At 67.0% G+C, this 57181-nt stretch carries 51 protein-coding genes (2 of these 51 only partly in view); 12 read left to right on the top strand and 39 right to left on the bottom strand.

Going from position 1 to position 57181, the window contains the following annotated elements; translation table 11 throughout:
* The 4 genes in view from HNR60_RS04840 to HNR60_RS04825 are tightly spaced (at most 16 nt apart) and all read right to left on the bottom strand, a layout consistent with a single transcriptional unit that may run on beyond the window.
* Positions 1 to 1155, bottom strand: partial view of a hydrogenase 4 subunit D gene (locus tag HNR60_RS04840; RefSeq protein WP_184254869.1) — the 5' portion only. 285 nt of this gene lie to the left of the window's left edge; the window shows 1155 of its 1440 coding nt (coding positions 1-1155); its start codon is at positions 1153 to 1155; its stop codon lies off the left edge, out of view.
* A gap of 16 nt (positions 1156 to 1171) precedes the next feature.
* Entirely contained in the window at positions 1172 to 2110 is a 939-nt protein-coding gene (locus HNR60_RS04835; protein ID WP_184254868.1) for an NADH-quinone oxidoreductase subunit H, read from the bottom strand.
* Positions 2111 to 2123: 13 nt separating this feature from the next.
* A complete protein-coding gene (hyfB, locus tag HNR60_RS04830) occupies positions 2124 to 4139 on the bottom strand; it encodes a hydrogenase 4 subunit B (protein WP_184254866.1) in 2016 nt (671 codons plus the stop codon).
* Position 4140: 1 nt separating this feature from the next.
* Positions 4141 to 4758 (bottom strand): 4Fe-4S dicluster domain-containing protein, encoded by a 618-nt coding sequence (locus HNR60_RS04825; protein WP_184254864.1) that lies wholly within the window; start codon positions 4756 to 4758, stop codon positions 4141 to 4143.
* A 443-nt stretch (positions 4759 to 5201) separates the two neighbouring features.
* Here HNR60_RS04825 and HNR60_RS04820 point away from each other — a divergent pair, with 443 nt between their 5' ends.
* From HNR60_RS04820 to hypA, 3 genes are all read left to right on the top strand, one after another.
* Complete coding sequence (locus HNR60_RS04820) at positions 5202 to 5777, top strand: 4Fe-4S dicluster domain-containing protein (protein ID WP_184254862.1); 576 nt, start codon at positions 5202 to 5204, stop codon at positions 5775 to 5777.
* A gap of 24 nt (positions 5778 to 5801) precedes the next feature.
* Positions 5802 to 7973: a formate dehydrogenase subunit alpha gene (gene fdhF / locus HNR60_RS04815; protein ID WP_184254860.1), complete on the top strand. Its 2172-nt coding sequence runs from the start codon at positions 5802 to 5804 to the stop codon at positions 7971 to 7973.
* 107 nt (positions 7974 to 8080) lie between these two features.
* Positions 8081 to 8434: a hydrogenase maturation nickel metallochaperone HypA gene (gene hypA / locus HNR60_RS04810; protein WP_184254857.1), complete on the top strand. Its 354-nt coding sequence runs from the start codon at positions 8081 to 8083 to the stop codon at positions 8432 to 8434.
* Positions 8435 to 8640: 206 nt separating this feature from the next.
* Here the strand turns inward: hypA and HNR60_RS04805 are convergent, their stop codons facing one another.
* Positions 8641 to 10332, bottom strand: a complete 1692-nt coding sequence (locus HNR60_RS04805) for a methyl-accepting chemotaxis protein (protein ID WP_184254856.1) — start codon at positions 10330 to 10332, stop codon at positions 8641 to 8643.
* A gap of 169 nt (positions 10333 to 10501) precedes the next feature.
* A complete protein-coding gene (locus tag HNR60_RS04800; protein WP_184254943.1) occupies positions 10502 to 11455 on the bottom strand; it encodes a LysR family transcriptional regulator in 954 nt (317 codons plus the stop codon).
* Between the two features lie 114 nt (positions 11456 to 11569).
* Between HNR60_RS04800 and HNR60_RS04795 the strand changes: the two genes are divergently transcribed.
* Entirely contained in the window at positions 11570 to 12637 is a 1068-nt protein-coding gene (locus HNR60_RS04795; protein WP_184254854.1) for an NAD(P)-dependent oxidoreductase, read from the top strand.
* Here the strand turns inward: HNR60_RS04795 and HNR60_RS04790 are convergent.
* From HNR60_RS04790 to mdcA, 12 genes are all read right to left on the bottom strand, one after another.
* A complete protein-coding gene (locus HNR60_RS04790; protein ID WP_184254852.1) occupies positions 12620 to 13849 on the bottom strand; it encodes a magnesium transporter MgtE N-terminal domain-containing protein in 1230 nt (409 codons plus the stop codon). The two genes, HNR60_RS04795 and HNR60_RS04790, sit on opposite strands and share 18 nt — an antisense overlap.
* A gap of 59 nt (positions 13850 to 13908) precedes the next feature.
* Complete coding sequence (locus HNR60_RS04785) at positions 13909 to 14871, bottom strand: malate dehydrogenase (protein WP_184254850.1); 963 nt, start codon at positions 14869 to 14871, stop codon at positions 13909 to 13911.
* 121 nt (positions 14872 to 14992) lie between these two features.
* Positions 14993 to 15289 carry a hypothetical protein gene (locus tag HNR60_RS04780; protein ID WP_184254848.1) on the bottom strand — a complete coding sequence of 99 codons (297 nt, stop codon included), beginning with the start codon at positions 15287 to 15289 and terminating at the stop codon, positions 14993 to 14995.
* A 166-nt stretch (positions 15290 to 15455) separates the two neighbouring features.
* On the bottom strand, positions 15456 to 16745 hold the full coding sequence (locus HNR60_RS04775; RefSeq protein ID WP_347339306.1) for an MFS transporter: 1290 nt from the start codon (positions 16743 to 16745) through the stop codon (positions 15456 to 15458).
* A gap of 137 nt (positions 16746 to 16882) precedes the next feature.
* Positions 16883 to 17869, bottom strand: coding sequence for an AEC family transporter (locus HNR60_RS04770; RefSeq protein WP_184254846.1), 987 nt, complete (start codon positions 17867 to 17869; stop codon positions 16883 to 16885).
* A 77-nt stretch (positions 17870 to 17946) separates the two neighbouring features.
* Positions 17947 to 18882: a malonate decarboxylase subunit epsilon gene (mdcH, locus tag HNR60_RS04765; protein WP_184254844.1), complete on the bottom strand. Its 936-nt coding sequence runs from the start codon at positions 18880 to 18882 to the stop codon at positions 17947 to 17949.
* The gene (locus tag HNR60_RS04760; RefSeq protein ID WP_184254842.1) at positions 18879 to 19544 is read right to left on the bottom strand and encodes a malonate decarboxylase holo-ACP synthase; all 666 of its coding nucleotides are present in this window, start codon (positions 19542 to 19544) and stop codon (positions 18879 to 18881) included. The genes mdcH and HNR60_RS04760 overlap by 4 nt, the downstream gene beginning before the upstream one ends.
* 87 nt (positions 19545 to 19631) lie before the next feature.
* Complete coding sequence (mdcE, locus tag HNR60_RS04755) at positions 19632 to 20456, bottom strand: biotin-independent malonate decarboxylase subunit gamma (protein ID WP_184254840.1); 825 nt, start codon at positions 20454 to 20456, stop codon at positions 19632 to 19634.
* Positions 20453 to 21325, bottom strand: coding sequence for a biotin-independent malonate decarboxylase subunit beta (gene mdcD / locus HNR60_RS04750; RefSeq protein ID WP_184254838.1), 873 nt, complete (start codon positions 21323 to 21325; stop codon positions 20453 to 20455). The genes mdcE and mdcD overlap by 4 nt, the downstream gene beginning before the upstream one ends.
* A complete protein-coding gene (locus HNR60_RS04745; protein WP_184254835.1) occupies positions 21322 to 21615 on the bottom strand; it encodes a malonate decarboxylase subunit delta in 294 nt (97 codons plus the stop codon). Before HNR60_RS04745 ends, mdcD begins: the two co-directional genes overlap by 4 nt.
* Complete coding sequence (locus HNR60_RS04740) at positions 21603 to 22550, bottom strand: triphosphoribosyl-dephospho-CoA synthase (protein WP_184254833.1); 948 nt, start codon at positions 22548 to 22550, stop codon at positions 21603 to 21605. The genes HNR60_RS04745 and HNR60_RS04740 overlap by 13 nt, the downstream gene beginning before the upstream one ends.
* Positions 22550 to 24208, bottom strand: coding sequence for a malonate decarboxylase subunit alpha (gene mdcA, locus HNR60_RS04735; RefSeq protein WP_184254831.1), 1659 nt, complete (start codon positions 24206 to 24208; stop codon positions 22550 to 22552). The genes HNR60_RS04740 and mdcA overlap by 1 nt, the downstream gene beginning before the upstream one ends.
* 303 nt (positions 24209 to 24511) lie before the next feature.
* Between mdcA and HNR60_RS04730 the strand changes: the two genes are divergently transcribed.
* Both HNR60_RS04730 and HNR60_RS04725 read left to right on the top strand, forming a co-directional pair.
* Entirely contained in the window at positions 24512 to 25435 is a 924-nt protein-coding gene (locus HNR60_RS04730; RefSeq protein ID WP_184254829.1) for a LysR family transcriptional regulator, read from the top strand.
* A 40-nt stretch (positions 25436 to 25475) separates the two neighbouring features.
* The gene (locus HNR60_RS04725) at positions 25476 to 26369 is read left to right on the top strand and encodes a LysR family transcriptional regulator (protein ID WP_184254827.1); all 894 of its coding nucleotides are present in this window, start codon (positions 25476 to 25478) and stop codon (positions 26367 to 26369) included.
* Between the two features lie 269 nt (positions 26370 to 26638).
* On the opposite strand, the gene HNR60_RS04720 is transcribed toward HNR60_RS04725, so the two are convergent.
* Genes HNR60_RS04720 through HNR60_RS04695 form a run of 7 tightly spaced genes read right to left on the bottom strand, consistent with a single transcriptional unit; the run spans position 26639 to position 31773 of the window.
* The gene (locus HNR60_RS04720) at positions 26639 to 27547 is read right to left on the bottom strand and encodes an NAD(P)/FAD-dependent oxidoreductase (RefSeq protein WP_184254825.1); all 909 of its coding nucleotides are present in this window, start codon (positions 27545 to 27547) and stop codon (positions 26639 to 26641) included.
* A gap of 11 nt (positions 27548 to 27558) precedes the next feature.
* Entirely contained in the window at positions 27559 to 28554 is a 996-nt protein-coding gene (locus tag HNR60_RS04715; RefSeq protein ID WP_246432808.1) for a YihY/virulence factor BrkB family protein, read from the bottom strand.
* Complete coding sequence (locus tag HNR60_RS24070) at positions 28530 to 28682, bottom strand: hypothetical protein (RefSeq protein WP_246432807.1); 153 nt, start codon at positions 28680 to 28682, stop codon at positions 28530 to 28532. Before HNR60_RS24070 ends, HNR60_RS04715 begins: the two co-directional genes overlap by 25 nt.
* A gap of 2 nt (positions 28683 to 28684) precedes the next feature.
* Positions 28685 to 29467, bottom strand: coding sequence for a hypothetical protein (locus HNR60_RS04710; protein ID WP_184254821.1), 783 nt, complete (start codon positions 29465 to 29467; stop codon positions 28685 to 28687).
* A complete protein-coding gene (locus tag HNR60_RS04705) occupies positions 29464 to 29856 on the bottom strand; it encodes a phage holin family protein (protein ID WP_184254819.1) in 393 nt (130 codons plus the stop codon). Before HNR60_RS04705 ends, HNR60_RS04710 begins: the two co-directional genes overlap by 4 nt.
* Positions 29840 to 30520 carry a YtxH domain-containing protein gene (locus HNR60_RS04700; RefSeq protein ID WP_184254817.1) on the bottom strand — a complete coding sequence of 227 codons (681 nt, stop codon included), beginning with the start codon at positions 30518 to 30520 and terminating at the stop codon, positions 29840 to 29842. Before HNR60_RS04700 ends, HNR60_RS04705 begins: the two co-directional genes overlap by 17 nt.
* A 38-nt stretch (positions 30521 to 30558) precedes the next feature.
* Positions 30559 to 31773, bottom strand: coding sequence for a hypothetical protein (locus tag HNR60_RS04695; protein WP_184254815.1), 1215 nt, complete (start codon positions 31771 to 31773; stop codon positions 30559 to 30561).
* A gap of 175 nt (positions 31774 to 31948) precedes the next feature.
* Here HNR60_RS04695 and HNR60_RS04690 point away from each other — a divergent pair, with 175 nt between their 5' ends.
* The gene (locus HNR60_RS04690) at positions 31949 to 33460 is read left to right on the top strand and encodes an AMP-binding protein (protein WP_184254813.1); all 1512 of its coding nucleotides are present in this window, start codon (positions 31949 to 31951) and stop codon (positions 33458 to 33460) included.
* 392 nt (positions 33461 to 33852) lie between these two features.
* Here HNR60_RS04690 and HNR60_RS04685 read toward each other — a convergent pair whose 3' ends face one another.
* From HNR60_RS04685 to HNR60_RS04635, 11 genes are all read right to left on the bottom strand, one after another.
* Positions 33853 to 36201, bottom strand: a complete 2349-nt coding sequence (locus HNR60_RS04685) for a hybrid sensor histidine kinase/response regulator (protein WP_184254811.1) — start codon at positions 36199 to 36201, stop codon at positions 33853 to 33855.
* Positions 36202 to 36204: 3 nt separating this feature from the next.
* Complete coding sequence (locus HNR60_RS04680) at positions 36205 to 36843, bottom strand: chemotaxis protein CheX (RefSeq protein WP_184254809.1); 639 nt, start codon at positions 36841 to 36843, stop codon at positions 36205 to 36207.
* A complete protein-coding gene (locus HNR60_RS04675) occupies positions 36840 to 37223 on the bottom strand; it encodes a response regulator transcription factor (protein ID WP_184254807.1) in 384 nt (127 codons plus the stop codon). The genes HNR60_RS04680 and HNR60_RS04675 overlap by 4 nt, the downstream gene beginning before the upstream one ends.
* Positions 37224 to 37325: 102 nt before the next feature.
* The gene (locus tag HNR60_RS04670; protein WP_184254805.1) at positions 37326 to 37562 is read right to left on the bottom strand and encodes a hypothetical protein; all 237 of its coding nucleotides are present in this window, start codon (positions 37560 to 37562) and stop codon (positions 37326 to 37328) included.
* Positions 37559 to 39820, bottom strand: coding sequence for a chemotaxis protein CheA (locus HNR60_RS04665; protein ID WP_184254803.1), 2262 nt, complete (start codon positions 39818 to 39820; stop codon positions 37559 to 37561). Before HNR60_RS04665 ends, HNR60_RS04670 begins: the two co-directional genes overlap by 4 nt.
* Entirely contained in the window at positions 39820 to 40227 is a 408-nt protein-coding gene (locus HNR60_RS04660; protein WP_184254801.1) for a response regulator, read from the bottom strand. The genes HNR60_RS04665 and HNR60_RS04660 overlap by 1 nt, the downstream gene beginning before the upstream one ends.
* Positions 40211 to 41083: a CheR family methyltransferase gene (locus HNR60_RS04655; protein WP_184254799.1), complete on the bottom strand. Its 873-nt coding sequence runs from the start codon at positions 41081 to 41083 to the stop codon at positions 40211 to 40213. The genes HNR60_RS04660 and HNR60_RS04655 overlap by 17 nt, the downstream gene beginning before the upstream one ends.
* 7 nt (positions 41084 to 41090) lie before the next feature.
* Complete coding sequence (locus HNR60_RS04650; RefSeq protein ID WP_184254797.1) at positions 41091 to 41714, bottom strand: HEAT repeat domain-containing protein; 624 nt, start codon at positions 41712 to 41714, stop codon at positions 41091 to 41093.
* On the bottom strand, positions 41701 to 42795 hold the full coding sequence (gene cheB / locus HNR60_RS04645; RefSeq protein ID WP_184254795.1) for a chemotaxis-specific protein-glutamate methyltransferase CheB: 1095 nt from the start codon (positions 42793 to 42795) through the stop codon (positions 41701 to 41703). Before cheB ends, HNR60_RS04650 begins: the two co-directional genes overlap by 14 nt.
* On the bottom strand, positions 42792 to 44390 hold the full coding sequence (locus tag HNR60_RS04640) for a chemotaxis protein CheW (protein WP_184254793.1): 1599 nt from the start codon (positions 44388 to 44390) through the stop codon (positions 42792 to 42794). The genes cheB and HNR60_RS04640 overlap by 4 nt, the downstream gene beginning before the upstream one ends.
* Positions 44383 to 46470, bottom strand: coding sequence for a methyl-accepting chemotaxis protein (locus HNR60_RS04635; protein ID WP_184254791.1), 2088 nt, complete (start codon positions 46468 to 46470; stop codon positions 44383 to 44385). Before HNR60_RS04635 ends, HNR60_RS04640 begins: the two co-directional genes overlap by 8 nt.
* A 216-nt stretch (positions 46471 to 46686) precedes the next feature.
* Between HNR60_RS04635 and HNR60_RS04630 the strand changes: the two genes are divergently transcribed.
* The 3 genes from HNR60_RS04630 to HNR60_RS04620 all read left to right on the top strand — a co-directional run bounded on the left by HNR60_RS04630 (position 46687) and on the right by HNR60_RS04620 (position 52004).
* Positions 46687 to 47343 (top strand): chemotaxis protein CheC, encoded by a 657-nt coding sequence (locus tag HNR60_RS04630; RefSeq protein WP_184254789.1) that lies wholly within the window; start codon positions 46687 to 46689, stop codon positions 47341 to 47343.
* Positions 47344 to 47569: 226 nt separating this feature from the next.
* On the top strand, positions 47570 to 50755 hold the full coding sequence (locus HNR60_RS04625) for an efflux RND transporter permease subunit (protein ID WP_184254787.1): 3186 nt from the start codon (positions 47570 to 47572) through the stop codon (positions 50753 to 50755).
* A complete protein-coding gene (locus tag HNR60_RS04620) occupies positions 50745 to 52004 on the top strand; it encodes an efflux RND transporter periplasmic adaptor subunit (protein WP_210313246.1) in 1260 nt (419 codons plus the stop codon). Before HNR60_RS04625 ends, HNR60_RS04620 begins: the two co-directional genes overlap by 11 nt.
* A gap of 276 nt (positions 52005 to 52280) precedes the next feature.
* Here the strand turns inward: HNR60_RS04620 and purD are convergent, their stop codons facing one another.
* Positions 52281 to 53564 carry a phosphoribosylamine--glycine ligase gene (gene purD / locus HNR60_RS04615; RefSeq protein WP_184254785.1) on the bottom strand — a complete coding sequence of 428 codons (1284 nt, stop codon included), beginning with the start codon at positions 53562 to 53564 and terminating at the stop codon, positions 52281 to 52283.
* A gap of 149 nt (positions 53565 to 53713) precedes the next feature.
* On the opposite strand from purD, the gene HNR60_RS04610 reads away from it, so the two are divergent.
* Entirely contained in the window at positions 53714 to 54178 is a 465-nt protein-coding gene (locus HNR60_RS04610) for an SRPBCC domain-containing protein (protein ID WP_184254783.1), read from the top strand.
* 80 nt (positions 54179 to 54258) lie between these two features.
* Complete coding sequence (gene xseA, locus HNR60_RS04605) at positions 54259 to 55893, top strand: exodeoxyribonuclease VII large subunit (RefSeq protein ID WP_184254774.1); 1635 nt, start codon at positions 54259 to 54261, stop codon at positions 55891 to 55893.
* Positions 55894 to 56092: 199 nt separating this feature from the next.
* Here xseA and glk read toward each other — a convergent pair whose 3' ends face one another.
* Both glk and HNR60_RS04595 read right to left on the bottom strand, forming a co-directional pair.
* Positions 56093 to 57109, bottom strand: coding sequence for a glucokinase (gene glk, locus HNR60_RS04600; RefSeq protein ID WP_184254772.1), 1017 nt, complete (start codon positions 57107 to 57109; stop codon positions 56093 to 56095).
* Positions 57106 to 57181, bottom strand: the 3' portion of a protein-coding gene (locus HNR60_RS04595) for a GH1 family beta-glucosidase (RefSeq protein ID WP_210313242.1). 1241 nt of this gene lie beyond the right edge of the window; the window shows 76 of its 1317 coding nt (coding positions 1242-1317); the start codon falls outside the window, past its right edge — the gene reads right to left on this strand; its stop codon occupies positions 57106 to 57108. The genes glk and HNR60_RS04595 overlap by 4 nt, the downstream gene beginning before the upstream one ends.

The following is a 57181-nucleotide window of genomic DNA, read 5'->3' as shown; positions in this document are numbered from 1 at the left end:
GCCGGCGATCGCCAAGGCCGCCACCACGAAGGCGATGCCGAGCAGTGGCGATTTCGACAGGACGCCGCGCAACAGCGGCAACATGCGCGTTCCGGTCGTGTAGCTGAGTGCGCCGGCGACCAAGAAGAACAGCGTCTTGGCGAAGGCATGGTTGAACAAGTGAGCGATGGCGCCGTTGAAGGCCATCTGCGAACCGAACACCGACAGCCCGAGACCGAGGAACATGTAGGACAGCTGGGTGATGGTGGAGTAAGCGAGCAGCCGCTTCATGTCACACTGCGGCAGATACATGATGAAGCCGTACACCAGGGTGATGGTCGCCATGATAGTGCAGACGTAGCCGACCAGTTCCGGCGCGCCGTTCGACGACATCAGCGCGCGGGCGAAGATGTAGACGCCGACTTTGACCATCGAGGCGGCGTGCAGGTAGGCGCTGACCGGGGTCGGCGCTTCCATGGCGTCGGGCAGCCACATGTGGAACGGCAGCTGCGCCGACTTGCCCCAGGCGGCGACCAGGATCGCCAGCAGCACGATGGTCTTGGCGGTCTCGGACAATCCACCGATCGCCGACAGCGCGAAGGTGTGGGTCTCCAGGAACATCACGCTCGCCGCGACATACAGCCCGAGCGAGGCGATGTGGGTGATGATCAGCGCCTTGGCGGCGGAATACAGCGACTTCGGCTTTTCGTAGTAGCCGATCAACGCCCAGGAGCAGACGCCGCTGATTTCGAAGAACACCAATTGGCCGATCACCGTGGTGGAGAACACCAGGCCTGCCATCGCGCCGATGAACAGCGAGAGGAAGGCGAAGTAGCGCCGCCGCACGATGTCGGGATGCTCGCGATTGCCGGCGTCGAGGTAGCCGCCGGAATAGATCGAGATCAGGAAGCCGATGCCGACCACGGCGCAGGCGACCAACACCGAGACGGTGTCGACGCCGAAGCCGAGGATCTCGACCCCGCCGAAGTTGATGACGGAGTATTCCGCGGGGATCTTGCCGCCGACAGAGAACTGATAGGCAAGGACCAGGAGGCAGGCGGTGGCCAGGCCGGCGAAGATCTGGCCGAGGCGTTTTGAGGCCGACCGCGGCGAGAGCGCGATGAGAGCCGCTCCGACGGTGGGAAGTAGGATGCTTGCTAGCGCAAGGGCGATCATGGCTTTGCTCCTCGGCTCACAGGCCAGAGATGTAAAAGACGAAGGCGAGCGAGGCGATGCCGAGCCCGAACCAGCTGTGCCGCGGCGTCAGGCGGAAACGCGCCCGCGCCACGCTGTTCTCGACGACGCCGAGCACCACAGCGACCACGGCGATCTTCGCGATGAAGGCGGCGAGGCCGATCAACAGCCCGACCAGGCTGGTGTCGGACGAACTGCCGTAGGGCACGAAGATCGCGAACACGAAGGCCAGGATCAGCAGTTGCTTGAACCCCATCGCGACCTTGAGCAGCGCCAGCGACGGACCGGAATATTCCGACAGCGGGCCTTCCTGCAGTTCCTGCTCGGCTTCGGCCATGTCGTAGGGCAGTTTGCCGAGTTCGAAGTAGCAGGCGAAGATCGCCGCCGCGCCGGCCAGCAACACCGCGCCCGCCGAGCGGACGTGCCCGGTGGCGATCGCCTCGCCCATCGCGCCGATGTCGGTGCTGCCGGCGAGCAACGCGCACACCAGCAGCGACAGCACCAGGGTCGGTTCGACCAGCACGCCGAGCGTCAGTTCGCGGCTGCCGCCGATGCCGGCGAAGGACGAACCGGAGTCGAGGCCCGACAGCGAGAAGAAGAACCGCACGATGGCGAACAGGTAGATTACCGTGATCAGATCACCGAGGCCGGGGATCGGCACGGCGCGGGTCAAGACCGGCACCGCCATGGCGATGGTCAAGAGCGCGGCGATCATCACCGTCGGCATCGCGCGGAACGCGAAACCGGCCGCCGGCGGCTGCAGATTCTGCCGCCGTAACAGCTTGATGACGTCGCGGTAGTCCTGCAGCACGCCCGGCCCGCGCCGGGTGTGCATCTTGGCGCGGAGCACGCGGGTGATGCCGGTGAACAAGGGTGCGGCAGCGAGCAGCAAGAGGGCTTGCACGAATGCCAGCGAGACTTGAGTGAGAGTGGGCACGACTGTTTCTCTCCTAGCGAAGCGTAATGAGGAGGAGGATCGCGAGCGCCGCGACGATGTAGAGGCAGTAGGTGGACAGCGCGCCGCTTTGCAGGATCTGCAGACGCTTCCCGACACCGCCGACGAAGCTGATCGACGGACCGACCAGCGCGCGGTCGAGCATCGGCTCACCGCGGCGGGCCAGCGACACCAGCTTGACGAACTGCCGCTCGATGCCCTCGGAGGCCGCCGCGGCGGTCCGGCGCACCGCGTAGAGCGGCGCGAAGAACATCCGGATCGGCTGCGCGAAGGAGTGCGCGGTGACGGTCATGTGGGCGTCCGGCAGATAACCGCAGGCCCACGGCTCGGCGGCCTGACGGCGGTTGGCGCGGGATCCGGAGAACGCCGCGCTGATCGCCAGCGGCACGGTGGCAAGTCCGACCAAGAGCACCGCCAGCAACGGCGTCGACAGCAGGGTGTGGGCGGGATCGCCCGGCAGCACCATGACGCCGTTGGCGAACGATGCCGGCGGCATGTGCAGGATCGCGGCGGCGATGCCGCCGATCACCGGCACCACCAGCGGCGCCGCAAGCCCGAGGCCGACGCAGGCCGCGGCCAACAGCACCATGCCGATGATCATCGGCGCCGGCACCTCGGTGGTCTGTTCCGCCTTCTTGCTGCGCGGCAGGCCGGAGAACATCTCGCCGTAGGCCTTGACGAAGCACATCACGGCGAGCGCGCCGGTCAGCGCCAGTGCGGTCGCGGCGATCGGGGTGGCGAACTGCACCAGGAAGGTGCCGTCGAGTGCCGCGGCGAACAGCGCCTGGTAGGTGAACCACTCCGAGACGAAGCCGTTGAGCGGCGGGATCGCCGAGATCGCGAGCGCGCCGACCAGGAAGCAGGCCGAGGTCCACGGCATGGTGCGGGCGAGGCCGCCCATCTTGTCCATGTCCTTGGTGTGCATCCGGAAGATCACGGCGCCGGCGCCGAGGAACAGCAGGCCCTTGAAGATCGCGTGGTTGATGAGGTGATAGAGACCGGCGAGCATTCCGAGCATCGCGACCAGCGGATGGTGCGTGGCGATGCCGATCATGCCGGTGCCGATGCCGAGCATGATGATGCCGATGTTCTCGACCGAGTGATAGGCCAGTAGCCGCTTGATGTCGTGTTCGGCCAACGCGTAGATCACGCCGAGCACCGACGAGATCGCGCCGAGTGCGAGCACCGCGATGCCCCACCACAACACGTCGCCGCCGAGCAGATCGACGCTGACCTTGAGGATACCGAACACGCCGATCTTGATCATCACGCCGGACATCAGCGCGGAGGCGTGCGAGGGCGCGGCCGGATGGGCCCGCGGCAGCCAGACGTGCAGCGGGATCATGCCGGCCTTGGCGCCGAACCCGAGCAGCGACAGCACGAACACGATCGAGGCCACCAGCGCCGACGGATGCGTGGCGCGGAACGCCGCGAAGTCGAGCGAGCCGGCGGCGTTGGCCATCAGGAAGAACCCGGCCATGATCGCCACCGAACCGGCGTGCGCCACCAGGAAGTAGATGAACCCGGCCGACACCGCTTCCTCGTCCTGGTCGAAGATCACCAGGAAGTACGAGGCGAGCGACATCATCTCGAAGAACACCAGGAACCAGAAGGCGTTGTCCGCGACCACCACCAACACCATCGAGGCGACGAAGAGGTTGAAGAAGAAGCCCATCGGCCCGACGCCGCGCCCGCCATACTCACGCACGTAAGAGAACGAGTAGATCGAGGCGACGGCGGCGAGCGTGGAGATCACCAGCACCATCAGGCCCGACAAGGCGTCGAGCCTGATGATGAAGTGGGCGAAGGAGAACGGACCGGCGACGTCGAGCACGAGCGGCGCGCCGCTCAGCACCGAAGCGCCGGCGACGCCGCCGAGCACCGCGGCGACCAGGCCGCCGAGGCCGGCGAAGCTGATCGCCCAGTTTTCAGCGCGCGACAGCAACAGGCTGCCGAAGGCGGCAACGATGGAGCAGGCGAGCGAGGCACATAGAAGCTGGATCGGAGTCATGTCAGTCGCGCTCCTCAATCGATGGAGTGTTGGCTTGGGACGAAGCGTCGAAGCCGACGATGCTGAGCGCGACGTTGGCCGCCGCACTGGCCAGCCGCTTGTCGGCGTTGGCGCGATCGAGCGACCGCCCGTTCACCACATGCAGAGCTGCGGTGGGACAGACGCGGACACATTCGGGGCCGGCCTCTTGGAAACTGCACAGGTCGCATTTCACCGCGACGGTGCGGACGCCGATGCTCCAGCCGAGCAGCGGGTCGAGCGCGGCGGATTCGGTCGGCCGGTCGATCTTGATGCCGGCGACGCCGGAGACCGAGGTGCCGGACGGCGTGATCGCGCCGAACGGACAGGCGATCGCGCACATCTTGCAGCCGATGCAGGCCTGCTCGCTGAGCATCACCTGATCGTCGGCGAGCTTGATGGCGTCGACCGGGCAGACCCGGGCGCACGGCGCATCCTCGCAGTGGCGACACTGCACCGGCGCGGTGATCTCGTAAGTTCGGGTCACTGATAGCCGCGGATGCGCCTGCAGCCCGACGGCGCTGTGTACCGTCGAGCATGCGGCCATACAGGTATTGCAGCCGATGCATCGCCCCGGGTCTGCGATGACAAAGCGATTCATGTCCATCTCTCCACGTTGATGGCTGGCCCCGACGGTGAATCGCTCCACCGCGTGCCACGGCCTGACGGTGCGTCAGGTCCTGGGGATTTCGATAAGCAGAACTGATGATCCAAGAAGAATTACCTAACAAGAGAAGTAAATCGAAGTATTCGCTGCTTCCGAATGACACGTACACCGAAAATTGAAAGTGAGACCAGCTAATTTTGCGGATCTCTCATGTTTTGTAATTTTGATCTAGATCAGTTCTATTGTTCGAACGCGTAATGTACATGGCAGATTACCTGCAACACGCACGCCCATATCTTGGTTTTATTAAGCGATAACAAATCTTGATGATGGGCCGGGCGACGTGCGGGCAAACCGAGCCGCCACGCGAAATGGGCCACGCGGACTTCACCGCGCGGCCTTCACCTGCGGACGTCGCCTAAGTGGAGATGTGGAGAATGAATCGATTCATCGTCAGCGAACCCAACAAGTGTATTGGGTGTCATACCTGCGAGGTGGCATGCGCGCTTGCGCACGAGCCGTCGCAGACCGTGGGGGCGCTCACGCCGAGCCACTTCACGCCGCGCATCAAGCTGATGCAGACCCTCACGGTCTCGACCCCCGTGACCTGTCATCATTGCGAAGAAGCGCCGTGCCTGAAGGCCTGCCCGAGCGGCGCCATCTATTATAACGTCGGCACCGTGCAGATCGATCAGTCCCGCTGCCTGGGCTGCAAGACCTGCGTCGTGGCCTGCCCGTTCGGCGTGATGGAAGTCATCACCCAGCCGACCTATCGCAGCTTCGCCGGTGTCACCGTGGCCGACGGCGTCAAGGCCGAAGCCCACAAATGCGACCTCTGCATCAACCGGGAAAAGGGTCCGGCCTGCGTCGAGGTCTGCCCGACCGATGCCTTGCACGTCATGGACGAAGCCATGATGGCCGAACTGCAGCGCGAACGGCGGCTGCGCTCCGCGATCAACGGCGGTTTGACCACCTCCGCCGGCGAGATCGTCAACACTCAACTTACAGCTTAACCAGTTTACTTACGAGGTAAGACCATGGAAAAACACATCTCTGTATGTCCGTACTGCGGATCCGGCTGTAAGCTCAACCTGCTGGTCGAGAACGACAAGGTGGTCGGCGCCGAGCCGCTGAACGGCGTCACCAACCAGGGCGAGCTCTGCCTGAAGGGCTACTACGGCTGGGACTTCATCAACGACACCAAGATCCTCACCCCGCGGCTGCGCCAGCCGATGATCCGCCGGACCCGGGATTCGAAGTTCGAGACGGTGTCGTGGGACGAGGCGATCGCCTTCACCGCCAAGAAGCTCGGCGACATCAAGAAGCAGCACGGCGCTGATTCGATCATGCTGACAGGCTCCTCGCGCGGCACCGGCAATGAGTCGAATTACGTCGCGCAGAAGTTCGCCCGCGCGGTGATCGGCACCAACAACATCGACTGCTGCGCCCGGGTCTGCCACGGCCCGTCGGTGGCGGGTTTGATGGTCACGCTCGGCAACGGTGCCATGAGCAACTCGATCTGCGAGATCGAAGACACCGACTGCATCCTGTGCTTCGGCTACAACGCCGCCGACAGCCACCCGATCGTCGCGCGCCGGATCCTCAAGGCCAAGGAAAAGGGCGCCAAGATCATCACCTGCGATCCGCGCTTCATCGAAACCGCGCGCATTTCCGACATGTGGCTGTCGCTGAAGAACGGCTCCAACATGGCGCTGGTCAATGCTTTCGCCAATGTATTGATCACCGAAGGTCTTTATGACCGTGATTTCGTCGAGAAATACACGGAAGGCTTTGAAGAATACAAAGCAACCGTTGCGAAATACACTCCCGAATACGTTGAAAGCATCACCGGGCTGAAGGCGTCGCAGATCCGCGAAGCCATGCGTGTCTATGCCGCCGCCAAATCGGCGACGATCTTGTGGGGCATGGGCGTGACGCAGTGGGGTCAGGCGGTCGACGTGGTGAAGGGGCTGTCCGGCCTGGCACTGCTGACCGGCAACCTCGGCCGTCCGAACGTCGGCGTCGGCCCGGTGCGTGGCCAGAACAACGTGCAGGGCGCCTGCGACATGGGTGCGCTGCCGAACGTGTTCCCGGGTTACGAATACGTCACCGACGCGGCCTCCCGGGCGAAGTTCGCCAAGGCGTGGGGCGTGCCGAGCCTGCCGGACAAGATCGGCATGTCGATCACCGACGTGCCGCACGCTGCCGAGGAAGGCAAGCTCAAGGCGATGTACATCTTCGGCGAAGATCCGGCTCAGACCGAGCCCGACCTCGACTCGGTGCGCAAGGGCTTTGCGGCGCTCGACTTCATCGTCGTGCAGGACATCTTCATGACGAAGACGGCGATGTATGCCGACGTCATCCTGCCGGCGACCTCGTGGGGCGAGCATGACGGCGTGTTCTCGTCGGCCGACCGCGGCTTCCAGCGCTTCTACAAGGCGGTGAATGCCAAGGGCGACGTCAAGCACGATTGGGAGATCTACGGCCTGCTCGCCACCGCGATGGGCTATCCCATGAAGTACACCTCCACCGACGAAATCTGGGCGGAGCTGATCTCGCTGTGCGACCTCTACAAGGGTGCGACTTACGAGAAACTGTCGGGCCTCGGCTACATCCAGTGGCCCTGCCCGGAAGAAGGCCATCCCGGCACGCCCTATCTCTACGAAGGCAACAAGTTCCAGACCAAGAGCGGTAAGGGCCTGTTGTTCGCCTCCGAATGGCGCCCGCCGTTGGAGAAGGTCGATGCGGAATACCCGCTCGGTCTCTGCACGGTCCGCGAAGTCGGGCATTACTCCTGCCGTTCGATGACCGGCAACTGCTCCGCCCTCACCGCGCTGGCGGACGAGCCGGGTTACGTCACCATGAACCCGGTCGACGCCGCCAAGCTCGGCATCAAGGACGAGCAGCTGGTCTATGTCGCGTCACGTCGTGGCAAGGTGATCTCGCGTGCGAAGATCACCGAGCGCACCAACCTCGGGGTGGTCTACATGACCTACCAGTGGTGGATCGGCGCGTGCAACGAACTGACCGTCCATCACGTCGATCCGATCTCGAAGACGCCGGAATACAAGTTCGCCGCCGTGCGTGTCGAGGCCATCGCCGACCAGGTATGGGCCGAGAAGCAGGTGAATAAGGACTACAGCGACCTGAAGAAGCGCCTTGCGGCGGCCGCCAATCCGGTCGCCACCAAGGTGGTTCAGCCGGCCTAAGTTGAAAGCGACCTCCTGAGCCCCGACCGCCGGGCGCCGATGCAGCCAAAGCATCGGTGTCCCGGCGGCCGCGGTTTCCGCCCCATGCAATGTCAGGACCCTGCGCCATGCATGAAATGACGATTTGCGAAGAGATCATCAGCCAGCTCGAAGACGAGCGCCGCCGCCGCGGATTCGACATGGTGAAGCGACTGCGCCTGGAAATCGGACTGTTGAGCTGCCTCGACCCCGAGGCGCTGCGTTACGCCTTTGAAATCACCAGCCGCGACACCTTTCTCGACGGCATGGTGCTGGAGATCGACCGGCCGCCGGGCCAGGCCAAATGCCTGGATTGCGGCGCCGAGGCCACGGTTTCCAGCCGGCTCGATCATTGCCCGTCCTGCGGCTCCTCGCGGCTCGACGCCTCCGGCGGCGCGCAGATGCGCCTCGTCGAAATGGAAATCGCCGGCCAGGCCGCGTAATCACCGCTGCCGGCAAATACATCCCGACATTACGCCGCAAGACTAGCCCACGCTTAGAGTATTCGTTACGAGCACTGCTTACGGCAAAGCAATCCGCACTGCGCAGGCGGCCCGGGTTGCTTTGCTTTACGGTCGGTGCTCCGCGTCGTGGCCGGCTTCCGACCACGAACGACCACCGCGCCCCGATCGGATTTGCGTCCGCGCGTTCAGGCGCTGCGCACCGACGCCAGGAATTTGCCGACCTCGTCCTTCAGCCGCGTGCTGTCATGCGACAGCGACTGCGCCGCCGACAGCACCTGGGTGGACGCCGAGCCGGTCTCGCTGGCGCCGCGCTGCACGTCGCCGATATTGGCGCTGACCCGCCCGGTGCCGTGCGCCGCCTGCTGCACGTTGCGGGAGATTTCCTGCGTCGCGGCGCCCTGCTGCTCGACCGCCGACGCGATCGTCGAGGCGATCTCCGCCATCTGACCGATGGTCTCGCCGATCTCCTTGATGGCGTCGACCGATTCGCGGGTCGCGAGCTGGATGCCGTTGATCTGCTGGCTGATCTCGCCGGTCGCGCGGCCGGTCTGTTCGGCCAAAGCCTTCACTTCGGACGCCACCACCGCAAAGCCGCGGCCGGCGTCACCGGCGCGGGCGGCTTCGATTGTGGCATTCAACGCCAACAGGTTGGTCTGTCCGGCGATGGTATTGATCAGCTCGACCACGTCGCCGATCCGCGCCGCCGCCTTGGCGAGCTCGCCGACCCGGTGGTTGGTGTTTTCGGCCTGATGCACCGCCTCGTTGGCGATCCGCGCGGAATCCTGCACCTGACGGCCGATCTCGTTGACCGACGAACTCAATTCCTCGGTGGCCGAGGCGACCGACTGCACGTTGCTCGAGGCTTCGCCCGACGCCGCGGCGACGGCGTTGGTCAATTGATGCGCGCGCTCCGCCGCCGAGGTCAGCGTGCTCGCCGAGGCTTCCAGTTCGGTCGAGGCCGACGACACCGTCTCGACGATCTCGCCGATCATCGCCTCGAACTCGCGGGTGATGCTGTCGACCCGCTGGCCGCGGCGGATCTTGGCTTCGGCCTCGCGCGCCGCGGCCTCGTCGCTGGCCTGCTTGTCGATCAACGCCTGCTTGAACACCTGCAAGGTATCGGCCATGGCGCCGATTTCGGTGCGCTCGCCCTGATGCGGCACCAATGCGCCGAGATCGCCGCGGCCGAGCGCCTGCATCGGCGTGACGATCGAGGCGATGCCGTGCGAGACGCTGCGCACCAGATAGATCGCCAGACCGATGCCGGCGGCCGCCGTCACCGCAAGAATGACCGCGATCAGCAGAAACGCGGCGTTGTAGTGCTCGGCCGAGGCGATGCCTGCGCCGTCCGCCGCGCGGTTGTTGTTGTCGATGGCGCGATCCAGGGTGAGGTCCGCGGTCTTGCCGATCGGATAGGCCTTGGTCTCGTTCTCGACGAACGCCTCGTGCGGCACCCGGCCGGCGGCCTCGCGCGACAGCACCAGCACCTGCTGCACGGCGTTCTCATAACTCTCCCATTGCCGCGTCCAATCGGCGAACAGCGCGCGCTCGTCCTCGGCCTGGATCAGCTTCTCGTAGCCCTTGCGGATATCTTTCATGCCCTGCGAGGCGGCCTGCAGCCGTTTGCCCGCCGCCGCCTTGGTCTCGGCGGTTTCGCTCAGGATGTGCAGCCGCACGATGCCGCGATAGCTCGCGGCGGCGGCGCGCAGCTCGCCGAGCGCCCGCACGCTCGGCAGCCAGACGCTCTGGATCTCGACGGTGCTGGCGTTGATCGAGCGCATCTTGACGACCGCCATCAGGCCCATGCCGGTCAGCGCGAACAGCAGGAACGACACCACGATGGTGATCTTGGCGCGAATCGAAAGATTATTGAGCATTTGAGCTTCCTTGAAGCGATCACGGTGCGACCGAGTACGCGGAATGATCGAGATAACCATCGAACGGCACAGCCAAATTCAGCGTTAGGTCCGCACGACTTGCGGAAGTATTAAGTTTGCGAGGCTGCAAAGGTGCTTTGCGTCGCGCGCAACAAACGCCGTGACAGAACTACGCGTTCGCGGGCGCTGCGTCTGATGGGCGATCCCAATAGGCCGGGCTGCCGTAGCGCCGCGACAGGAAGCCGATGAAGGATCGCACCTTGGGCGAGACGATCTTCTTCGGCGGATAGACGCCCCAGATCGCCGGCTCGGGTCCGCGCGATGCAAACCATTCCCAGCCGACCAACGGCGCCACCAGGCGCCCCTTGCGCAGATCGTCGCCGACCAGCCACGACGGCAACAGCGCGAGGCCGAGCCCGGCCAGCGCCGCGCCGTGCAGCGCCTCGGAATCGTTGGCGCGCATGTTGCCGGTCACCGCGATCTGCAACGGCTCCGCCGCAGCATCCTCGCTGCGCCTTGCGTACCAGCAGTCGCCGGCTTGCAGCGTGAAGATCAGGCATTGCTGCCGCGCGACGTCGCGCGGCCGGCTGATCGGTTCGCGCTGCCGCAAGTAACCGGGGCTGGCGACCAGCAGCCTGCGGTGCGACGCCAGCCGCCGCGCCACCAGGCTGGAATCGGTGAGCGAGCCGATCCGCACCGCGACGTCGTCGCCGGTCTCGATCAGATCCACCGTCGCGTCGGTCAGCGTCGCGGCGATGCGGATTTCCGGATATTCGGCGATGAAGTCCTTGATATGCGGCATCACGTGCAGCCGTCCGAACGCGGTCGGCATGGTGATCCGCAGCAGCCCGCGCGGGCTCTCGTTCAACGACGCGGTCGCCGCCCGCGCCTCCTCCACCGCGAGCAGGATCTGCGTGGCGCGATCGTAAAACAGCGAGCCCGCCTCGGTGAGATGCAGCCGGCGCGTCGAGCGATTGAGCAGCGCGGCGCTGACGTCGCTCTCCAGCGCGGCGATCTGCCGCGAGATCGTCGATACTTTCACGTCGAGTTCGGTCGCCGCCAACGAGAAGCTGCCGAGCTCGACCGTGCGGGTAAAGGCGCGCATCGCCATCAGATAGTCCATCGCACTCACTTCCCATCTACGCAAAAGTCATTTGCCGCCGCAGCGCTTTCGCCGCCGGCGATTTCGGCGCCATGATCATGGCGTCAGTTTCCCTTCGACATCGCGAGACCCGCCATGACCAACACCCCTGCCAACAGCGACGCCCCCGCCTCCCCGCAGCACCCGATCCGGGTCGGCGTGGTCGGATTGGGACGGATGGGCCGCGCCTTCGCCGAGAATCTGTGCGCCGACGGATATCCGGTCGTGGCGTGGGACGCCGCGCAGGCGGCGATCGACGCCGTCGCGCAGCCGGGCATCACCGCCGCGCGTAAGCTCGCCGATCTCGCCGATTGCGACGTGGTGTTGTCCTCGCTGCCCGACGACGAGGCGCTGACGTCGGTCACCACCGGGCCCGGCGGTCTGGTCGAGACGCTGCAGCCCGGCGCCGTGCACATCTCGATGAGCACGATCAGTCCGGCGATGTCGCGCCGGCTCGCCGCCTGGCACGCCGCGCGCCGCCAGGGCTATGTCGCAGCCCCCGTGCTCGGCAATCCGGATCTGGCGAAGGCGCGGACGCTGTTCATCCTCGCCGCCGGCCCCGCCGCCGCGATGGAAAAAGCCAAGCCGCTGCTCGATCGGCTCGGCCAAAAGCTGTTCGTGATCGGCGAGGACGCCGCGGCGGCCAATCTGGTCAAGCTCGCCGGCAACGTGCTCACCGCGCTGACGCTGCAGAGCATGGGCGAAGTGCTGGCGCTGCTGCGCAAAAGCGGGATCGATCCGCGCGTCGGCTTCGACATCTTCACCAATTCGCTGTTCGACGCCCGCGTGCATCGCACCTATGGCGGCAAGATCGTCGAGGAGCGCTACAGCCCGCCCGGCATGACGGTGCCGCTGGCGGTGAAGGATCTGCGGCTGGCGCTGGCGGTCGCCGAATCCAGCAGCGTGCCGATGCCGGCCACCAGTCTGGTGCATGATCGTCTGGTCGCGATGGTGGCACATGGCTGGGCCGATCTCGATTGGTCAGCGCTCGGGCTGCTCGCCGCGCGCGACGCCGGCCTGCCGGACCTGCACCCCGCGACCGCGCAGGCCGAGAAAGGCGCAACCACGCGCAATTTCGCCGCGCCGGTGAAGCCGATCGATCACGTCTATCCTCCGTCATCGTCCGCGCCGGTCAACGGCCGCAGCTCAACACTGGTTGCCTAGGTCCTTGAACCGCCCGAGAATGAAGTCGACCTCGTCCCGCTCGATCTTGCCGACCAGCCGATCGGCGAGATCGACGATCGGCAGCGCCGCAAACGGATAGCGCTGGAACATCCGCGACGCCTGTTTCACCGCGTCGGTCTGGTGCAACCGCGCCGGCTGCGCGGTCATGATGGCGGACAGCGGCGCCTCGGCCGGGCTGCGGAGCAGCGCCGATGCCGACACCACGCCGAGCAGATGCCGCTCGGCGTCGATCACATAGACGTAGGACACCCGCGCGGCCTTGCCGTCGAGCCGGCGATACTCCGCGATCGCCTGCGCGACGGTGGCGGAGGCGTGCAGCTCGAGATGGCACGGCGTCAGGAAGTGCGCGAGATCGTCGGCCTTGTTCCACAACAGGTGGTGCACCCGCTCCGCCTCGCCGCGCCCGAGATGTTCGAGCACGCAGTCGATTTCCGACAGCGGCAGCCCCCACAACAGGCTGGCGGCGCGCGCCGGCGGCAGCGCGCCGATCAACTGCGCCATCCGCGCGGTGCCGATCGCCGATATCAGCTCGCGGCGGAACGCCGGCGTCTCGTATTCCAGCACGGCGGCGGCGTCGGACACGCCGAGCCGGCTGAATTCGGCGATGCGTTCGGCGGGCTCCAGCTCCGACAGAATCTCGGCGAGATCGACCGCGGGAATCTTGTCGTCGCCGATCTGGTGGCTTTGCGCGTAGAGCCGCGGCACCACCACGTCGTCGATGCCTACGCTGCTGCGCAGCGCGGACGGATGCACGAGGCGCTTCAGCCGTTCCTCGACGAAGTCGACGACGTTGCGGAACGGATGCCCGAGCGCGTCGAAATCGAACGCCGTCACGATCAGCACGCCATCGCGCAGCACCAGCCGGGCGTCGCGCGCGACGCGGACGGAGCCGCTTGCGCGGTCCAGCATCCGCTTGCCGAACACCAGTTGCCCGAGATGAAACCGCTCGCCATGCGGCGCGCCGTCGCCATCGCAAAACTCCAGGCCGGAGACGTGCAGCGACTGCATGGCGCCGCAATCCACGGTCTCGACCCCGGTCGCCCCATGCACCACGATGCCGTCGACCCGCAGCTGCGCGCCGGCTTTGCTCACCGTCAGATCGGCGACCCGGCCGCGCCGATGCCCGCCGACGCTCGCCGGCAGGCCGATCAGGCTGCTCAGCAGAAACACCCGCTCGCTGGCGTCGCTCATCGGCTCTGTCCACATCCTACTCTCGCCTTCACGCGACCACCGCATCGCCTGCCACGCCATCACGCCAGCCCCAGATGCAGCCGCTTGCAGTCCTCGACCAGCGACGCGACGGCGGCGACCGAGCGGGCGAACTGCCGGCGCTCCTCGTCGTCGAAGTCGAGTTCGATGATTTTCTCGATGCCGCCCGAGCCGATCATCACCGGCACGCCGACGTGCAGCCCGTCGACGCCGTATTGGCCGCTCAGCGCCGCCGAGGCCGGAAACACCCGCTTCTGATCGCCGAGATAGCTCATCGCCATGGCGATGGCGGCACTGGCTGGCGCGTAGTAGGCCGAACTGCTACCCATGAGATTCACCACCTCGGCGCCGCCGTTGCGGGTGCGCTGCACGATGGCGTCGATCGCCTGTTGGGTGATCCAGCCCATCTTCACCAGGTCCGGCAGCGCGACGCCGCCGACGGTGGCCTGCCGCACCAGCGGCACCATGTCGTCGCCGTGGCCGCCGAGCGTCATCGCCTGCACCTCGGTCACCGAGACGCCGAGCGCTTCAGCCAGAAAACTGCGCAGCCGTGCGCTGTCGAGCACGCCGCCCATGCCGACGACGCGTTCGGGCGGCAGGCCGGAGAACCGCCGCAGCGCCCACACCATCGCATCCAGCGGGTTGGTGATGCAGATCACAAACGCGTCGGGACAGTAGCGCCCGATCGCCGTGCCGATCGATTCCATCACCGGCAGGTTGATGCCGAGCAGCGCCTCGCGGTCGACGCCGGGCCGCCGCGGCACCCCGGCGGTGACGATCACCACGTCGGCGCCGACGATGTCGGCCTGATCGGCGGTGCCGCGCAGCACCGCGTCGGATCCTTCGATCGCCGCGGCGTGCGACAGATCCAGCGCCTTGCCCTTCGGCGGATTGGCGGCGACGTCGAGCAGCGTGACGTCGCCGAGCCGATGCAGCATCGCCAGATGCGCCAGCGTGCCGCCGATCTGGCCGGCTCCGGCCAATACGATCTTGTTGCGTGACATGGTGACTCCTTACTGATGAGTTGGTGGCGGGATGAAAAGGGGGCTCACAGCCGGCCGCAGCGGCGCAGCCAGAAGCAGCCGAGCACCAGGGCCAGCACGGCCAGGCTCATCAGGCTGCCCATCAGGAGACGCCTTCCAGCCGATAGCGTCGCTGGCCGCGGCGTCGATCGGCGCGCGAGAGAGAGCGCTGCGACACCTCGTCGAACTGCTCGCGCAGTCTGGCCTGCAGCGCACGGGTTCGCTCGGCGCGCTCGACCGCGCGCGCGGTCTTGTCCGTGTGCGCCGCGGCCGAGGCCCGTGGCTGCGCCGCGACGACCGAGCGGACCAGATCGATCACGGTGTGGTCGGAGTCGGCCGCGGCGACGCGATCCGCGTCACCTTCTCCGGGCGCTTCCAACGCATCGATATAGGTGCGCATCGTCCAACGCGGTCGGCCGGCTTCGGTGGAGCTCCCGATCCCAAGCACGGTCAGGAATTTTTGCAGATGCTTTGACGGTGACGGCAACATAGCGGGCCTCTTCGGGGTCGGCTCGGCTGCGGGGCGCGATCCCCGTCGAGGGTGATCGCGCCCCGCAGCGAGGAGTTCAGGCAGGTTCGTCGATGAAGGGTCGTTCGGGATGCATCAGCAGGCTGGTCATCGTGCCGGCCAGCATCAGCCCGATCGAACACAGGAATGGCAGATACCAGTTGCCGGTGAGATCGAGGATCCAGCCGAAGCTGACCGACGACAGGATGCCCGCCACCGCGAATCCGATGTTCATCATCGCGCTGGCGGTGCCGGCATATTGCGGGGCGATGTCCATCGGAACCGCCCAGGCCGGCGCAATCACCAGCTCGAGGAAGAAGAATCCGGCGGCCAGCGCCAGGCTGATCCACATGATGTCGTGCAGATACATCATGGCGGTCAGGCACACCGCGGATCCCAGCATGCCGATCCACAGCACCGACAGCCTCGCCAGCTTGACGTTGCCGGTGCGCCGCTTCACCGCGTCGCTCATCAGCCCGCCGACGGTGTCGCCGACCACGCCGGCGAAGAACACGCCGGAGGCGAACGCCGCGGACTTCTTCAGGTCGAAGCCCTGGCCTTCGAAGAAGAACGACGGCAGCCAATTCAGATAGACCCAGGCCGACCAGCCGTAGCAGAAGTAGGTGAAGGTCACCGGCGCCATCCGCCAGCCGAGCCGCAGCCACGGGATCTTGCGGGCCTTGGCGGGCGCGCGCTCGGGCAGGCCGATCAGGTCCTCGGGGCGGATCTTCGGATGGTCGCGCGGATCGTCGCGGTAGTAATAGACCCAGAAGCCGACCCAGGCGAGCGTCATCACGCCCATCACGGCGAACGAGCCGCGCCAGCCCCACAGGATCACCAGCGCGGCGACGATCGGCGGCGTCACCGCGTTGCCGAGCCGCGAGAACGAATGGGTGATGCCCTGCACGAAGCCGTAGCGGTCGGAGGGAATCCAGGCCTGCATGCCGCGGGTGGCGGAGGGAAACATCACGCTCTCGCCGAAGCCGAGCAGCAGCCGGCACATGAACAGGCCGACCACGCCGCTGACGAGGCTGGTGCAGAACGTCGCCACCGCCGCAACGCTGACGCAGACCATCAACACCCGCCGGGCGCCGAAGCGATCGGCGAGCCAGCCGCCGAACACCATGAACAGCACGTAGGGGTAGGCGAAGGCCGAGAACACCACGCCCATCTCGACGTTGCTGATGCCGAATTCCTTGCGCATCATGCCGGCGGTGGTGCTGATGTTGACGCGATCGACATAGGCCGAGAAATACAGAATACACAGCAGACCGAGGACCACATTCGGCGCCGAGAAGATCGATTTACTCCAGTGAGTCGGTCGGAGAGCCGTTGCTTGTTCAGTCACTTGCTTCTCCTAGAAGGTTCTTGGTGATGCGCGGGATCCGAGCCCTTTGATCCGCCAAGGCGACACCAGGGCCGGACGTCTTGAGTGTTGGAAAGCCGAAAAGGCCGGCGCCGTGGGCGCCGACCTTTCTTTGGTCGTCAGAGAATGCCGAATGTCAGCAGGATGAAGTAGGCCGGGATGGTGAACAGCGCCAGCACCGTGGTGAGCGCGGTCATCACCGCTACGTAGTTGGCGTCGGCCTTGTAGGCCCGCGCCGCGATCGAGACCTGGGTCATCACCGGCATCGAGGATTCGATGATCAGCACGTTGCGCATGAAGCTCGGCACTTCGAACAGATAGCAGGCCAAGACGGTCACCGCCGGAGCGATCAGGAAGCGCGCGCCGATCAGGATGCCCATGTCCCAGGTGATCCGAACGCTTCGCAGATTGGCGATGTAGATCGCGATGCCGATGAACAACATCGCCAGCGGCGTGGTCATGCTGCCGAGATAGGTCATCGTGCTGGTGGCGAAGGTCGGCAGCTTGATGCTGAGCAGGATCAGCGAGATGGCGACCACGGCGCCGATCAACGGCGGCGACATGATGTTCTTGATGGTCTTCAGGCTGAGCACCTTCGGCACCGTGACGTCGGCGTTCTCGCCGCCTTCGAGGCGGGCGAATTTCGGCCCGTCGAGGCTGAGGCCGTAGGCGCCGATGGTCCAGAACAGCAGCGACTGCACCAGATAGTACATCACCGCGATCGGCAGCGCCTTGTCGCCGAACAGCGCGATGTTCACCGGGAAGCCGATGAAGGCGCTGTTGGAGACGAAGAACATCGCGCGGAACGCGCCGCGGCGATATTCAGGGACCTTGAACAGCTTGGAGACGACGACGCCGATCAGCCACAGCGTCAGCATCGAGCACAGCGGCACGATCACCGCGACGCCGAGCTGCAAGAGGTCCTCTTTCTTATAGGACTTCATCATCGAGACGATCATGTAGAGCGGGATCGTCACCGTCATCGCGAACTTGGAAAACAGCTGGCCAACTTCCTTGTTGAACCATTTGATCTGCGTCAGATAGTAACCAAGCAGGATCATCAGCATGCAGCTGAAAACCCCGCTGAGGGATTCGAATATGGCCATGTCAGTCTCCGTTGGGGGTGTTTGATGTGCGAAAATGGGAGGTTGGAAAGCTCAGCGAGCCGGTGATGCGGGAGGGGTCAGTCGAGCACCTCCATGGCGTCGCGGATCTGCCGCGCCGCGTTGTCGAGCGGCGTCGAGGCCATGGCGATCGACGTCACTTGCGGGAAGGCTTCGGCGGTCAGCTTCGACAGCACCGTGCCGGGGTTCATCTCGACGAACAGCGTGGTGCCGAGTTCGACCAGCACCTGCGTGGAGTCGTGCCAGCGCACCGGATGCGCGATGTTGGTGGCGAAGTCCTCGCGGATGCGGTCGAGCACCCGGGTCGGCCGCGCCCGGCGGTTGGTCATGTATTGCGCGCGCACCGTGCCCGGTTCGAGCGTCTTCAATTTGTCGACCAGCACGTCGGCGACGTTTTGCAACAGCGGGCAGTGCGACGGCACCTTGACGGCGAGCCGCTCGGCCTTCTTGCAGCCGGTCGCCAGCGCCAATTCAACCACGCGGTCGACGCCGGGCAGCGCGCCGGCGACGACGATCTGCCGCGGCGCGTTGAGGTTGCCGACATAGACCGGGAATTCCTCGGTGGTGGCCTTGGCGACCAGCGCTGAGACCTGCTCCTCGTCGAGGCCGACGATGGCGGCGAGCCCGTAGCCCGTGGTGAATTGCTGCTCCATCAGCGAGGCGCGCAGATGCACGAGGCGCAGCCCGTCGCGGAATGCCAGCGCGCCGCACGCGGTCGCCGCGGCGTAGGCGCCCACCGAGAGACCGGCGACGGCGCTGGGTAACGCCCCCTCCGCGGCGAGCGCCCGCGCCATCGCGACGCCGGCGACGTAGATCGCCACCTGGGTCGACACCGTGGATTCGAGAATCTTTTCTTCGTCGAGCTCGAGCACGTTGCGGCCGAGCAACTGGCTCGCTTCGTCGAGCGTCAGCGCGACGTTGGGGTGCGCCGGCAATTCGTGCAGCATGCCGGGGCGCTGCGATCCTTGGCCGGGAAATAGAAAGGCGATGCTCATTGCAAGTCTCCTTCGGTGATGCGCCACGGGTCGCGGACCAGGCGTGATCCGTCGCAAGTCTTCAGCCGCCGCAGCAGCGAGCGGCCGTTGCAATATTCGCGGAGCGAGAAACACCCCTGCGGGGTCTCGACCTGGATGTCGGCTGTGCCGTCGACCGCATCGACGGTGCGCAGCAACTCGCGGCCGACCTGCTCGGCGATCGGCTGTTCGGCGTAGACGACGAGATCGAGATCGCTCGACACCGTCGCGGTCGGCCGCCCGGTCGCAAGTTCGAAACCGACGCTACCGACCGGCCCCCACGGCCAGGCCAGCCCGGCGAGGGCCACTTCGACGGCAAGAAAGCCGCGCAGCGCCGGGATCGTGGCGAAGCGCGCCGCGGTCGGCTCATGGCGATCGATCAGCAGATCGCCGGGTTCGACCCGCTTGGTCACTGAGCCTAGCGACACCGCGCCGGCAAATCGTTCGTTGCGCGCGGCGCCGCGAATCCCGACCGGGATCAGCCCCTCGGCGGCACGGCCGCGACGCACCACCGCGACGGGCTCGGAGTCGAGCGCGGCGAACACCCAGGCCGGCGTCGGCGTCTCTGAAATGAGGGTCCGCGGTTCGTCGATCCACACGAGATCATGCGGACGGAGCGGGTGCGGGATGCGGGGATCGGACATGATGCACGTCAGACGCGAGCGCGTCTTTTGAACGCGGGGGGAAGCTGCGCTCGCCCGGGCTGATCCCGGGCGAGCGCGTTGGCGGTGTCAGCAGGCTGCCCACTGCTCGGTCATCATCTGACGCACCTTGAGCGAGGCCTTGCGGAACGCCTTGGCGCCGTCCGACTCCAACCTTGCGTCGAGATTGCGCGGCGACTTGCGGGCGTCGGCGATCGCTTCGATCAGCGTCGCTTTCACCTGCTCGAGGCTGGCCGGCGCCGGGGTGTCCGGATCGGCGATCTTCAACAGCTTGTGCAGACCGCCGAGCTTGTTGAACGAGCCGATGTCGTAGGCCATCGGCACGATGGTCTCGCCGAGCTTGTCGAGTTCGGCGACGCTGCGCTTGGTGATGCGCGCGGCGGCATCCTTGTACATCGCGTGGATCAGCACTTCCGGATCGTCGAACGCGATCATCCGGCTGGCTTGCCCGGCGAGCGCCAGGAACGAGCCCGACACGCAACGGCCGACGATCAGCGCGATCACCGGATGGCCGGCGGCGCGGGCATCGGCGTAGGCGGCAATGATCGCGGCGGCGGCGACGTGGATGCCGAACAACTCCTCGCGGCGGCCATAGGCCTGGCTCTTGGAGTCGCACACCGTGATGATCGGGCGCTTCGGACCGTTCTTGTCGGCTTCGATCACGGCACGCAGATTCTTGGTGCCGTACCAGCCTTCTTCGAGCCCGACCTCGGTGTGGCCGGTGCGCGGGAAGCGCGCATTGGCGTCGGGCGCGACGCCGACGAACACCGCCTTCTCGCCGCCGAGCGTGGCCTCGGCCACCATCAGCGAGCCGGGATTGCCCTCGACCTTGCCGTCGCTGCCGGTCAGGGCCTCGAACCACTTGCGGCCGCGATTGTTCAGGGGATCGGTCATTTCGCTACTGCCTTCCATGCGTTACGGATGTCTTCGGCGACCCATTGCTTGGCTGGGTCCAAGAACTTCAGGCGTTTGATGAAGAGTTCGTACTTGTCGGTCCGCAGCTGCGCGGGCTGGCCCTTGCGGAACAGCTCGGTCACCGCCTGGGTCACCGCGTCGGCATCGTCCTCGAGCAGCACGTCGGCAAAGTCGGTGGCGAAGCGTTGCGCGCCGCCGTTGACGCTCCAGACGAACGGCTTGTCGGCGGCGACGAACTCGTCCTTTCCGGCTTCCAGCTCGATGACCTCGGGGCCGTTCATGCTGAGGCGGGCCTGCCGCGTCATCACCACGTAGGAGGCGAGACCTGCGGCGAGCGACATGCCGCCGAAGCAGCCGGTCGGCCCGGTGATCACCACGATCAGCGGGGTGTGCTTGCGCAGGGCAACCATCTCCGCGTAGATCTCGGCGATCACCAATTCGCCCATGTTGGCTTCCTGCAGCCGCACGCCGCCGCTTTCCAGCGACAACACCGCGCGGGTCGGAATCCCCTTCTCGTTGTCGAGCCGGGCGAGGCGGAAGGCTTCGGCCATTTTCATGCCGCAGACTTCGCCGATCGAACCGCCCTGGAATTTGCCCTCCATGGCGATCACCACGGCCGGCTGGCCGTCGATCTTGCCCTTGGCGACGACGCAGCCGTCGTCGGATTGGGTGACGATGCCTTGCATCGGCAGCCAGGGCGATTCCACCCGGTCGAACGGACCGAGCAATTCGTGGAAGGTGCCGTCATCGAGCAGCTGAAGAGCGCGCGCGCGGGCGTTGAGCTCGATGTAGCTGCGGCGCGCGCTGAGCGCGAGCACTTCGTCGGAAAGTGTGATTTCGAAGGTCATGACTTGCTCACCTCGACGGCCTGCTGGAGACGCAGCGCCACCGTTCCCGGAGTGGCGCCGAAATCGTGGATTTCGATGTTTGCAGCTTCCGGATGCTGCTGCAGAAAGCGCTCGACGACCGCTTTCCAAGTGTCGACGAAGCCGGCGACGCTGGTCTGGATGGTGACGCGGGTCTCGCCGTCCACCGACGGCTCCATCAGGATCTCAAGATCGCCCGACCCGACCACGCCGACGTGGGCGCGTCGCGCTTTCACCTTCGATGAAGGGAATTCGAAGTTCAGGATTTCCATTGCGAAAAATCTCCGTTTTGATCGAGGTCGACAGGCAGGCCCGACGACAGTTGATTGAGTGAGTCCAGGAACAGGGTGGCGGCGAACAGATCTCCGCTGCCACCTGGAGATGCGTTCAGTTCGAGCAGGTCGATGTCCAACTGATCGAGGGCATCGAGCCCAGCTTGGGTCGAAGTGCCGCCCAGCCGCAGGATCTCGGCAGCGCCGGACTTCGCCGTATCGAGGGCCTTGGGACCGCCGCGGTGCAGCAGGCAGGTGTCGTCGAGCTTCGCCATGATCGACAGCAGCGCGTCGAGTCTGGCGAAGGTCTCGCCGACGCCGCGTGAGCGGGCCTGCCGCAGCGCCGGCAAGCCGACGCCGACGACGTGAGGAAAGCCGTCCTGGGCTTCCCCGCGGGCGCCGGGCACGCCGTAGCGCTCGACCACCCGACTGCCGTTGGTAGCATCGCTCGGCATCCGGCTGTCGCTGTGCCGGGCGATGCTGCCGGCGATCGACGCGATCTCCACGGCATCGCCGGGACGGGATGACATCACTGCCCCCGCCGTCAGCAGGCCGAGCGACCAGATCCCACCCTTATGGGTGTTTACCCCGCCGGTCGCCGCGAACATCGCGGCTTCGCCGTCCCGACCGATCGCGGCAAGCTTTTCACGTACTTGCCGGCTCGGCGTCATCCCGGTGACCGCGCGGGCCATCTCCCTGAAACAGGGAAACAGCGAGCGGGCCGAGCGATGCATCAGCGCGATGTCGAGGTCGGCATGAGCGCCGGGTCCGCGACTGTCGACCAGCCCTGGCTTGGGCGTCAGGCTGGCTTCTGCGATCAGCGACTCCACCGCCAGGGTGGCGATCCGCGTCGGCAGGGCCGAGATCGAGGCCGCGAACGACGACACCTCGCGTCTCCTTGCCTGCAGCGCAGGTTGTGCAAGAGCTGACTGCATCACCAGCTCCTGAAGCGGGCCGGCGGCTCGTACAGTCCACCGGACCAGGTCACCAGATCCTTCATGCTGCGCGCCGACAGCAACGAGCGGTTGGCGTCGGAACGACGCACGCCGAGATCTTCCGGATAAGCCACCACGCCCTTTTCGCGCAGCGCCTTGACCTGCTTGGCGGTGGACTTCAGGCCGACCTTGGTGACGCCGGCAATCGCCGCGACCGCGGCGCGGCGCTCCTCCATGCCGTCGGCCTTGTAGAGGTAGGCGATGCCTTCCTCGGTGGCGACGTGGCTGACGTCGTCGCCGTAGATCATCACCGGCGCGATCGGCAGCTTGGCGTCCTTGCCGACCTGCACCGCGTCGAGCGTTTCAACGAACAGCGGCACGCCGCCGGCCTTGAAGGTCTCGACCACCTGCACGCACAGCTTGCGGCCGCGCACGATGGCGTCGTCGGAAGTGATCAGCGACAGCCAGGCCGCCGAGGGATGACGACGGCCGCGCGCGTCGCTGCCGAGGTTGGGAGCGCCGCCGAAGCCGGCGATGCGGCCCTTGGTCACCGTCGAGGAGTTGCCCTCGGCGTCGATCTGCAGCGTGGAGCCTGCGAACAGGTCGACCGCGTAGTGGCCGGCGAGCTGGCAGAACACCCGGTTGGAGCGCAGGCTGCCGTCCGGCCCGGTGAAGTAGATGTCGGGGCGCGCCGCGACGTACTTCTCCATGCCGTCTTCGTTGCCGAACGAGTGCACGCTCTCCACCCAGCCGCTCTCGATCGCCGGGATCAGGGTCGGTTGCGGGTTGAGGATCCAGTTGCGGCAGATCTTGCCCTTGAGGCCGAGCTTGCCGCCATAGGTCGGCAGCAGCAGTTCGATCGCCGCGGTGTCGAAGCCGACGCCGTGGTTGAGCGAAGTCACCTGATGCCGCTCATAGACGCCGCGGATCACCATCATCGCGGTGAGGATCTGCAGCTCCTTGATGTCCTTCGGGTCGCGGGTCTGGATCGGCTCCTTGGCGTAGGGGCGATCGCCCTCGACGATGACGTCGATCCAGCCGCCGGGAATGTCGACGCGCGGCAGCTTGTCGACGATCTGGTTGACCTGGACGATGACGATGCCGTCGCGGAACGCCGCGGCTTCCACCATCGACGGCGTGTCTTCGGTGTTGGCGCCGGTGTAGAGGTTGCCCTCGCGGTCGGCCATGTCGGCGCAGACCAGCACCGCATTCGGGATCAGGTCGACGAACATCCGCGCCGACAGCTCGACATAGGTGTTGATCGAATTGACCTTGATCTGGCCGTCTTCCAGCATCTGCGCCAGCCGCAGGCTCTGCGGACCGGCGAAGCTGAAGTCGACTTCGCTGGCGATGCCCTGTTCGAAGATCTCCATGTGGTCCGGCCGCGCGATCGCCCAGATCACCGCCTTGAGGTCATGAATCTTCTTCGGGTTCACCTTGGCGAGCGAGCGGGACAGGAAATCCGCCTGCTTCTGCACGCTCTCGATCACCACCCGGTCGCCCGGGACCAGCAGCGTCTCGAGCGCTTCGACGATCTTTTTTTGCGGCAGGAATTTGCCGTTCATCCACGGGCTGACGAGTGCCATGCGACGCTGTTTGCCTTCGCGCCGTGTTGACCAGGACCGAGCCCCGGCCACTTCGCTTGTTGCGACGTCCATCGTTGATCTCTCCATTGGAAGGATTGCGCGACCTGCACCGACTGCGCCGCGCAACTGATGACGGCGGGAACCTGCGCCCCTCACAGCCAATTGAGAAATCGTATTTTCTGAGATCAGTGATTAGATTTGGCGATGATCATTTGGCGAACTTCCGCCGCGCACCACTCAAATTGCGCCGCTGCAGCGACGCATTGTCGCTGTGATTTCAATTCCTGCTTCTTGTGATAAGTTTTGAGAATTGTAAAAATACACGCTAAAGTTCCATAGCAGAGGTGGAACACGCTCCGCCGGAGGTTTGCAGCCATGAAGATCCGACAGATCCAAGCCTTTCTGGCGCTCGCGGAGGATCTGCATTTCCGCCGCGCCGCCGAGAAACTCGGCGTCACCCAGCCGGCGCTGACGCTGGCGATGCAGGCGCTGGAGGACGAGATCGGCGTGCCGCTGCTGGCGCGCGACCGCCACGAGACCAAATTGACCTACGCCGGCGAGATCTTCCGCGCCGACATCACCGAGATGCTGGCGACCGCCGAGCAGGCCACCGAGCGGGTGCGCCGCGCCTCCACCGGCATCCTCAACTATCTGAAGATCGGCTTCATCTCGACCGCCACCACCGCGCGCTTCATGCCGCGGCTGATCAGCGAGTTTCGCCGCATCCACCCGCAGGTCGAACTCAGCCTGCAGAACCGCATCAACATCGACCTGTTGGCGCTGATCGAATCCGCGGCGCTCGACATCGCCTTCCTGCGCTTGCCGCTGATGACGCAGCATCGCCTGGAGATCGCCAGCGTCTACAAGGAACGCCACGTGCTGCTGCTGCCGGCGGAGCATCCGCTGGCGAAGCAGAGTTCGATCCGGCCGCGCGACCTGCACAACGCGCCGTTCATCATGTATTCGCGGCACAACGCGCCGGGCTATCACGACCTGATCATGCGCACGCTGAACAGCAACGGCATCAATCCGACCATCGCCCAGGAGGTCGGCGAGATGTACACGCTGGTGGCGCTGGTCGCCGCCGGGATCGGCGTCGCGGTGGCGCCGATCTCGGCGCGCAACTACAACCTGCCCGGCGTGGTGCTGCGCGAAGCGGGCTGGCTGCCGCCCGCCGAGATCGGGCTGGCCTTCCGCCGCGACGACAGCCGCCCGGCCTGCCGGCTGTTCATCGATCTGGCGTTGCGCACCCGCCGCGAAACCGAAGCCGAGACCGCGGAGCTGGCGGCGCACGACTGAGGCGCCCGCCCTTCGATGCGAACAGGATCAGGAGCACGACATGGAATCCAGCCAATTGCGGTGCTTTCTCGAGGTGGCGGAGACGCTGCACTTCACCCGCGCCGCCGAACGCCTGCATCTCAGCCAACCGGCGCTCAGCACCCAGATCGAAAAGCTCGAGCGCGAACTCGGCGTCGATCTATTCGAGCGCTCGCACAAGAAGACCACGCTGACCTATGCGGGTACGCTGTATCGCGAGGAAGCGCGCAAGATTCTCGCGCTCGGCAGCCGCGCCGTGGAGCGGGCGCGGCAGGCCGCCGCCGGCCAGATCGGGCGCTTGCGGATCGGCTTCATCTCGACCGCCGCGGCTTACGTCATCCCGCAACTGGTCACCGAGTTTCGCAAGCAGGCGCCCAACGTCGAGCTCGACCTGCGCCATCATCTCACCGCCGCGCAGGTCAAGCTGCTGTGCAGCGGCGAACTCGATATCGGGTTCTTGCGGATTCCGCTGCGCGACCCGCGCGGGCTGACCACCATTCTGGTGCACGAGGAGCCCTACAAGCTGTTTCTGCCGGCGCCGCATCCGTTGGCCTCGCGATCGCCGCTCGCGCTGCAGGATCTCGACGGCGCCGAATTCGTCACCTACTCCAAGCTGAACGCGCCGGGCTTCGCCGCGACGCTGGCGCTGGTGATGCAGCAGGCCGGGATCAGGCCCGCCGCCACCCACGAGGCCACCGACATGTATTCGCTGATCTCGCTGGTCTCCGCCGGCGTCGGCATCGCCATCGCGCCGGCTTCGCTGCAGAACTATCGGCTGCCCAACGTGGTGATCCGCGATCTGGACGGCATCCGCCCCTCCGAGGTGGCGCTGGCGCATCGCGACGGCATCGACCATCCGGCCGCGCTGGCCTTCATCCGCTCGGCGCGCACGCTGTCGGACTTCATCAGGCGGTGAGTTCTTCTGGACGCGGCCATCTAGCAAGCAACCATTTGATCGAGATCGCTCGCGCGCATGTGCTAACTACACTTTCAACGTCGTCATCCTGAGGCGCCCGAGCGTAGCGAGGGCCTCGAAGGATGCGGCCGCGAGCCCGTAGCACGCCCACGACCTCGCAGCCCATCCTTCGAGACACCCGGCTTCGCGCTACGCGCTTCGCCGGGTTCCTCAGGATGACGGCGGTGCGTGGGGCGACGCCCGCGCGGCCGAGCGGCGGCGCCGCCGCCTCAGCGAAAATTGTGCGCCAGCATCTTGTGAATATGCGTCGCAGCGATCGCCGCATGGCCGGTGCCGACCGCGATCTGGTGCAGATCCGACACCACGTCGCCGGCGGCATAGATGCCGGGCACCGTGGTGCGTTGATGATCATCCACCTTGAGGCAGCCGACGTCGTTGGTCGCAGCGCCGAGCCGCGTGGCGAGATCGGAGCGCACCTCGCAGCCGAGCGCCGGATACACCACGTCGAATGGTGCCAGCGATCCTTCCGCCAGCAGCGCGCGGACGCCTTTGTCGGCGCGCTCCAGCCCGGTCACCGGCCCGGCGACCACGACGCCGGCCTTGTCCAGTCCGTCGCGGCATTCCGGCGAGGCGACGCTGCCGTCGATGTTCAGCAGCGTGACGTCCTTCGAATAGCTGCGCAGAAAAATCGCTTTCGCAGCGGCGTCGTCGCCGTGACCGAGCACGCCGACGCGTTGGTCGGTGACCTCGTAGCCGTCGCACACCGGACAATAGCGTACGCTGCCGTCCTGCACCGCGGCGTCGTGCCCCGGCAGGCTCGGCATCGCGTCGACGATGCCGGTGGCGAGCAGCACGATGCGCGCACTGATGCTGCGCGTGCCCGTGCGCGCGATGAAGCCGTCACCGTCGCGCGCAAGCTCGGTGACCCGATCGGCGAGCGTCGGCACCTGATAGTGCTCGGCCTGTTTGCGCAGATTGGCCAGCAAGCCCTTGCCGGAGACGCCGTCGGGAAAGCCCGGATAATTGTGGCTCTCGGGGATCCATGCCGCGCGGCTGCAGCCGTCGTCGACCAGCAGGATGCGGCGACGATAGCGCGCAAGATAGATCGCGGCGGTCAGCCCCGCAGGGCCTCCGCCGACAATCAGGCAGTCGACGTCGTCGTGGGCCGGCGCAGTCATGAGCGGGAATCCTAGCTGTGCTGACCGGCCGATTGCGGGTCTTGGCTGGTGTCGGACGACGGAGTGCCGCGCGCGCCGGGCTCGCCGAGCTGCTTGTCGATCGCGGAATTCAATTGCGCGCCCAGCAGCACCACGATGGTGGTCATCCACATCCACACCATCAGGCCGATCGCAGCGCCGAGCGAGCCATAGGTGGCGTCGTAATTGGCGAAATTCGCCAGGTAATAGGACAGCACCGCGGAGCCGGCGAGCCAGCTCAGCGTCGCGGCGATGCTACCGGGGGACACCCAGCGCCATTGCGGCGCGGTGAGGCTCGGGCCGTAGCGATACAGCACCGCGAGCCCGAGCAGCACCAGGATCGCCAGCGCCGGCCAGCGCCCGTAGCGGATCAGCGCATCGGCGATCGGCCCGAGGCCGACCATCGACAGCACGATCGGTGCGGCGACCACGAGCCCGATCGCCGCCAGCACCGCGGCGAGGCTGCCGAGCGTAAACGCCAACGACACCGCGTTGAGCTTGAAGAAGCCGCGCTTCTCCTGTTCGCCATAGACCACGTTGAGGGAATCGATGATCGCCTTCATGCCGCCATTGGCGCTCCACAGCGCCAGCGCCATGCTGAACAGGAACGCAGCGCCGAGCTTGACCTCGCCCTTGGCCAGCACCCGGCCGACCTGGTCCTGCACGATCGAGAACGCGCCCTCCGGCGCCACGCCGGCGAGCAGCGACAGATGCTGATTGATCGTATTGCCGTCGGAGAACAGCGCGTAGGACGACACCAGCGCGGTGGTCGCCGGAAACAGCGCCAGCAGACCGTAGAACACCGTCCCGGCGGCGACCGCCAACAGCCGGTCGTCGTTGGTGCGGTGATAGAGCGTGATGAGGATGGATTTCCAGGCGGTCCAGGACCGCAGCGACGCCGGCCCCTGCGAGATCTGCGGCGAGGTGGTGTCATCCGCCGCTGCGTGCAGCGGCGGATGGTCGATTAGTGGGTCTCGGACTCCTGCCAATGCTCCAGGTCCGGTTTGGTCGGCTTCTGATTGGGGCTCTGCGCGCTCTGGCCGGGCTCTTGCCATGGCTTGTCGGTCCCGCTCTTTTGCTGATCGTGCTTGGTGCCGGAATCTGGATCGTCAGCCATGATCAGCGTTGCTCCGCCGACTGGATGCGGCTGCCGGCGGTGTCCGCAACGCGCTTCAGCTTGTCGCCGACATTGCCGGCTTCGGCTTTCAGCTGCTCCGGGGTGAGACCCTGGCGCTGGGCTTCGTCACCGACCGCTTCCAGCGCGTTGTGGGCGAGTTCCTGCACCCGTCCGCCCTGCTCGCCGACGAACTCGGCCGCGCGGGCCTTCAATTCGTCGCTGGTCTCGCCGAAATATTCGGCTTCGAGCTTGGTGGTCGGCAGCGACGCCGCGATGCCGGCACCGATCGCAAGGCCGACCGCGCCGAGCAACAGCGGCTGTTCTTCCAGCATGTCGCTCAAGCGGTTTCGCGCCGAAGCGAACAGGTCGGCCGAGCGCTCCGATGTGGCGTGCGCGAAGTCGGAGGCCGACCCGGCCACGTCGGAGCCGAGCCGCGAGGCGCGGTCGATCGCATCCGAGGCGGTGTCGCGGACTGTATGGGCGACGTTGCCGACCATCGCGCCGGCGCTCTCGCCGACGTCGGACAGTTGCCCGCCGAGTGCGTTGACCCGGCTTTGAACCGCGGAACGACCGGACGACAACGCGTCGGCGGCGGCGTCGGGCAAGCGGTCGAGGCCGCTGCGGCGAGCGAGGCGCTGCGCGGCATCGGTGGTCTTGCCGCCACTGATCAGCCACAGCACGCCCATGCCGATCAGCGCGGTCGACACCGGATTGCGGCGCACCGCCTGGCCGAGGTTGCGGACGAAATCCGCCCCCATGGTTTCGTAGGACGAGTTCGTGCTCATTGGACCATCTCCTTGGCGGCGAGCTTGTCGCGCTCAATTTCCTGCAACATGACGGTGGGCTTCAGCGCATCGCCGGACAGCCGGTTGACGCCGATGCTCACCAGGATCAGCGCGATCACCACCGCACCGCCGCCGGTCATCAGATACGACATCGTCGGGGTGAAGCCGGCCTCCGTCAGACCCGACGCCACCGCCAACAGCAGCAGCACGAGCGCCGGCATCAGGATTACCGCGCCAGCACCGATCATCGCGCCGGCCCGGGCAACCTGACCGAGCTTCTGCGAAAATTCGGCACGCGCGAGGTCGATCTCGTTGCTCAGCAGCTTCGACAGTTGATCGAAGGCGTCGCTGAACAGCTCGGGGATCGAGCGATTAGCTGGTGAACTCATCGCGATTCCCCCTGTTCTGGCCGCCCGCGGTCGCGCGCTGCTGGGTGCCGCGCTGACCCGAGGTCGAGCTGTGGTTGTCGTCCGCGGCGCTGCCGGAGCTCTTCAGGAAGCGCACCGCACCGAAGCCGGCGAGCACCGCGAGCCCGAGGAACGCGGTCGGCTGGCGGCGCGCGAAGGATTGCGCACCTGCGATCAGATCCTGCAGGTCGCCGTTGCGAACGCTGTCGGAGACGCCTTCGACCTTGGAGGCGGCCTTGCGGATGTAGCTCGCTGCGAACGGCAGGTCGTGGTCGAATTCGCGCGCGGCGCGGCGCATGGTCTCGGCGAGATTGCCGACATAGTCGGCGCCGACGCCCTGCTGGTCGTGCACGCGCTCCTTGATCTTGTCGCCGGCCTGCGAGGCGAAATCCTTCGCCGCTTCGGTGAATTCGGCGGCCTGATGCTTGATGGTTTCGGCCGACGCGCCGGCGAGGTCGCTGACCTTGTCCTTGAAGTCGACCGCCTTCTCCTTGATCTCGCGGCCAGCTTCCTTGCCGGCTTCCTTGAGATCGCGGCCGGCGGCCACGGTCTGCTCGGTCACGCCGCGCAGGCTCTGCGGCGCGGCCGACTTGGTCGAATTGCCAACGCTGGAGTTCGACGGCGTGGTCTTGATCGGCTCAACCATTGTTTTTCCTTCCCGGATATCTGTTGAGTGTGTCTGGTTCAATGTTTGTTGTGCGACGGCATGTCGATCGCGTTGGTGGCGGCATCCGCGACCTTGCGCACCCGCTGGCCGATATCCTTGGCGGCCCCGGTCACGCCGTCGGAGTTCAGCCCTTCGTCGTCGGCGGCGTTGGCGACTTCCTGATAGGCGCCGCTCACCGCTTCCTTCAGGCCTTCGACGCTCTGCGTCGCGACGTCGCGCGCCCGCTCCTTGAGGCCGCGGGCGGTGCCACCGACCATCCGGTCTTCGATCCGCGTGCGCGGCAATGCCGACGCGATCAGCCCGCCGAGCAGCAGGCCGATGCCGGCCACCAGCAACGGATTCTGCGTCGCGGTGTCCATCAGCGTATTGCGGGCACGATCACCGGCGCGGGCGGCTTGCCGCGCCAGATCTGCGGCGCGGTCGCGCGCCATCGCGGCGGCGTCGCGGCCGGCATCCACCGAGGCGGACGCGCTCTGGCGCAACCGCGCTGCGGCTTCGGCGGCGGTCTCCCGCATCGAGGCCGCGGCATCGCGCACGCTCGAGGCGGTGTCACGCACCGAGCCGGCGACGTCCGTCGCATTGCGCGCCCCGGTCTCGGACAACTCCGTGACTTCATCGGAGATCCGATCGCGCGCATCGTGAGCCTGCCGACGCAAGCCGTCGACGCCCGACGAAATCGTCGCGCCGAGTTCCGCGGCCTTGCCCTTGAGCTGCTCGGTGCCGACAGCAACGGCTTCGCTGGCTGCGGCGTAGCGATCGGCGGCGTAGTCGCGCGCGGCCACCGCCGCCTCGCTGACGTCGCCGCCGAAGTCGCGGGCGCGGCGGCTGAGGTCGCCGGCCATATCCATTGCCGCGTCATTGGCCTGGCGCGCGACGTCCTGGCCGCGCTTGGTGCCGGCCAGATACAGCCCGGCGCCGACCATCAGCACCGGCGCCGGGATGCTACGCACCACGCGCAGCAGCGGCACCGCCACGGTGGCGCCGATCGCCAACGCCTGCAGCGGGTTATTGCGGACCGCGTCGGTGACGCTGTCGAGCATCTGCTCGCCGCGGCTCTTGATGTAGCCGGAGACTTCGGCCTTGATGGCGTCGGGCGAGTACCGATCGCGGAAATCCTGCGCGGTATCGGTGACGGTGGTCTTCAACTGATCGACCGTCGCGGTGAGGCCGGCCCGTGCGCGCTCGGCGTCGCGGCGTATCTCTTCCAAGGATCGAGGATCGGCCTGGGCCATGGGTGGACTCCGTGTTGTTGGAAAGCTGGCATGTGAACTCGGCAGCTTCGGCTATGTTCCGTGAATGACCGGGTTTCTGGCCCGGCAGGCCGGCCACGATGACGCGGCGAAAGCCGGTTGGAGCGCGCGGCCGGCTCGGCAATACTGAGCGCCCCGCAGCGAACGGAATTCGGCCATGACCCTCAACCACTTCACATTGGCGGACGTCTACCGGCGCAATGCCGCGCTGGTCCCGCAGCGCACCGCCTTCGTGGTCGACGGCCGCCGCGTCAGCCATCGCGACTATCTCGCCCGCGTGACCCGGCTGGCGGCGGGCCTCGCCCGCCAAGGCGTCGGGCCCGGCGACCGTGTCGCGATTTTGTCGCAGAACGCGCTGGAGATGATCGATCTGATCGGCGCGGTGGCCTGGCTCGGCGCCATCCTGCTGCCGGTGAATGTCCGGCTCAACGCCGAGGAGATCGGCTTCGTGCTGGCCGACGGCGCGCCGGTCGTGCTGATCGTCGGTCCGGATTATCAGGCGATCGTCGCACCGCTACTGCCGTCGCTACCTTCGCTGCGGCGCTGCTTCATCATCGGCGAGGCCGCTCCGCCGTTCGCGGCGTTCGCCGAGCTCAGCGACGGCGACGACGACGCGCCGGAGCACGACGTCGACGGCGACGCCGGCTTCGTTATCATTCACACCGCCGCGGTCGGCGGGAGGCCGCGCGGCGCGCTGTTGTCGCAGCACAATCTGTTGATCGCGCAGAGCTCGCTGATCGAGGCGTTCGGCTTGAGCGAGCATGACGTCAATCTCGGCGTGCTGCCGCTGTTCCACGTCACAGGCCTTGGCCTGATGCTGACCGCGCAGCAGGCCGGCGGCGCAAGCTTAATCGCCGCGAAGTTCGATCCGGCGCAGGCCGCGCGCGACATCGCCGCGGAACGGGTGACGTTGCTGGCGTCGTTCGCGCCGATGCTGGCGAATATTCTGGATCACGCCGGCAGCGATCAGCTCGCCAGCCTGCGCGCCGTCACCGGCCTCGACAGCCCGGAAACCATCGAACGGTTCGAGGCGATGTGTCCGAACGCACGGTTCTGGTCGACCTATGGGCAATCCGAAACGTCCGGCCTCGCCACGTTGTCGCCGTATCGCGCGCGGCCGAAATCCGCCGGCCGGCCGTTGTTCTGGCGATCGCTCGCGGTGGTCGATGCCGACGACACGCCGTTGCCCGCGGGCGAGGTCGGCGAGATCGTGCTGCGCGGCCCGACGGTGTTCAAAGGCTACTGGAATAACGAGGCCGCCACCGCGCACGCGCTGCGCAACGGCTGGCATCACACCGGCGATATGGGCCGCTTCGATTCCGACGGCTACCTGTGGTACGCCGGCCGCGCGCCGGAAAAGGATCTGATCAAGACCGGCGGCGAGAACGTCTATCCGGCCGAGGTGGAGGCCGCGATCCGCGCCCATCCCGGCATCGCCGAGGTGGTGGTGATCGGGGTGCCGGATCCGCAATGGAGCGAAGCGATCAAGGCGGTCTGCGTCTGCCGCGACGGCGCAAAGCCCAGCGCCGCGGACGTGGCCGATTTCGTCGCCGGGCAGATCGCGCGGTTCAAGAAGCCGAAACACGTGGTGTTCGTCACGAGCCTGCCGAAAACCACCACCGGCGCGATCGACCGCGCCGCGGTCAAGGCCGCGCATGGCGAGGGGTAGGACGCTCGTTGTGAGCTGGTCGCACCCGGCCGCGCTGGGACCTCGTGTCCCGGACGCGAGCAGCGTTCTTACGCTGCTGCGCGAGCCGGGACCGTTCCAGGCGCTGCCGTCGTAACGGCCCCGGATCTGCAGCGCACCACGCCGCACGTGCGGCGCGCTGCACTGCGTACGGGGCACGCTTCCATTACAAGACTACGTTACAAACTACGTCATTCCGGGGCGCGAGGCCGAAAGGCCGAGCGAACCCGGAATCCAGTATTCCAGGGCGGTGAGTACTGGATTCCGGGTTCACTCGCAGCTTCGCTGCTCGCGCCCCGGAATGACGTTTGATTATTTCGCAGCCGCAGCGGAATGGCCGCGGATAATTGCAGAGCGCATCGACAGCAATCGCGTCAATTCACCCGGTCGCGGATCGCGGCTTCGAGCGATTCCGCCAGCTGGTCCTGGGTGTAGGGCTTGCCGAGCCGCGGGAAGCCGAGCAGCGCGTCCGGCGGCAATTCGGCATAGCCGGTCGCCAGCACGATCGGCAGCTTCGGCTTCAAGACCTTCACCCGGATCGCGAGGTCGAGCCCGGTCATCCCCGGCATCGCGTAGTCGGTCAGCAGCACGTCGAAGCGGGCGTCGGAGTCCAAAAGCTGCAGCGCCTGCGCGCCGGACTGCGCCTCCATCACGCTGTGGCCGAGATCCATCAACAGATAGGCGGTGTTCATCCGCACCAACGGATCGTCGTCGACCAAGAGGATGCGCAATTGTTTGCTGACCGCGCCGCTGCTGAGCGGCGCCAGTCCGGCCACCGGCGCCACCATGTCTTCGCGGCGCGCCTGCGGCAGCCACAGATTGACCACGGTGCCCTTGCCGACGTCGCTGGTCATGGTCAGCGCGCCGCCGGATTGCACGGTGAGGCCCTGCACCATCGACAGCCCGAGCCCGGTGCCCTTGCCCAATCCCTTGGTGGTGAAGAACGGCTCCATCGCCTTCGCCAGCGTCGCCTGGTCCATCCCCTCGCCGGTGTCGGCGACGCTGATGCAGACATAGTCGCCGTCCGGCAGCGCACTCGGCCGTGGATTGGTCGCGGCCGCGTCGTTGCGGCAGGTGATCACCAGCGCGCCGCCGGCCGGCATCGCGTCGCGGGCGTTCACCGCCAGATTCATCAGCGCCAGTTCGAGCTGGTTGGCGTCGATCTTGACCGGCTCGACCTCGGGCGGAATGTCGATGCTGATATTGATGTTCGGCCCCAGCGACTGGCGCAGGAAGTCCATCATGTCGGGGATCAGCTTCTGGATCTCGACGGCTTCGAGCTTCAGCTCCTGGCGCCGCGCGAACGCCAACAGCCGCTTGGTCAGCGTGGCGCCGCGTTCGGCGCCCTGCAGCGCGCCGTCGAGCAGCCGCGAGGTGCGCGGATCGTCCGGCAGCCATTTCTTCAGCAGCGAGAGGCTGCCGAGGATCACCGCGAGCAGATTGTTGAAGTCGTGCGCGACGCCGCCGGTGAGCTGGCCGATGGTCTCCATCTTCTGGGCTTCGTGCAGCTGGTTGAGCGCCAGCTCGCGCTCGCGGGTGCGCTCCTGCACCAGCGCCTCGAGCTCCTCGTTGCTACGGCGCAGCGCTTCGCGCGCCTCGACGTGATCGGTGATGTCGGTCGCGGTGCCGAACCAGCGGCTGATGTTGCCGCCTGGCTCCAATACCGGGATCGAGCGCATCTTGAACCAGCGATTGGTGCCGTCGTGGCGGCACAGCCGGACGTCGACGTCGAACACCCCGCCATCGGCCAAGGCGGATTTCCACGACTCGATGAACCCCGGCGTATCCTCGCGGTGGATCGCCTTGAGCCAGCCGGAGCCGAGGTGCTCGCCGGACGGCGCGCCGGTATAGGCCTGCCATTGCGGATTGAAGTAGTCGCATTCGCCGTGCTGATCGCAGGTCCACACCAGCTGCGGCAACGCCTCGAGCAGCGCCCGGTGGCGGCCCTCGCTGTCGCGTAACGCGGCTTCCGCGGTGGTGCGCTCGGTGACGTCGCGCCAGATCGTGGTGATGAACACCCGCTCGTCGGCCTTCCAGCGGCCGAGCGAGACGTCGAACTGGCACAATTCGCCGTCCTTGCGCCGGCCGTTGACCTGCACGGTGCAGGAGTTCGAGTGCTGCAGATCGACGAACGCCTGCGCCAGCCCGTCGTCGTGCTGCAGCAGCACGTCGAGCTTCTGGTCCAAAAGCTCGGACAGCTCATAGCCGAACACCTGTTCGGCGGCGCCGTTGGCCCATTGGATATTGTGGTCGAGCCCGATGGTGATGATAGCGTCGGGCGCGGAATCGACGATGGCGTGGTAGCGCGCGTTCTGCCGTTCGCGCAGCACCCGCTCGCGGGCCACCGGCACGCTGACGTCATTGACCTGCAGCATGCAGCGCGGCGCGCCGTTCGACCACACCGGACGCACCACGATATTGTGCAGCAGTTCTTCGCCGCCCTCGCCGTGCAACGGCAACAGCTTGTTGAGCGAATGGGTGAGGATGCTGGAACTGCCGGTCTGCAGGCAATCGGCGATCACCGACGGCAGCCGTGTGCTGGCCAGATTGGGAAACAGCTCGATCAGATTTTTGCCGAGCACGGCCGGCAGCGGCTTGCGGCTGACCCGGGCGATCCACTCGTTCCAGCCGACCACGCCTTGGCGCTCGTCAAGCACGATCACGCCGACGTCTAGCGCATCGACAACGGCCGCGACGTCGAACTCGGATTTACTCTCTGACATTCGTTACGCGGTTTGCTGCTCGACGCCTTCGATGAATTCAGCGACGATCTCCTTCAACGCGGTGATCGATGGCAGATCCATCAGCAGCGCGATGAAGCCGCGAATGTCGCGGTTCTTGATGGTGAAGTCGATATACAGGAACAACACCAGATTGCCATCGGCATCGGGGGCGTCAACCTCGAACAAAGTCCTGCCGTCGCCGCGGATCACCGACGGTAACGACATACGCATAGTACGCCGGAGCAGATTGGCGATGGTTGCCAGACAGGCGTTGAGGATCACGTTGCCGGTCTCGGCGAGTGCTTCCTGCTCGAGGTCGATGACGTCTTCCAGGCTGTGCTCCTGGCCGACGATCGAGCGGACCAGTTCGAGGCTCTGCGCCTGCGGGAAGATCAACAGCGCCTTGCCGGCGAACGGTCCTTCGAACGACTGCTTCACCGCGACCAATTGGGGGGCGTTGTCGCCTTCGACCAGCTTGGCGGCGACCTCGCGGCCAACGATCCGCACTGCCGGAACGGACAGCATCACCTGTTCGCCGACCATCTGGCGCAGGCTCGCCGCCGCCCGGCTGACGCCGAGATTGGCGATTTCTGCGAGTGCATCCTGTTCGATCTCGGAAAGTTCGCCGCGTTCGATACTCATAGCGCCTTCGTTTTCAATCGCAGCGCAGCCCCCGCCAGGAACGCGTCAAGAGCCTCATCGGTCAAGGGTTTAGCGATAAAGGCGGCATTAAGTTCCCGTGTCCGTGCAATAATTTCGTCTTGAACGTTGGCCGAGACCACCGCGGCAGGGATTTTCGGCTGCTCGGAGCGAATCTTCTCCAGCAATTCCAGGCCGTCGATGCCGGGCATGTTGAAATCCACCAGAACGATGTCGGGCGCCGCGTCGCTGAGCGCCTGCATGGCCGCTTCGGCATTGCCGGCTTCGACCAGGTCCCAATCCGGCCGCAACCGGCGGAACGCGCTGGCCATCACCATGCGGGCCAGCTTGCTGTCGTCGACGATCAATACTTTATGCTGCATTCACGCTATCTCGCACCGGCACCAAGCCGCCTGTTGAGGTTCCGGGTCCGCTGAGACCCTTGCGGGAACCTTGCCAATTGAACTAGCACGGTTTTCTACCTTTCACACCGACCCGAGGGCGACCCACCGCGCAATGAACGGGTCGCCACAAGGCCCGATGGGATCGGGCCTGGCGGCGAGGATGAGCTGGACCACAGCGGAGTGCAGATGACTGGCACCGGTCCAGTCGAGCTGCGCCCGCGGCGTCTCCTGCAACAGCCGGAGCAACGCCTCAGCCTCATCCACAGAGCAAGCCCCGGACAGCACGATCGTTCCCGCCGTGTTGCGAACGATACTCATGGAACGATCTCCTGCAGATCGAGCACCAGCAGCACCCGGCCATCGCCCAAGAGCGTGGTTCCGGCGAAGCCGCGGGCGGTCGACAGCACGCCCTGCATCGGCTTCAGCACCACCTCCAGCCGGTCGCGGATGGCGTCGACCGCAAGGCCGGCGAGCTTGCCGCCGACCTCGGCGACCACCACCAGGCGGTCCGCGGCGGCGGCGGCCGGCTTCGCCGGCAGCTGCATCAGCTCGGCCAATTCGCAGATCGGCACCACGCGATCGTCCAGCACGAAGCCGTCATTGGCCTTGAACCGGCTGATCCGCTCCGGCGCAAGCTGCACCGTGCGCGACACCGCGTCCATCGGGATGCCGAACAGCTGGCTGCCGGCCTCCACCACCATGATCCGCAGCATCGCGATCGAAGACGGCAGGTCGAGCCGCACCGTGGTGCCGCCGCCGACCCGGCTTTGCAGCGTCACCCGGCCGCCGATCGGCGCAATGGTCGCGCGCACGATGTCCATGCCGACGCCGCGGCCGGAAATGTCGGAGATCTTCGCGGTGGTGGAGAAGCCGGGCGCGAACACCAGGTCGATCACCTGGGCGTCGGACAACGCGGCCAGCTCCGCGGCGCCGAGCAGCGCCTTGTCGGCGGCGCGACGCCGCACCATCGCGGGGTCGATGCCGCGGCCGTCGTCGATCACCTCGACGATGAAGCGGTCGCTGCAGCGCTGCGCCCGCAGCGTCAGCATCGCGGCCTCCGGCTTGCCTGCCGCGACGCGCTGCTCCGGCGTCTCGATGCCGTGGTCGAGCGCGTTGCGGACCAGATGCAGCATCGGCTCGAACAACAGGTCCACCACGGTCTTGTCGGATTCCGTGGTCTCGCCCTCGGTGACCAGCGCCACCGACTTGCCGAGCCGCTGCGCGAGGTCGCGCACCAGCCGCGGAAAGCTGCGAAACAGCTGCGCCACCGGCACCATGCGCAATTGCAGGATGGCCGCGCGCATTTCGGCGTCGAGCCGCTCGAACGCGTCGACCTCGTGACGCAGCAGCCGGGCGATGTCGCCGCCGCCATTCGCGGCGCGTTTGGCGAGATGCGCCAAGCTGTTCTTCACCAGGGTGAGCTCGCCGGCCAGATTGACCAGCGCGTCGATCCGCGCCTCCTCGATCCGCAACGTGCGGCTGCCGCGGCCGCCGGCGGCGCTCTCGACCGCAGCCTCCGGCTCGGCGGCGGCGACGGCCTCGCCGGCCAGGATCCGCGCAAGGCAACGCTGCAGCCCGGCGGGATCGGATTGCGCGCTGGCCTGCGCGGCGGCGGCCTCGACCTGCGCGGCCGCCTCCGCCAAGCCGTCATGCCGCAAGCCGTTGATGGCGACCCGCGCCGCAGCGCCGATCCGGCCGACCAGATCGGCGGCCTCGCCGGGCGCCGCCAGCACCCGCGCCTGCTCCTCGATCAACCCGCGCACCAGGTCGGAGACCCCGGCGGGGGCCGCGCTCGCGGCTGCCGCAGCGGACGGCGGCGGCGCCAGCAGCTCGGGCGACAGTTCGACGATCCGCACCTGATCGGGCTGCAGCCGGAACACCGCGGCCAGCGCGGCGCGGTCGACCGCCGCGATCGCCCGCAGCCGAAGGTTACAGGCGTAAGGATCGATCTCGGCCAGGTCCGCAAACGGCTCGCGCGGCGCGATCCGCAAGGCTAACAGCTGCGGGATCTTGCGCATCAGCCCGAGCGGATCGTCGCCGTTGAAGTAACAACCGGGATGCGGCTGATAGTCCACCGCCGAAAGCGCCGCAACCGGCGCGTCCGGCAGATTGGCCCGCGCCTCCTCCAAAAGCTCCGCGACCCAGTCCGGCACCGCGCTCGCCGCGGCAGCCGCCGCGCTGCCACCACCGCCCGGCGCCAGCAGCAAACGCAACGCCTCGGCCAGTTGCCGCGCCACTTCGCCGGCATCCGCCGGCAGCGCGCCGTCAGCTTCAAAGTAATCGACCCAGCGCGACACCTGGTCGAGGCACTGCAGCGCGCCGTCGATGATCGGCGGGGTGACGCCGATCCGGCCGGCCTGCACCTCGGCCAAGAGATCCTCGGCGGCGTGCATCGCCAAGCCCATCGCCGGCAAGTCGACCAGGCCGGCAGCGCCCTTCAGCGTGTGGAAGGCGCGAAACACCGATTCGATCCGCGGCGCGGAGCCGCCGTCGCGCTCCAGCGCGATCAGGTCGTCGCCGGCCTGCTGCACCAGTTCGCGCGCCTCGAGGACGAATTGCTCGCGCAGCGCATCCATCACGGCGCCCCGGCGAGCAGCGCCACGTGACTGAGCAGATCGGCTTCCGACACCGGCTTGACCAGATAGAAATTGGCGCCGGCGGCGCGGGCGTCGTCGCGATCCTGCTGGCCGGCCTCGGTGGAGATCATCAGCGCCGGCAGCGAGGCGATTTCAGGCGCGCTGCCGCGCAGCGCGCGCAGGAACGACAGCCCGTCCATCCGCGGCATGTTGACGTCGACGATCACCAGGTCGAAGCGCTCCACCAGGCACTTTTCCATCGCCTCGATACCGTTGATCGCCTGATCGACGGCAAAGCCGGCCTTCTCCAGCGCGGCGCGGTAATACAGCCGCACCAGCGAGGAATCGTCGACCACCAAAATCCGTCGCGGCGCGGCGGCGGCGCCGGCTTCACTGTTGCTCGTCATGATCGGCCCCAGGTTTTTGATAGATGATGGCGTCGGGAAACCGGCGTATCCGAAACAGCGGCGAGATCCGGCTCATCGTCTCGGAGTGCCCGAGGCAGATGAAGCCGCCGGGACGCAGGCAGTCGTAGAGATTTTCCGCGGCGATGCGGCGCGAGGCATCGTCGAAATAGATCAGCACGTTGCGGCAGAACACGATGTCGAAATCGCGGTACTGCGCCATGTCGGCGGCGTCGACCAGATTGGCGTGGGTGAAGCGGATCGATTCCCGCAATCCCGGATCGATCTGATACTTGCCGGGGCTCAGCGGCTTGAAATAGCGCGCCACCACGTCGCGGGTCAGCCGCATCAAGGCGCGCTCGCCATAGATGCCCTGTTCGGCCTTCTGCAGCGCGCTGGTGTCGATGTCGGAGCCGACGATCTCGATGTTGTATTTGTCGACGTCGCGCCAATGCTCCATCAGCCAGATCGCGATCGAATACGGCTCCTCGCCGGTCGAACACGGCACCGACCAGATCCGCAAGGTCTCGTCGGGGCCCTTCCGTGTCAGCAACTCGTCGAGCAGGCTCGCGGTCATGCAGCGCAGCTGATGCTCTTCGCGGTCGAAATAGGTTTCGTTGACGGTGAAGGAATTCACCAGATGCTCGATCTCGTGCTCGGCGTCGGCGCGCAGCATCGCGAAGTAATCCGCGAACGAGCCGCAGCCGGTGGCGGCGATCCGCTCCGCCAGCCTGCGATCGATGTAGTAGCGCTTGTTGTCGGCGAACGACATGCCGGTGCGGCGATAGAGGAATTCGCACAGCCGGCGAACGTCCTGCTGGCTGATCGCAACGCTGGGGCCGGCACCGGGTCGAGTCATGCTCGGCTCAATGCTCCGCGCCGGAAATCTGATCGATCGCCACCGCCACTACAAAGCGCAGGAACGAGACTTCGGCGAACCGGCTGGCGCAGGCCTGCAACGCCGGGATCGCCGCCGGCGTGCCGACCTCGGCCAGCACGTCGATCGCTGCGGCGCAGACATTGGGATGCGGCTCGTGCGCCAACAGGTCGCACAATAGCGGGGTGGCGGTCTCCGCCGGCATGTTGCGCACCAGCTCGGTCGCCAGGATCCGCACGTCGGAATCGGCATCTGCGAACAGCGCCGTCATGAACGGCAGCGTCGCCTCCGGCATCGCCTGCAACGCCTCGATCGCCGACGCCCGCAAGGCTGCGTCCTGCGCCCGCAGCGACGGCAGCAGCGCCGCCACCGCGCCGGCATCGCCGATCCGCAGCAGTGCGGTCATGATCGCCTCGCGGACCTGCGGCAGCTGTTCGGCGGCGAGCGCCGCGGCCAGGGCCGGCACCGCGCCGGCGTCGCTGCCGAGGCTGCGCGCGGCGCGCCAGCGCCGATCCGGATCGGGATCACCGAGCGCCGCCGTCAGCGCCGCGGCGTCGGCGACCGGCTCGCGCGGCGCGGCAGTCTTGTTGTCGTCGCGTCTAATCAGCGGCATCGGCGCTCACCCCTTCGATCACCGCGGCGGCGATCTCCTCCACCGGCAGCACCAGCGTGGCGCCGCCTTGCCTGACCAATTCGCCCGGCATGCCCCAGACCACCGCGGTGGACTCCGCCTCGGCGATGGTGCGCCCGCCTTGCGCGCGCAGCCGCGTCATCGCGCCGGCACCGTCGTCGCCCATCCCGGTCATCAGCACGCCGAGCAATCTTGTCGCGTCATAATGCTCCAGCGCGCTATCGACCATCCGCTCGACGCTCGGATGCCACGGATAGTCGCGCCGCGCCGGCACCGACAGCGCGATCAGTCCGGTCGGCCGCGGCGCCACGATGACGTCGGCATCGCCGCGGCCGATATAGATCGTGCCGGGCTCCAGCAGTCGCGGCACGTCGACCTCGACCACGTTCAGCGCGCATTCGCCGTCGAGCCGCTTGGCGAAGGCGCCGGTGAAGGTCGCCGGCAGATGCTGCGCGATCAGCACCGGCCAGGGGAAATCCGCCGGCAGCTCCGGCAGCACCACGTTGAGCGCCGCCGGCCCGCCGGTGGAGGTGCCGATCAGCACCAGCCCCGGCGCGGGCTCGGCGTGCCGCCGCGCGGCGCCGCGCCGCGCCGACCGCGCGCGCGGGCTCGCGGCGGCGTCCTGGAACTTATGCCGGATCCGATCGGCGAGCCGGTGAGTGGGGCGGATCTTGGCCGCCGCCGCGGCGCGGATGGTGCCCACCAGCAGCGGCCGCAGCCGGTCGAGTTCCAGCGAGAAGGTGCCGCCCGGCTTGGCGATGACGTCGACCGCGCCGAGCGCCATCGCCGACAGCGTGGCGTCGGCGTTCTGCTCGGTCAGCGAGGAGATCATCACCACCGGCCGCGGCGCCTCGATCATGATGCGGCCGAGACAGGTCAGCCCGTCCATGCCGGGCATCTGCACGTCGAGCGTCACCACATGCGGATCGAAGGCGCGCACCATGTCGAGCGCCTCCAGGCCGGTGCGCGCGGTGCGGATCTCGAAATCGCCTTCCTCCAGGAAGACGCCTTCGAGCAGCTTGCGCACCAAGGCGGAATCGTCGGCGATCAGCAGCCTGATCACGACGCCGGCAACGCTGCGTCGGCCGCGTTGCGGTCGAATTTGGCCAGCACGTCGGCCTCGACGCGATCCAGCAATTGCGCCGGATCGATCAACAGGATGATGCGGCCGCTGGCTTGCAGATTGGCGACGCGGTGGATCAGCCGGGCCTGATCGGCGGAGACCTCCGGCGCGGCGCTGATCGCCGGTGCGGGAATTCGGATCAGCTCCGAGACGCTGTCGACCAGAAAGCCGGTCTTGCCGCCGCCGCTGTCCAGCACCAGCACGCGCTGCGCGGTCGCGGCGTCGTTGGCGGGCAATTCGAAGCGCCGCCGCAGATCGACGATCGGCATCACGCTGCCGCGCAGGTTCATCACCCCGTCGATGAAGGACGGCGCCTTCGGCAGCCGCGTCACCCGCTCCGGCGCCCGCGCCACCTCGTCGATCGCGGCGACCGGCACGCCATAGTCCTGCTCGCCCAGCCTGAAGACAATGAACTGCTCGTCGGCCATCGCGTCCCCATCGGCTTGCTGCGGCCCGACACTGCCCTGCTCGAGCTGCTGCGACAACACCCGGCTGACCAGCTCGGAGCGGAACAGCCGGTCCGGGCTGAGCAGCCCGACCAGCCGCCTGCCGTGGTCGAGCCGGCAGATCGCGGCGATCTCGGCGTCGCCGGCGCCGCGGGTCAACAACGCCGGCGCCGGATCGATCAGCGCCGGGTCGACCCGCAGGATGTCGCGGGTGCGATCGACCACGACGCCGACGGCGCCGTGACCGAGCGACAGCACGATCACCTTGCCGCGGCCGTCGCGGATCAGTTCGTCGGCAAATCCCAGCAGCGTGCGCAGCGACACCAGCGGCAGCAAGCGGTCGCGCAGCGTCACCACGCCGAGCACCGCGGTTTCCGGCCGCGGCACCTCGGAGACGTGGTCCGGCAGCGCGATGATTTCCAGCACCCGCTCCAGCGGCAGCGCGTATTCCTGGGCGCCGAGATCGAAGCTGAGCAGCGCCTGGCGGTGCGCGGCCGTCTCGCTGCGTGCCGCAGCTGGTGCAATCGCCGAGACTCCAGTCACCGCGCGCGGCGCGGCGCTACTCAGCCGGGCGAACTGCTCGCGCAACAGCCGATCGGGATGCAGCACCTTGATGGTGTCGTGGCCTTCGCCGGCCTTGATCACGCCCTCCAACAGCGCGGGATCGAGCTGGCCGGCGCCGGCATCGTCCTGTTCGACGGCGGCGTCGGCCACCGGCAGCAGCCGCTCGATGCGGTCGACCAACAGCCCGAACGGCGCCGGCCGATCGATCACGATGACCCGCGCCAGCTCGGCGGCTTCGGCGTCCTCCCAGCCGAGCAGGCGGCGCAGCGACAGCACCGGCAGCACCGTGCCGCGCAGATTGGCGAGGCCAAGCAGGCTCGGCGGCGCCATCGGCATCTGCGCCAGCTTCGGCGGCCGGATGATTTCGGCGACCTCCTTCAGCCGCAGCCCGAGCCGTTCGGCGGCGACGCCGAACACCACCACATGGGCGGTCTGCGACGCCGGCATCGCGGCTTCGCCAGTGGGCGGAGCCGCCGCCGGCGCGGCGCTGGCGCTGGCTATGGCGTGCTGCGCGCGCTTACCCATGCTGGTGCTGGATGTCTTCGGCCAGCGAGGCGATTTCCTCGATCGCCGCCGCCAGATCCTCGGCGCCGCGCGCCTGCTGCTTGGCGGCGGAGGCCGCCTGCGCGGCGGCGCTGCCGGCCTGTTCGGCGACGCTGGCGACCTGCTGGGCGCCGCGCGAGGCCTCCTGCATCGACGACAGGATGGCCTCGGCATTGGCGACGATCTGCCGGGTGCTGGCCGCGACCTCGGTCATGTCGGCCTCGACCACGCCGATGCCGCCGAGCACCGCGGCGGTCTTCTGGTTTTCCGCTTCGGCCGCGGCGACGATCTGTTCGAGTTCGGCGCGCACCGCTTTGATCTGGTCCTGGATCGCCTGCACGGTATCCTGGATACGTCCGGCATTGTCGCCGGAATCCCGCGCCAGATTGCGGATGTCCTGCGACACCACGGCGAAGCCGCGGCCGAACTCGCCGGCGCGCGCCGCTTCGATCGAGCCGTTGACCGCCAGCATGTTGGTCTGGATCGACACCATGCCGATGCCGTCGACGATCTTGTCGACGCGGCGGCTCAGGATTTCCAGCCCGCCGATCATCTCGCGGCTCTGGCGGGTGGTCTGCAGCGAGCGCGCCACGCCGTCCGACAATTCGCCGATCGTGGTGCGGATCTCGCTCAGCATGTCGAGCATCCGCAACGTGCGCTCCAGCGAACTCGCCGCGTTGGCCTTGGCGGCGAGCGCGGTGGTCTCGATCTCGGTCATCGCCGCGCTGGCCTCTTGGGTCGCCGCGGCCTGCTGCTGCGCGCCGCGGCTGATCTCGTCGAGCGCGATCATGATCTGCGCGGCGGCGCCGGAGATTTCCTGCACCGCGGTGGAGAGTTCTTCCGCCGATGAGGCGAGTTCGGCGGCCTTGCCGGCGCCACTCAGGGCCTCGCCGGCCAACGCCGCGACCGCCTGGGTCGCCACCTGGCTCTGCTCTAGCGCCGCGGTCTGCTGCTCGACGCTGCGCAGCGCTTCGGCGGCGGCAGCGGCCTGCTCTTCGGCGGCGGAGGCGATGATCTCGGCGCCTTTCTGCGCCTCGCGCGACGAGGTCTCGGCCTGCGCCGCTGCGGCGGCGATCGACTGGCTGCTGTCGGCCAGGGTGCCGACCTCCTTGCGCAAATCGCCGAGCGCCAGGATCACGGTCTGGCTGCGCTGCGCCTCGGCGGCGGCGCCGTCGGCCGCGGTCTTGATCATGGTGGCGATCAGCTTGACCTGCTCGTGGATCTGCCCGGTGAGTTCCTGGACGTCGAGCGCGCTCTTTTCCGAGGTCTCGGCCAGCGCCCGCACCTCGTCGGCGACCACCGCGAAGCCGCGGCCGTGGTCGCCGGCCCGCGCCGCCTCGATCGCGGCGTTGAGCGCCAACAGGTTGGTCTGGTCGGAGACGTGGCCGACGGTCTTGGTGACGTCGCCGATGCTGACCGCCTGCTCGCTGAGTTGCTCGATCACCGCTACCGAGCCGGCCTGCCGCTCGCCATTATGCTTGATATTGCCGGCCCACAGCGCGATCTGGTTCGCGGCGTCGCTGAGCACGCTCTGCAGCCGCTCGGTGCCGCGGCGGGTGGTGTCGGCGCGCTCGCGGGCCTGCTGCAACGCCGTGGTGGCGGAATTGGCCACCGCCAGCGTCTCCTGCGAGGCGCTGGCCGCCTCCTCGGCGCCGCTGGCGATCTGCTCCATGGCGCGGCGCAATTCCTCCGCCGCCGAGGTCGCCTCGACGATGCCGCCGGCGAGTTCTTCGCTGGCCGCGGCGATGCGCTCCTCGATCTTCTGCTTGCGGCTCGGGGCGTCGGTGGACGCCGGCCCGCGCGCGGTCTTGGCGGCGGGCGACTTCGCCGGCGCCACCGCAACCGGCGACGCCGCCGCGGCCGGGCGCCGCGCGCCCTTGGTGGCGAGATCGGCGGTCTTCATCAGCGATTTCGACCCCAGCGCCTTGGCCGGCCGGGCGGCCGGCTCGGCCGCGACGGAAGCGCCCTGCGCTGCCGCGCCCGCGGCCGGTGGCGCGACACGACCCCGCCCGGTCACCTCCGGGGCATGAGGACGCTTGCTGCCATTGGTGGTCTTCCGCATCGAGCCATACCCATCGTAACATCGCGGCCAACCGCCGCGGCGGCCTTGCTGATGGCCGAAACTTCGCCGGCAGAGAAGACACAATATAGAATTGACGTGCAAGAGTTGCGCAGGCCCAAATAAGCGACGCCCGCGGAATAATCGGTCGCCGAGCGCGGCGCGCCGCCTGTCGGCCCGCAGCGGCGGTGATACCGCGGCACCCGGAGACATCCGTCGATGACCAGCGACGACTTCATCCCCCTGACCGACTTCGAGCGCGACGCGCTCGGCGAATTGTCCAACATCGCCATGGCCCGCGCCGCCTCCAGCCTGCGCCAGATGGTGCAGCATCAGGTGCTGTTGTCGGTGCCGGCGGTGGACGTGCTGACCCAGGACGCCGCGGCGGCCATCGTGGCGCGGCCGGCGCACTCCAGCCTGGTGGCGGTGCGGCAGGATTTCAGCGGCGCGTTTTCCGGCCGTGCGCTGTTGATCTTTCCGGAGGCCAACAGCCTGGAACTGATCCGCGCAGTGGTCGGGCCGAAGCTGACGCTGGAAGACATCGTCGATCTGGAAGACGAGGCGCTGGCCGAAACCGGCAACATCATCCTCAACAGCTGGGTGGCGACCATCGCCAACCTGTTGAAGCGCGCGCTGCGGATGTCGTTGCCGGTGGTGGTGCGCGGCGACGGCCGGCAGATGTTCGACAGTCCCGGCGGCTCGGACAGCCTGATCCTGTTCCTCCACATCAACTTCGAAATCAGCAACAAGGCGATCAGCGGCTATGTGGCGCTGCTGATGGACATTCCGTCGTTCGCCGAATTGCGCGCGCTGATCGCCGACTTCGTCACCCACATGACCGGAGACGAGCGCGGCGAAGCGGCGCAGCGAGATTAACTTTTCGTAACGCGAATTTGCACGTCATGGCTGTGCGGCAGCGCTTTCCTTTCACTGTCACAGACAGGTGATGGCCGCAGTGCTTCAATTGCACTGCAACAGAGGCTAGAACCAAACTGGTGATGGCGTGCGCCCGCGCGCGGCTGTCGCCATCAGGCGTTCGCGTGGTGGCCAGGGTTGCCGTGACGAGCGCGTCGCCAATCATCACCGGAGGAAACCCCATCTCATGATCGCGTTGGTTCGCATCGCGTTGAGCCGACCGTACACGTTCGTGGTGCTGGCGCTGTTGTTGCTGATCGTCGGGCCGCTCGCCGCGCTGCGAACCCCGACCGACATCTTTCCGGAGATCCGCATTCCGGTGATCGGGGTGATCTGGCAATACACCGGGCTGCCGGCGGACCAGATGGCCGGCCGCATCACCACGCCGTTCCAGCGCGCGTTGACCACCACGGTCAACGACATCGAGCATATCGCGGCGAATTCCTATGCCGGCTTCGGCATCGTGAAAATCTTCTTTCAGCCCAATGTCGACATCCGCACCGCCAACGCCCAGGTCACGGCGATCTCGCAGACCCTTTTGAAGCAGATGCCGGCCGGCGCCACGCCGCCGTTGATCCTGAACTACTCGGCCTCCACCGTGCCGATCATCCAGCTGGCGCTGTCCGGCGACGGGCTGAACGAGCAGAACCTCGCCGATATCGGCATCAACCAGCTGCGCACCCCGCTGGTGACGGTGCCGGGCGCCGCGATCCCCTATCCGTTCGGCGGCAAGCAGCGCCAGGTGCAGATCGACCTCAACTCGCAGGCTTTGCAGGCCCGTGGACTCTCCGGCCAGGACGTCGCCAACGCGCTGGCGGCGCAGAACCTGATCACTCCGGTCGGAACGCAAAAGATCGGCGGCTTCGAATACACCATCAACCTCAACAACTCGCCGTTGAAGATGGAAGAGCTCGGCGACCTGCCGATCAAGACCGTGAACGGCGCGATGGTCTACGTCCGCGACGTCGCCCAGGTCCGCGATGGCAACCCGCCGCAGACCAACATCGTCCATGTCGACGGCAACCGCTCGGTGCTGATGATGGTGCTGAAGGCCGGCGCGGTGTCGACGCTGGATATCATCTCCGGCATCAAGCAGAAGGTGATCGACGTCAAGGCGTCGCTGCCCGACGCCTTGAAGATCAACTTCATCGGCGACCAATCGGTGTTCGTGCGCGGCGCCATCACCGGCGTCGCCTTCGAGGGTGTCATCGCAGCACTACTGACCAGCGTGATGATCCTGTTGTTCCTCGGCAGCTGGCGCTCCACCGTGATCATCGCGGTGTCGATCCCGCTGTCGGTGCTCGGCGCCATCGTGATGCTGTCCTTGATCGGCGAAACCCTCAACATCATGACGCTGGGCGGCCTGGCGCTCGCGGTCGGCATCCTGGTCGACGACGCCACGGTGACCATCGAGAACATCAACTGGCATCTGGAGCAGGGCAAGGACGTCGAGACCGCGATCATGGACGGCGCCAACCAGATCGTGACGCCGGCCTTCGTCTCGCTGCTGTGCATCTGCATCGTGTTCGTGCCGATGTTCTTCCTGCAGGGCATCGCCCGCTTCCTGTTCGTGCCGATGGCCGAAGCGGTGATGTTCGCGATGGCGTGGTCGTTCTTCTTGTCGCGCACGCTGGTGCCGACCATGGCGAAATATCTGCTGCATCCGCACGAAGAACATTCGCCGGCCGGCAAGCGCCGCTCGCGCAATCCCTTGATCGCGTTCCAGCACGGCTTCGAGGCGGTGTTCGCCCGGATCCGCTGGGGCTACAGCGAATTGCTGACGCTGGCGATGGCGCGGCGGCCGATCTTCGTGATCGGCTTTCTCGGCTTCGTCGGCATCTCCTTCGCGCTGGTGCCGTATCTCGGCCGCAACTTCTTCCCCGCGGTCGACGCCGGCCAGATCCTCTTACACGCCCGCACCCAGGTCGGCACCCGCATCGAGGAAAGCGCCAATCAGTTCGCCGAGGTGCAGAAGGCGATCCGCAAGATCATTCCGCCGCAGGAAATCGAGACCGTCGCCGACAACATCGGCATGCCGATCTCCGGCATCAACCTCACCTACAACAACACCGGGGTGATCGGCACCCAGGACGCCGACATCCAGATCAAGCTCAAGGACGGCCATCGGCCGACCGAGCATTATGTCCAGGCGTTGCGCGAGCAGTTGCCGCGGCTGTTTCCCGGCATCAGCTTTGCGTTCCTGCCGGCCGACATCGTCAGCCAGATCCTGAATTTCGGCGCGCCGGCGCCGATCGACCTGCAGATCCGCGGCGCCAATCTCGCGGCGAACTTCGCCTACGCCAACAAGGTCTTGGCCAAGGTCCGCCGCATTCCCGGCGTCGCCGACGCGCGGATCCAGCAATCGCCGAACAGCCCGGCCTTCAACATCGACGTCGACCGCACCCGCGCGCAATATGTCGGCGTCACCGCGCGCGACGTCACCAACAGCCTGGTGGTGAACCTGGCCGGCTCCTCGCAGGTGGCGCCGACCTACTACCTCAACCCCGACAACGGGGTGTCGTATTCGATCGTGATGCAGACGCCGCAATACCAGATCGATTCCTTGGACGCGCTGCAGACCCTGCCGATCACCGCGGTGAATTCGACGACGCCGCCGATCCTCGGCGGCATCGCCAACATCACCCGCGCCGCCGGCAACGCCGTGGTCTCGCAATACGACATCCAGTCGATGGTGCAGATCTTCGCCACGCCGCAGGGCCGCGACCTCGGCGCGGTGGCGGCCGACATCCGCAAGGTGATCGACGAGACCGCCAAGGAGGTGCCGAAGGGCTCTTCGGTGGTGCTGCTCGGCCAGGTGCAGACCATGAACAGCGCTTTCGCCGGGCTGCTGTTCGGCCTGCTCGCCGCGATCGTGCTGATCTATCTGTTGATCGTGGTCAACTTCCAGTCCTGGGCCGATCCCTTCGTGATTATCGCCGCACTTCCTGCGGCGCTCGCCGGCATCGTCTGGATGCTGTTCACCACCAAGACCACGATGTCGGTGCCGGCGCTGACCGGCGCCATCATGTGCATGGGCGTCGCCACCGCCAACAGCGTGCTGGTGATCTCGTTCGCGCGCGAGCGCTACGCCGTGCTCGGCGATCCGATCAAGGCGGCGCTGGAAGCCGGCTTCGTCCGCTTCCGCCCGGTGATCATGACCGCGCTGGCGATGATCATCGGCATGGCGCCGATGGCGCTCGGCGTCGGCGAAGGCGGCGAGCAGAACGCGCCGCTCGGCCGCGCCGTGATCGGCGGGCTGATCTTCGCCACCATCGCCACGCTGATGTTCGTCCCCGTGCTGTTCAGCATGGTGCACAAGAAACACCCCGCCACCGCGCCCGAAGCCTCGCCGGAGATGTCGCATGTCCATTGATCACCCGCCGCGCGAGCCGGAGCCGTTCGCCCCGGAGCCGATCGCGTCGGAGCCGGACGCGCCGCCGCCGCGGGTGTCACGGCGCAAGCTCGGCATCGCCGGCGTGATCGGGCTGGTGGTCGCAGGCGTCGTCGTCGTCACCGGCATCATGGCGCGGGAAAAAAGCAGCGCCGAGCTGCGCGACTGGACCGACGCCCAGGCGATGCCGAGCGTCGCGGTGGCGCTGCCGGACGCCAAGCTGCTCAAAGCCACGCTCGACCTGCCCGGCCGGCTCGAGGCGTATTACCGCGCGCCGATCTTCGCCCGCGTCTCGGGCTATCTGAAAAGCTGGAGCGCCGACATCGGCGCGAAAGTGAAGGCCGGCCAGGTGATCGCCGAAATCGAGGCGCCGGATCTCGATCAGCAATTGCTGCAGGCGCGCGCCGATCTCGCCAGCCAGCAAGCCAGTGCGCGGCTATCGGAGGCCACACTGAACCGCCGCAAAACGCTGGTGGCGTCGAATTTCGTCTCGGCGCAGGAAATCGACGAGCGCACCGCCGACCTCGCCAACAAGAAGGCCGCGGTGAATTCTGGCCAGGCCAATGTCGAGCGGCTGGAAGCCTTGGCCGGCTACAAGAACATCACCGTGCCGTTCGACGGCGTGATCACCGAACGCAACACCGACGTCGGCGCGCTGATCTCCGGCGGCGCCGGCACCGGGCCTGCGATGTTCGTGGTGTCCGACATCAAGAAGCTGCGGGTCTATGTCAACGTGCCGCAGAGCTACGTGCCGGCGATCAAGATCGGCGCCAAGGCGGCGCTGACGCTGCCGGACTATCCGAACCGCACTTTCACCGCGACGCTGGAGGCGTCCTCGCAGGCGGTCGATGTCGGCTCCGGCACCACGCGGATGCAGCTCGCGCTGGACAATGCCGGCGGCGAATTGATGCCGGGCGGCTACGCCAATGTGCGGCTGAATCTGTCGCGCGACGGCGCGCCGTTGCATATTCCGGCGAGCGCCTTGGTGTTCGGCGCGGCCGGACTACGCGTCGCCACGGTCGGCGCCGACGACCGCGTGCTGTTCAAGCAGGTCAAGATCGCGCGCGACCTCGGCCGCGACATCGAACTCGCCGCGGGCGTTGCCGCCGACGACCGCATCATCACCGCGCCGCCCGACGGCATCAGCGACGGCGACGCCGTCCGCGTGGTGTCCGGCCCAAAGCCCGGCAAACCCGCCACCGCCTCGGAGAAGCAGGATTCGAAGGGGTGAGTGCGAGGGGCTGCGAGCGTTACATCTGAGGCCTTCCAGGAATTGCGGCGTTCGATGAACTATCAGGTCGTCATTCCGGGGCACGAGCGGCGCAAGCCGCGAGTGAACCCGGAATCTCGCAACACGTAGCAGACCTTGCGCGAGAGGCAGATTCCGGGTTCGCTCGGCCTACGGCCTCGCGCCCCGGAATGACAGCCGCTTTTTCAGTTCGGCGCATCGGCCGATCACCCGCGCTTAGTTGGTCGCGCGCACGCGCTCCATGCTCGCTCCCCGCCTTTAGTCCTTGGCCTGCTCGCGCCTGATCGCCTGCCAGCCGATGTCGCGGCGGCAAAACCCCTGCGGCCAGCGAATGAGGTCGACCGCCGCATAGGCGCGGCGTTGCGCCTCGGCGACGCTGGCGCCGCGCGCGGTGACGTTGAGCACCCGCCCGCCATTGGCAAGGATCTTGTCGCCATCGGCCTTGGTGCCGGCGTGGAAGATTTCTACGCCTTCGACTTGCGCGGCGTCATCCAGCCCTTCGATCACGCTGCCTTTGGCGTAATCGCCGGGATAGCCCTGCGCCGCCATCACCACGGTCAGCGCGCGGTCGTCACTCCAATCAAGCGCGATGCGATCGAGCCCGCCGTCGCACGACGCCAGCAGCGCCGGCACGATGTCGGAAGCGAGCCGCAGCATCAGCACCTGGCATTCCGGATCGCCGAACCGGACGTTGTATTCGATCAGCTTCGGGCCCTGGTCGGTGATCATCAGGCCTGCGAACAGCACGCCCTTGTAGGGGGTGCCGCGCGCGGCCATCTCGCGCAACGTCGGCGTGATGATCTCGTCCATGGTACGGGCGATCATCGCCTGATCCATCACCGGCGCCGGCGAATAGGCGCCCATGCCGCCGGTGTTCGGCCCCTGGTCGCCGTCGAAGGCGCGCTTGTGATCCTGCGCGGCGGCGAGCGGCAGCGCGTGGGCGCCGTCGCACAATACGAAGAACGAGGCCTCCTCGCCCTGCATGAATTCCTCGATCACCACCTCGGCGCCAGCTTCGCCGAAGCCGCCCTCGAACATCATGTCGAGCGCCGCCTCGGCCTCTTCGATCGTCGTCGCCACCACCACGCCCTTGCCGGCGGCCAAGCCATCGGCCTTGATCACGATCGGCGCGCCCTGCGTGGCCAGGTAGGCTTTGGCCGCCGCGATGTCGCGGAAATGGCCATAGGCCGCGGTCGGGATATTCTGCGCGGCGCAGATCTCCTTGGTGAAGCTTTTCGAGCCCTCGAGCCGCGCCGCGGCCTTGCTCGGGCCGAACGCCTTGATGCCGGCGGCAGCCAGATCGTCGACGATGCCGGCGGCGAGCGGCGCCTCCGGCCCGACCACCACGAAATCCACCGCGTTCGACTGGCAAAAACCGATCACCGCGGCGTGGTCGGCCGGGTCGAGCGCCGCGCATTCGGCCACCTGGGCGATGCCGGCATTGCCCGGCGCGCACCACAGGTTTGCCACAAGCGGCGACGCCGCGATTTTCCAGGCCAGCGCGTGTTCGCGCCCGCCGGAGCCGAGAAGGAGAATGTTCACGTTTTGAGAATCCTGGCCGGTAAAGACCGCCTGTTTAGGGCCCCCGATCCGGCCGCTCAAGCCCGGTTCTGGCCCATTGGTCCGGTTTGACTTAACGTGGGGGCTGACTTAACCGACGAGCGGATTATTTTGCGCGTAACGAGGCTCCCGTGACCAGCATCGAACCGATCCGCAAGCAGATTGTCGTCGACATCCCGCCGGAGCGCGCGTTCCGGGTGTTCACCGAGCAGCACGGCGCCTGGTGGCCGCTGGAAACCCATCACGTCGGCGACAAGCCGGCGCAGACCGCGATCATCGAACCGAAGGCCGGTGGCCGCTGGTTCGAGCGCTCGACCGACGGCACCGAATATCTCTGGGGCCGGGTGCTGGTGTGGGATCCGCCGAGCCATCTGGTGATGACCTGGGAAATCGACGGCGACTGGAAGCACGACGACGCGCTGGTCACCGAGGTCGACGTCCGCTTCGTGCCGGTCGGCGCCAAGCAGACGAGAATCGAATTCGAGCATCGGCTGTTGGAAAACTACGGCGCCAACGCGCATTTCATGCGGGCACCGATGGACGGCGGCTGGAGCAGCTTCCTGGAACTGTTCGGCGCGCAGACCGAGAAAGCCTGAGAACTCAAGCGCCGCGAAATTGCCGTTTGGCGTTGGCCGCCGAAGTCCCTACCTTTGGCCGACACCAGAGATCAGATTCGATGCCGCCATCCGTCGCCGCGCTGCAGAACTCGCCAGAATTCACCGTCACCGAACTGTCCTCGGCGCTGAAGCGGACGGTCGAAGACGCCTACGGCCATGTCCGGGTGCGCGGCGAGATTTCCGGGTTTCGCGGCCCGCATTCCTCCGGCCACTGCTATTTCGCGCTGAAGGACGAAGGCGCCAAGATCGAGGCGGTGATCTGGAAGGGCGTGCACGGCCGGATGCGGTTCAAGCCGCAGGAAGGCCTCGAGGTCATCGCCACCGGCAAGCTGACCACCTATCCCGGCTCGTCGAAATATCAGATCGTGATCGAAGCCATCGAACCCGCCGGGATCGGCGCCTTGATGGCGTTGATGGAGGAGCGCAAGCGCAAGCTCGGCGCCGAGGGGCTGTTCGACGAAGCCCGCAAGCAGCTGTTGCCCTATCTGCCGGACGTGATCGGCGTCGTCACCTCGCCGACCGGCGCGGTGATTCGCGACATCCTGCATCGGCTGCAGGACCGCTTTCCGCGCCGCGTGCTGGTGTGGCCGGTCAAGGTGCAGGGCGACGGCTCGGCCGAGCAGATCGCCGCCGCCATTCACGGCTTCAACGCGCTGCCGGAAGGCGGCGCGATTCCGCGGCCCGATCTATTGATCGTGGCGCGCGGCGGCGGTTCGCTGGAGGATCTGTGGTCGTTCAACGAGGAGATCGTGGTCCGCGCCGCCGCCGACAGCATGATCCCGCTAATTTCCGCGGTCGGCCACGAGACCGACATCACACTGATCGATTTCGCCGCCGACAAGCGCGCGCCGACGCCGACCGCGGCGGCCGAAATGGCGGTGCCGGTGCGTACCGAACTGTTCGTCGAGGTCGGCCAGTTCGGCCATCGTGCGATGCTGTGTTTCCAGCGCGGTCAGGAGCGCCGCCGCAGCGAGTTGCGCGCCGCCACAAGGGCGCTGCCGTCCGCCAGCGCGCTATTGGCGATTCCGCGGCAGCGTTTCGACGGCGCCGCCAGCGCGTTGCCGCGCGCGTTGCGCGCCAACACCCATGCGCATCACCGCCGCTTTGCGCAGGCCTGCGCCGGTCTCACGCTCAAAGTACTGCGCGCCCAGGTGGCGCACGCCACGCAGCGGCTCACCGTCAACGGCGAGCGGCTTAGGCATTGCGCGCGGGCCGGGCTGCGGCATCGCCGCGATCGGTTCGCGGCGCTCGACGCCCGTTTCAAGGCGTCGAAACTCGCCAATGTGCAGGCGCAACGCAATGCGCTGGCGCGCGACCGCGAACGCACGCTGCGGCTCGCCGAGCGGGCGCGCCGTGCGCTATTGATTGCGTTGCAACGCCAGCAGGCCCGCGTGGCGTCGTGCGGACAGTTACTTGGCGCGTTGTCCTATCGCGGCGTGCTGGCGCGCGGCTTCGCGCTGGTGCGCGACGCGCAGGGGCTGGCGGTGCATGCCGCGGCCGGCGTCGCGCCCGGCGCAAGGCTCAGCCTGGAATTCGCCGACGGCCGGATCGGCGCCACCGCGGATGCCGACGGCCTGCCCGCGCAGGCTGCGACGCTTAGTAAACCCGCCGCAAAGCCGGCGACGGCGAAGCCGGCCAGCACCGCCGCGGCAAAGCGGGTGTCGAAGTCGGTCGATCAGGGCAGTTTGTTTTAGAGTTTCAGACAGTGTGAGGACGCAGACACGTCTTCACCTCTCCCCGCTTGCGGGGAGAGGTCGACCCCGCGTAGCGCAGCGAAGCGGGGTCGGGTGAGGGGGCGCCTCGCCGAGACGCGAGGCCCCCTCACCCCGACCCTCTCCCCGCAAGCGGGGCGAGGGAGCGCGCTGCCGATGCCGCGAAGTCAGCGATTCAACTTCAAGCTCGTGAATCCGTATCGCACGGCAGATGACTCGAACCCGCCCCCACCACCTCGGTGAACTCACGCAACCCGATGAAGGCGACGTCCTCTTCCAGCACCAGATAGACCGGGATCGCCGCGAGGTAGTCGCGGAACCGGCCCTTGTCCTCGAACCGTGCGCGGAACGCCGATCCGGCGAGATGCTCGGTCATGTGATGGATGATGCCGCCGGCGACATAGATACCGCCCTTGGCGCCCAAAATCAGCGCCAGGTTGCCGGCGACGCCGCCGAGCAGCGCGCAGAACATGTCGACGGCTTCGCGACATGTCTTGCACGAACCTTCGACACCGGCCTTGGTGATCTGCGGCGCGGCGCGCGGCGGCAGCGAAAGACCATCGAGCGACACCAGCGCGTTGTAGAGATTTTCCAGCCCGCTGCCGGACAGCGCCCGCTCGGCCGAGACGTGGCCGAACTTGCGCCGCAGCACGCCGATCACCGCGTCCTCGCGCGCATTGACGCCGGCGAGCGTAGCATGCCCACCCTCCCCGGGGAGCACCACGCGGCCTTGCGGCAGCGGTACGTTGCTGGCCATGCCGAGCCCGGTGCCGGGGCCGAGCGCGAACAACGGCGTGCCGGGGACCGCGTCGCCGCCGCCGAGCTGGCGCAGCTTCGCGGCTGGAATCGCCGACAACGACCACGCCACCGCTTCGAAATCGTTGATCACCCGCACCGAGGGAATCGAAAATGCTTCGCTCAGTTCGGCGGCATCGATCACCCACGGCGAATTGGTCATCTCGCAGCGGCCGTTGGTCACCGTGCCGGCGACCGCCAGATGCGCGGCGGCGAGCTTGCCGCCACCCTGCTGGTCGCGCAGATACGCCCCCATCGCCTCGGCGAAGGTCGGATAGTCGCTGACCACCAGATGGCTGACGGCACCGACCGCGCCGTCCTGCAACAGCGCGAACCGCGCATTGGTGCCGCCGATATCGGCGAGCAGCACCGGCTTGGTGTTGGCTTGCGGCTGTGCGGTCATCCCTGCCGCGCCGCCTTGATGGCCGCGGCGAACCAATGGAACGAGGTCTTCGGAATCCGTTTGAGCGTCTTG

Origin of the sequence: Rhodopseudomonas rhenobacensis, assembly GCF_014203125.1 — a bacterium.
Lineage (GTDB): Bacteria > Pseudomonadota > Alphaproteobacteria > Rhizobiales > Xanthobacteraceae > Rhodopseudomonas_A > Rhodopseudomonas_A rhenobacensis.
Note: the sequence above shows the minus strand (reverse complement) of the source record. Positions and strands in the feature narration are given on the sequence as shown.

Coding starts and splice junctions, on each gene's coding strand:
- hyfB (WP_184254866.1), bottom strand. CDS start 4,139: ATGACTCCGATCCAGCTTCTATGTGCCTCGCTCGCCTGCTCCATCGTT.
- HNR60_RS04825 (WP_184254864.1), bottom strand. CDS start 4,758: ATGAATCGCTTTGTCATCGCAGACCCGGGGCGATGCATCGGCTGCAAT.
- HNR60_RS04820 (WP_184254862.1), top strand. CDS start 5,202: ATGAATCGATTCATCGTCAGCGAACCCAACAAGTGTATTGGGTGTCAT.
- fdhF (WP_184254860.1), top strand. CDS start 5,802: ATGGAAAAACACATCTCTGTATGTCCGTACTGCGGATCCGGCTGTAAG.
- hypA (WP_184254857.1), top strand. CDS start 8,081: ATGCATGAAATGACGATTTGCGAAGAGATCATCAGCCAGCTCGAAGAC.
- HNR60_RS04805 (WP_184254856.1), bottom strand. CDS start 10,332: ATGCTCAATAATCTTTCGATTCGCGCCAAGATCACCATCGTGGTGTCG.
- HNR60_RS04800 (WP_184254943.1), bottom strand. CDS start 11,455: ATGGACTATCTGATGGCGATGCGCGCCTTTACCCGCACGGTCGAGCTC.
- HNR60_RS04795 (WP_184254854.1), top strand. CDS start 11,570: ATGACCAACACCCCTGCCAACAGCGACGCCCCCGCCTCCCCGCAGCAC.
- HNR60_RS04790 (WP_184254852.1), bottom strand. CDS start 13,849: ATGAGCGACGCCAGCGAGCGGGTGTTTCTGCTGAGCAGCCTGATCGGC.
- HNR60_RS04785 (WP_184254850.1), bottom strand. CDS start 14,871: ATGTCACGCAACAAGATCGTATTGGCCGGAGCCGGCCAGATCGGCGGC.
- HNR60_RS04780 (WP_184254848.1), bottom strand. CDS start 15,289: ATGCGCACCTATATCGATGCGTTGGAAGCGCCCGGAGAAGGTGACGCG.
- HNR60_RS04770 (WP_184254846.1), bottom strand. CDS start 17,869: ATGGCCATATTCGAATCCCTCAGCGGGGTTTTCAGCTGCATGCTGATG.
- mdcH (WP_184254844.1), bottom strand. CDS start 18,882: ATGAGCATCGCCTTTCTATTTCCCGGCCAAGGATCGCAGCGCCCCGGC.
- HNR60_RS04760 (WP_184254842.1), bottom strand. CDS start 19,544: ATGTCCGATCCCCGCATCCCGCACCCGCTCCGTCCGCATGATCTCGTG.
- mdcE (WP_184254840.1), bottom strand. CDS start 20,456: ATGACCGATCCCCTGAACAATCGCGGCCGCAAGTGGTTCGAGGCCCTG.
- mdcD (WP_184254838.1), bottom strand. CDS start 21,325: ATGACCTTCGAAATCACACTTTCCGACGAAGTGCTCGCGCTCAGCGCG.
- HNR60_RS04745 (WP_184254835.1), bottom strand. CDS start 21,615: ATGGAAATCCTGAACTTCGAATTCCCTTCATCGAAGGTGAAAGCGCGA.
- HNR60_RS04740 (WP_184254833.1), bottom strand. CDS start 22,550: ATGCAGTCAGCTCTTGCACAACCTGCGCTGCAGGCAAGGAGACGCGAG.
- mdcA (WP_184254831.1), bottom strand. CDS start 24,208: ATGGACGTCGCAACAAGCGAAGTGGCCGGGGCTCGGTCCTGGTCAACA.
- HNR60_RS04730 (WP_184254829.1), top strand. CDS start 24,512: ATGAAGATCCGACAGATCCAAGCCTTTCTGGCGCTCGCGGAGGATCTG.
- HNR60_RS04725 (WP_184254827.1), top strand. CDS start 25,476: ATGGAATCCAGCCAATTGCGGTGCTTTCTCGAGGTGGCGGAGACGCTG.
- HNR60_RS04720 (WP_184254825.1), bottom strand. CDS start 27,547: ATGACTGCGCCGGCCCACGACGACGTCGACTGCCTGATTGTCGGCGGA.
- HNR60_RS24070 (WP_246432807.1), bottom strand. CDS start 28,682: ATGGCTGACGATCCAGATTCCGGCACCAAGCACGATCAGCAAAAGAGC.
- HNR60_RS04710 (WP_184254821.1), bottom strand. CDS start 29,467: ATGAGCACGAACTCGTCCTACGAAACCATGGGGGCGGATTTCGTCCGC.
- HNR60_RS04705 (WP_184254819.1), bottom strand. CDS start 29,856: ATGAGTTCACCAGCTAATCGCTCGATCCCCGAGCTGTTCAGCGACGCC.
- HNR60_RS04700 (WP_184254817.1), bottom strand. CDS start 30,520: ATGGTTGAGCCGATCAAGACCACGCCGTCGAACTCCAGCGTTGGCAAT.
- HNR60_RS04695 (WP_184254815.1), bottom strand. CDS start 31,773: ATGGCCCAGGCCGATCCTCGATCCTTGGAAGAGATACGCCGCGACGCC.
- HNR60_RS04690 (WP_184254813.1), top strand. CDS start 31,949: ATGACCCTCAACCACTTCACATTGGCGGACGTCTACCGGCGCAATGCC.
- HNR60_RS04685 (WP_184254811.1), bottom strand. CDS start 36,201: ATGTCAGAGAGTAAATCCGAGTTCGACGTCGCGGCCGTTGTCGATGCG.
- HNR60_RS04680 (WP_184254809.1), bottom strand. CDS start 36,843: ATGAGTATCGAACGCGGCGAACTTTCCGAGATCGAACAGGATGCACTC.
- HNR60_RS04675 (WP_184254807.1), bottom strand. CDS start 37,223: ATGCAGCATAAAGTATTGATCGTCGACGACAGCAAGCTGGCCCGCATG.
- HNR60_RS04670 (WP_184254805.1), bottom strand. CDS start 37,562: ATGAGTATCGTTCGCAACACGGCGGGAACGATCGTGCTGTCCGGGGCT.
- HNR60_RS04665 (WP_184254803.1), bottom strand. CDS start 39,820: ATGGATGCGCTGCGCGAGCAATTCGTCCTCGAGGCGCGCGAACTGGTG.
- HNR60_RS04660 (WP_184254801.1), bottom strand. CDS start 40,227: ATGACGAGCAACAGTGAAGCCGGCGCCGCCGCCGCGCCGCGACGGATT.
- HNR60_RS04655 (WP_184254799.1), bottom strand. CDS start 41,083: ATGACTCGACCCGGTGCCGGCCCCAGCGTTGCGATCAGCCAGCAGGAC.
- HNR60_RS04650 (WP_184254797.1), bottom strand. CDS start 41,714: ATGCCGCTGATTAGACGCGACGACAACAAGACTGCCGCGCCGCGCGAG.
- HNR60_RS04640 (WP_184254793.1), bottom strand. CDS start 44,390: ATGGGTAAGCGCGCGCAGCACGCCATAGCCAGCGCCAGCGCCGCGCCG.
- HNR60_RS04635 (WP_184254791.1), bottom strand. CDS start 46,470: ATGCGGAAGACCACCAATGGCAGCAAGCGTCCTCATGCCCCGGAGGTG.
- HNR60_RS04630 (WP_184254789.1), top strand. CDS start 46,687: ATGACCAGCGACGACTTCATCCCCCTGACCGACTTCGAGCGCGACGCG.
- HNR60_RS04625 (WP_184254787.1), top strand. CDS start 47,570: ATGATCGCGTTGGTTCGCATCGCGTTGAGCCGACCGTACACGTTCGTG.
- HNR60_RS04620 (WP_210313246.1), top strand. CDS start 50,745: ATGTCCATTGATCACCCGCCGCGCGAGCCGGAGCCGTTCGCCCCGGAG.
- xseA (WP_184254774.1), top strand. CDS start 54,259: ATGCCGCCATCCGTCGCCGCGCTGCAGAACTCGCCAGAATTCACCGTC.
- glk (WP_184254772.1), bottom strand. CDS start 57,109: ATGACCGCACAGCCGCAAGCCAACACCAAGCCGGTGCTGCTCGCCGAT.